We start from the raw sequence: 47,370 nt of genomic DNA, 5'->3' as shown, positions 1-47,370 counted from the left end.
GTGGCCCGTGGCGTCCGGCGCGGGCAGCGGGGCCGGAGGCGCCGACGGGTGCGGGCCCTGTGGCTGCGGGCCCTGCGGGGGCGGAGCCGACGGGTAGCCGGGGGGCGGTGGCGGGGGCACGGGCACGGAACCGTGAGGCGCGCCCGGGTGCTGTGGCCCCGGGTGGTGCGGCCCCGGGTGGTGCGGCCCCGGGTGATGTGCGGCCGGTGGCCGGCCGGCGGCCGGTCCGTGCCCCGGCTGGTGGGGCGGCGGCAGCGGTGAACCCACTGCGTGCTGCATCCGGTGCGACTCCGTCTCGTACGAGGCAATTGGCGTCGGCGGCGGGCCCGACCCCGCCGCCTACCGAACGGTACCGTCCCCGGCCGCCATAGGGTGAACGGCCGGGCGCGGCCCGAAGTGCCCGTCGCCGTACGGCGGATCGGACGGGGGGGGCTCGACGGGACTTACTGCCCCACCTCGCCGTACGCGGCGAGCAGCACGGCCGGGTCCGGGCCCTCCAGGACGGTGGGCTTGGCGAGGCCGTCCAGGACGATGAAGCGCAGCAGGTCGCCGCGGGACTTCTTGTCGACCTTCATCGTCTCCAGCAGCCTGGGCCACTGGTCGTAGCGGTAGTGCAGCGGCAGGCCCACCGACTCGAGGACCGTGCGGTGCCGGTCGGCCGTGGCGTCGTCCAACCGGCCCGCGAGACGACCGAGTTCGGCGGCGAAGTGCATGCCGACGGCGACCGCCGCGCCGTGCCGCCACTTGTACCTCTCGTTCTTCTCGATGGCATGGCCGAGCGTGTGCCCGTAGTTGAGGATCTCCCTGAGCCCCGACTCCTTGAGGTCGGCGGAGACGACGTCCGCCTTGACCCGGATGGAGCGCTCGATGAGTTCGGCGGTGTGCGGGCCGGCCGGGGTGCGGGCGGCCTCGGGGTCGGACTCGATGAGGTCCAGGATCACCGGGTCGGCGATGAAGCCGGCCTTGATGACCTCGGCCAGTCCGGAGACGTAGTCGTTGACCGGGAGGGAGTCCAGGGCGGCCAGGTCGCACAGTACGCCCGCGGGCGGGTGGAAGGCGCCGACGAGGTTCTTGCCCTCGGCGGTGTTGATGCCGGTCTTGCCGCCGACGGCCGCGTCGACCATCGCGAGCACGGTGGTCGGGACGGCGATCCAGCGCACCCCTCGCAGCCAGGTCGCCGCCACGAAACCGGCCAGGTCGGTGGTGGCGCCGCCGCCCACGCCCACGATGACGTCGGTGCGGGTGAAGCCGGACTGGCCGAGCGCCTTCCAGCAGTAGGCGGCGACCTCGGCGGTCTTGGCCTCCTCCGCGTTGGGCACCTGGATGGCGATCGCCTCGAAGCCCTGCTCGGCCAGGTCGGTGCGGAGCGCGTCCCCGGTCCCGGCGAGCGCCTCGGGGTGGACGACGGCGACGCGCTTGGCCTTCTCACCGATCAACCCGCCGAGCTCGCCGAGGAGTTGGCGGCCGACCAGCACGTCGTAGGGTTCGCTGCCCGCGGTGCCGCCGACGTGGATCCGCGTCACTGCCTCGCTCATGCTTCCTTCAACTCCAGTGCGTCCAGAACGGCTTGGGTGACCTCTTCGGGCGTACGGCCGTCGGTGGCCACTACGGCCGTGGCGACCTCCTCGTACAGGTGCCGGCGGGCCTCCATCAACTCGCGCCACTGCTTGCGCGGGTTGACGGCGAGGAGCGGCCGGGCGGCGTTGAGGCCGGTGCGCTTGACGGCCTCCTCGACGTTCATCGACAGGTAGACCACCCGCGGTCCGGCGAGCAGGGCGCGGGTGTCCTCGTCGAGGATCGCACCGCCGCCGAGGGCCAGCACGCCGTCGTGTTCGGCGAGTGCCCGGCGCACCGCGTCCTTCTCGATCCCGCGGAAGACGCTCTCGCCCTCGTCGACGAAGATCTCGGCGACGGTGCGGTCCTGCTCGGCCACGATGTCGTCGTCGGTGTCCCGGTAGGCGAGCCCGAGGCGGTCGGCCAGCATCCGGCCGACGGTGGACTTGCCCACGCCCATCGGCCCGACCAGGACGACGACCGGTACGGCGCTCACCGGATCGCCAGGTTGTCGAGGTACGACCGCACGTTGCGGCGGGTCTCGGCGACGCTGTCGCCGCCGAACTTCTCCGCGACGGCGTCGGCGAGGACGAGGGCGACCATGGCCTCGGCGACGATGCCGGCGGCCGGCACCGCGCACACGTCGGAGCGCTGGTGGTGGGCCTGCGCCGCCTCGCCGGTGGCCACGTCCACGGTGCTCAGGGCCCGGGGCACGGTCGCGATCGGCTTCATCGCGGCGCGCACGCGCAGCAGCTCGCCCGTGCTCAGCCCGCCCTCGGTGCCGCCGGAGCGGCCGGTGGCGCGCTTGATGCCCTCGTCGGTGGTGACGATCTCGTCGTGGGCCTGGGAGCCGGGCACCCGGGCCAGGTCGAAGCCGTCGCCGACCTCGACGCCCTTGATCGCCTGGATGCCCATGAGCGCGGCGGCGAGCCGGGCGTCCAGCCGGCGGTCCCAGTGCACGTGCGAGCCCAGGCCCACCGGCACGCCGTACGCCAGCACCTCCACCACACCGCCGAGCGTGTCGCCGTCCTTGTGGGCCTGGTCGATCTGGGCGACCATCGCCTTGGAGGCGTCCGAGTCCAGGCAGCGCACCGGGTCCGCGTCCAGTTTCTCGACGTCCGCCGGGGTCGGGTACACGCCGTACGGCGCCTTGGCCGCGGCCAGCTCGACGACGTGGCTGACGATCTCGATGCCGGCCGTCTCCTTCAGGTACGACCGGGCGACGGTGCCCAGCGCGACGCGGGCCGCGGTCTCGCGCGCGGAGGCGCGCTCCAGCACCGGCCGGGCCTCGTCGAAGCCGTACTTCTGCATGCCGGCCAGGTCGGCGTGGCCGGGCCGGGGACGGGTCAGCGGAGCGTTGCGCGCGAGCTCGGCCAGCTCCGCCGGGTCGACCGGATCGGCGGCCATGACCTTCTCCCACTTGGGCCACTCGGTGTTCCCCACCATGACCGCCACCGGGGAGCCCAGGGTCAGTCCGTGCCGGACGCCGCCGAGGAAGGTGACCTCGTCACGCTCGAACTTCATCCGGGCGCCGCGCCCGTAGCCCAGGCGCCGCCGTGCGAGGTGGTCCGCCACCATCTGAGTGGTGACGGGCACGCCGGCGGGAAGGCCCTCCAGCGTGGCGACGAGTGCGGGCCCGTGGGACTCCCCCGCGGTCAGCCAACGCAACCTGCTCAACGGTGCTCCTCATGCTCGCGCCTGGAACTGCGACGGCGCGACCGGGTGCGCGGCCCTGGCCCGCCACTTCCGATCCTCCCACGTCCGGACGCCGTCCCCGGTCGCCGGTCCAGCAGTCGGACGCCCGGCGCACCGCCTTCGAACCGTGGCACCGCCGCGCACCGGCGGCACCGGGCCCCGGCGTCCGCTCCGGCGGAAACGGTCGGGGTCAGCGGTCTGCGAGGGCCTTTTCGCCTGCTCGGCGCATGGCGTCCAGGGGGGCCGGGGTGCGGCCCGTCATCTGTTCCACCTGGAGGACCGCCTGGTGCACCAGCAGGTCGAGGCCGCTGACGACGGCGCCGCCGGCCATGGACCAGCGGGCCGCGAGGGCGGTGGGCCAGGGCTCGTAGAGGACGTCGAAGAGGGTGGCCGGGCGTTCGGGTACGGCGCCGGCCAGCGCGTCCGTGGTGCCGGCCGGAGTGGTGGCGATCACCAGCGGGGCCCGCAGGGCCTCGGCCGCGTCGGCCCAGCCGGCCGTACGGACCTCGATGTCCAGCCGCTCGCCCCACTGCCGCATCTCGGCGGCGCGGGCCTCGCTGCGGACGTAGGCGACCACTTCTCCGGTGCAGACGCGGGCGAGCGCGGCCAGCGCGGAGGAGGCGGTGGCGCCGGCGCCGAGGATCGCCGCCGAGCCGACCTGCTCGATGCCGTGCTCGCGCAGGGCGGCGACCATGCCGGGCACGTCGGTGTTGTCCCCGAGCCGGCGGCCGTCCTCGGTGAACACCACCGTGTTGACCGCCTCGACGGAGGCGGCCGTGTCGCTGATCGCGTCGAGCAGCGGAATGACCGCCCGCTTCAGCGGCATGGTCAGGGACAGCCCCGCCCACTCGGCTCCCAGGCCCTCGAAGAACCCGGGCAGGCCCGCCTCGTCGACCTCGAACCGGTCGTACGACCAGTGCGTGAGCCCCAACTCGGCGTACGCCGCCCGGTGCAGCACCGGGGAGAGCGAGTGGGCGATCGGGGAACCGAGAACGGCGGCCCGGTGAGCCTCAGTTGCCCGAGCTGGCATTGAACTTGTCCTTGAGCTTCAGGAATTCGGCATGGGTCTTGGCGAACTCGGTCTTGTTCATGCCGTCGGTCGCCACGAAGTAGATCCAGCCGTCGTGGGTCGGATTCAGGGCCGCCTTCAGGGCGTCGTCGCCGGGGTTTCCGATCGGCCCGGGCGGCAGGCCCTTGTTGGTGTAGGTGTTGTACGGGTTCTTGTTGCTGTTGATCTCTTTTTCGCTGATGTGGATGTTGCTCTCGCCCTTCAGGTAGTTGAAGGTCGAGTCGAACTGCAGCAACTGGTAGGTCTCGGTGTTGGTCGGCTTGAGGCGGTTGTAGACGACCTCCGACATCTTGCGGAAGTCGTCGTGCGTCTTGCCCTCGGCCTGGACCAGGCTCGCGACCGTGACGAGCTCGAACGGGTCCTTCAGGTTCAGTTCCTTCGCCTTCTCGGCGAACTTGTACCGTTCGTAGGTCTCGTTGGCCCGCGCCACCATCTGCTTCAGGACGTCCTTGGGCTTCTGCCCCTTGGCGACCGAATAGCTGGACGGATAGAGGAAGCCCTCCAGCGGGTCCTTGACGTCCTTGTGGTTCATCGCCCACGCGGGCAGGCCGAGGCTCTTCCACTCGCTCTTGGCGACCTTGGCGGTGGTGCCCTCGTCCACTTCCAGGCGCTTGTCGATGAGCTCGTAGATGTCGGCGTTGCGCTTGCCCTCGGCGATGATCAGGTTGCTGCGGCTCTCGGGGCTGAGCATCAGCCGGACCGCGTTCGCGGCCGACATGTGCTTCTGCAGCGTGTAGACGCCGTCCTGGATCTGCTTGCCGTTGGGATTCGCCTCCTGCGCGGAGACGAACGCGTCCACGCTCGCGACGACGCCCGCCTTCTTCAGCTCCTGGCCGATCACATAGCCACCGGCCCCCTTGGGGATGACGACCGTGACCTGCTCGCCGTTCCCGTTGCCCGCGTAGTCCGGTGCCGCGCCGAAACGATTTTGGTAGAACTGGTAGCCGTAGTACGTGACGCCGACCGCACCGCCGCCGAACACCATGACGACGACCAGGCAGGCGCAGCCGCTGCGGCGCTTCTTGCCCTTGCCCTTGCCGCCGCGCCCCTTGCGGTCGCCGCGCCCCCGGTCCTCGTTCTTCGGGTCGTCGGCGTCGGCATCGTCGTCCTCGTCGCCGCCCGCGAAGAAGGGGTGCTCGTCCTTCTGGCCGGGTTCGGGCTCCGGGTCCCAGTCGGGCCGCGGCTCCGGTTCGGCGCGCCGGCGGCTCGGCGGCTGGGGCGGCGGGTAGGCCTCGGGGGTGCCGTAGAAGTCGGGCTGCTCGGCGTCGTAGGCCGCGGCCTGCTGACCGTAGGGGTCGACCGGGTCGGCGGGGTACGCCGGCTGCTGCTGACCGCCGGTACCGTCCCAGCCGCCCTGGTGGTACTGCCGCTGGTCCTGGAAGTGGCCCGTGTACTGCTGCTGGTCGTACTGGTGGTGGCCCTGCTCGCCGTACTGCTGCTGGTACTGCCCGCCGTAGCCGGCCTGCTGTTCGTGACCCCATTCGCCGTACTGCGGCTGCTGCGGATGCTGCTGCGGCCGGCCCCCGTAGGGGGGCTGCTGACCCGCCTGGGCCTGCTGCCCTCCCCATCCGCCGTCCCCGTACAACGGGTCGTCCGGATGCCACGGTTCGGAGCCTTGGCCCCGGCCATACTCAGTCATCGATCCCCTAGAGCCGCGAGGCGGCGGTTACGCGGCGTAGTGGCCCGGCACCCGTTCCGCCTCTTGCTGTGCGCCGGCTGTTCGAACACCGGCGCATCGCGCGGAACGTTACCGTACTGCGATCAGATGACCACTTCGACGCCCTCGCCGGGTGCTTTGCCTGACACTCGTTCGGATTCCAGGGCCTGCTGCAGGATGATGACAGCGGCGGCCTGGTCGATCACGGAGCGTCCCTTCCTGGACCTTACCCCGGAAGCCCGCAGGCCCTGACTGGCCGTCACCGTGGTCATCCGCTCGTCCACCAGCCGGACCGGCACCGGGGCGATGCCCTGGGCCAGCTCCCCGGCGAAGGCGCGGACCTTGATCGCGGCCGGGCCCTCGCCCCCCTTGAGGGAACGCGGGAGCCCGACGACGACCTCGATCGGCTCGTACTCCGCGACGAGCTGCCGGAGCCGGCGGTGCGCCGCCGGGACGTCCCGGCCGGGGACCGTCTCCACCGGGGTGGCGAGGATCCCGTCGGGGTCGCAGGAGGCGACCCCGATACGGGCGTCCCCGACGTCGATCGCGAGCCGGCGTCCCTTCCTCACCACTGGGCCCTCATCACTTCGCCGTCTCCGCCACGAGGCGTTCCACGGCGTCCACGGCCTCGCCGACGGCGGCCGGGTTCTGGCCGCCGCCCTGGGCGACGTCCGGCTTGCCGCCACCGCCGCCGCCGAGGGTCTTGGCGGCGGTGCGGACCAGGTCACCGGCGCTCAGACCCCGCTCACGGGCGGCCTCGTTGGTGGCGATGACCGTCAGCGGCTTGCCGTTGTTCACCGTGAACAGGGCGACCACGGCGGCCCGGCCGCCCTGGACGCGGCCGCGTACGTCGAGGACCAGCTTGCGCAGGTCGTCCGGCGTGGTGCCGTCCGGGACCCGGCCGGTGACCACGGCCACGCCCCTGACGTCCTTGGCGGATTCGGCGAGCCCCGCGGCGGCCTGCAGCACCTTCTCGGCGCGGAACTTCTCGATCTCCTTCTCGGCGTCCTTCAGCTTGCCGAGCATCGCGGAGACCTTCTCCGGCAGCTCCTCCGGGCGGCCCTTGAGCAGTTCGGTCAGCTGGTTCACGACCGTGTGCTCGCGGGCGAGGTAGTGGTAGGCGTCCACGCCGACCAGGGCCTCGACACGGCGCACGCCGGAGCCGATCGACGACTCGCCGAGCAGCTTCACCAGGCCCAGCTGGGCGGTGTTGGGCACGTGGGTGCCGCCGCACAGCTCCTTGGAGAAGTCGCCGATGGTCACCACGCGCACGCGATCGCCGTACTTCTCGCCGAACTCGGCGAGGGCGCCCTGCTTCTTGGCCTCGTCGATGCTCATGACATCGGCGTGCACGTCGAGGTCGCGGGCGAGCACCTCGTTGATCTTCTGCTCGACGTCGGTCATCACCGTCTGCGGTACGGCGGACGGGGAGCCGAAGTCGAAGCGGAAGCGGCCCGGCTGGTTCTCGGAGCCGGCCTGGGCGGCCGTCGGGCCGAGGGCGTCGCGCAGCGCCTGGTGGGTCAGGTGCGTGGCCGAGTGGGCGCGGGCGATGGCCTTGCGGCGGTGGGCGTCGATCGAGGCGTGGGCCCTGGCGCCGACGGTGACCTCGCCGACCTGGACGACGCCCTTGTGGACGTAGACGCCCGGGACCGGCTTCTGGCAGTCGCGGACCTCGATGACGGCACCGGAGTCGGCCTTGATCCGGCCGGTGTCGCCGATCTGGCCGCCGCCCTCGGCGTAGAACGGGGTGCGGTCCAGGACGACCTCGACCTCGTCGCCCTCGGCGGCGGCCGGGGAGGGGACTCCGTCGACGAGGATGCCGACGATCGTGGACTCGCCCTCGGTGTCGGTGTAGCCGATGAAGCCGGTCTCGCCGGCGGTGTCGGCGATCTCACGGTAGGCGCCGAGGTCGGCGTGGCCGGTCTTCTTGGCCCGGGCGTCGGCCTTGGCACGCTCCCGCTGATCCTTCATCAGGCGGCGGAAGCCCTCCTCGTCCACGGTGAGGCCCTGCTCGGCGGCCATCTCCAGGGTGAGGTCGATGGGGAAGCCCCAGGTGTCGTGGAGCAGGAAGGCCTTGTCGCCGGGCAGCACGCCGGAGCCGGTGGCCTTGGTCTCGGCGACGGCGCTGTCCAGCACGTTCGTGCCGGCGTTGAGGGTCTTGAGGAAGCGGGCCTCCTCGGCGAGGGCGACCTTCTCGATGCGCTCGCGGTCGGTGACCAGCTCCGGGTACTGCCGGCCCATCATGTCGATGACGACGTCGATCAGGTCCTTGACGACCGGACCGGTGGCGCCGAGCAGCCGCATGTTGCGGATGGCGCGGCGCATGATGCGGCGCAGCACGTAGCCGCGGCCCTCGTTGCCGGGGGTGACGCCGTCGCCGATGAGCATGGTGGCGGTGCGCATGTGGTCGGTGACCACGCGCAGGGAGACGTCCGAGTCGTGGGCGTCGCCGTAGGCGACACCGGTCAGCTCGGTGGCCTTCTCGATGACGGCCATGGAGGTGTCGATCTCGTACATGTTCTGCACGCCCTGCAGAATCATGGCGAGCCGTTCCAGGCCGAGGCCGGTGTCGATGTTCTTGTTCGGCAGGTCGCCGAGGATCTCGAAGTTGTCCTTGCCGGTGCCCTCGCCGCGCTCGTACTGCATGAAGACGAGGTTCCAGATCTCCACGTACCGCTCGTCGTTGACGGCGGGGCCGCCCTCGGCGCCGAAATCGGGGCCGCGGTCGTAGTTGATCTCGGAGCAGGGGCCGCACGGGCCGGGCACGCCCATGGACCAGAAGTTGTCCTTCATGCCCAGGCGCTGGATGCGCTCCTTGGGCACGCCGACGACCTCGTGCCAGATCCGCTCGGCCTCGTCGTCGTCCTGGTAGACGGTGATCCAGAGCTTCTCCGGCTCCAGGCCGTAACCGCCCTTGTCCTGGGGGGTGGTGAGCAGCTCCCAGGCCAGCTTGATGGCGCCTTCCTTGAAGTAGTCGCCGAAGGAGAAGTTGCCGCACATCTGGAAGAACGTGCCGTGCCGGGTGGTCTTGCCGACCTCTTCGATGTCGGGCGTGCGCACGCACTTCTGCACGCTGGTGGCGCGCGGGTAGGGCGGCTTGACCTCGCCCAGGAAGTAGGGCTTGAAGGGCACCATGCCGGCCGGGACGAGGAGCAGAGTCGGGTCGTCCGCGATGAGCGACGCCGAAGGGACGACGGTGTGCCCGCGCTCCTCGAAGAAGCTCAGCCAGCGACGGCGGATCTCAGCCGACTCCATCAGTGGTCCTCATTCCGGTTGTACGAGTACGTCGGGTACGTCGGGTCCGTGGGATTCCCGGCGTGCTTCGGGCTGTTGTGGTTCTCGATGGCGGCGTACCGCCTCGATGGGGGTACCCCCTGCTCGAGCGCAGCCGAGAGCTTGGGGGAGGGGAGTTCGGGGTCGACGGGGGCGTCGATGCCGAGCACCTCGCCGAGTTCGGCCTCCCGCTGGGCCATGTTGTCGCGGACGTCGAGCGCGAAGCCGACCGCGCGGTCCTTGAGCCGGTGGCCCGCCTCGAGCGCCTTGTTCGCCGCGGTCGCGGCGAGGCTCTCGGGGGTCAGCTGCTTCAGCTTGCGGTTGACCTTGGTGGTGGCCCACACGCCGGCGGCGACACCTGTGGTGAACCAGAACGTACGGCGGAACATCGCTAGTCCTTACTTCTCCCGGTTGTTCCGCTTTCCCCGCCGCGCGGCCGGGACGGTGCGGCCCACGATCACGGTACGCCTCGACGTCTTGACGGGCACGTCCTCCTTACGGCCGCCCAGGGCCCGGCGCACGCCGTATCCGAAGGCGGCGACCTTGACCAGGGGGCCGCCGAAGGTGGAGGCGACGGTGGTGGACAGCGCGGAGGCGTTGGAGGTGACCTCCTGGACGTCGGAGGCGATCGCGTCGACACGGTCGATCTGGGTCTGCGCGGAGCGCACCGCCTGGGAGGCGTCGGCCAGCAGCGGAACGGCCTGGTCGGTCACGTCCGCCACGAGCTTGGTGGTCGCCTTGAGCGTCTGGGCCAGCCTCACCAGTGCGACGGCGAGGAAGGAGACCAGGATCGCCCAGAAGACGGCCACCAGGATCCCGGCCACCTCACCACCGGACACTGTGCGCACCCGCTCCCTGATCCGTGCCTGAACATCGAGAACATCGAAAAAGTCGTGCACCGAGCCTATCGCGCCGGGGGTGGCGCTCCGTACCGGATTACCGCCCGCGCGCTGCGGAATCGGGCTCCGTGTCCGGCGGGGGCACCGGGGCGGCGGGACCGGCGCCGGGGAGGCATACGCGAGCCCGCCGCCTCGCCCACCCGGAAGGTGGGGAGACGGCGGGCTGAGGTACTGCGGCCGGCCTGGGTCAGCGGGCGTAGTACTCGACGACGAGCTGCTCGTCGCAGATCACCGGGATCTCCTTGCGGTTCGGCTCACGGTCCAGGCGGAACGCCAGGGCCTTGAGGTTCACCTGCAGGTAGCGCGGGGTCTCGCCCTCGGGGGCGAAGCCGCCCTCGCGGGCGATCTGGAAGAGCGTCTTGTCCTTGCTGCGGTCGCGGACCTGGACGACGTCGTCCGGACGCACGAGGAAGGACGGCTTGTCGACCTTCTGGCCGTTGACCTGGATGTGGCCGTGGGTGACCATCTGGCGGGCCTGGTAGATCGTGCGGGCGATGCCCGAACGCAGGACCAGCGCGTCGAGGCGGCGCTCGAGCTCGATGAGGAGCGCGTCACCGGTCTTCATCGTGGTCTTGGCGGCACGCTCGTAGGCGCGCACCAGCTGGCGCTCGGAGATGTCGTACTGAGCGCGCAGGCGCTGCTTCTCCAGCAGACGGACCTTGTAGTCCGAGTTCTGCTTGCGGCCGCGGCCGTGCTCACCCGGCGGGTAGGGGCGGGCCTCGAAGTACTTGACGGCCTTCGGGGTCAGCGCGATACCGAGGGCACGCGACTTCTTGACCTTGGGGCGGGGCTGGTTCGCCATGGAACCGATCACCTCGTGTTTCTGTGTGAATACGGCTTCACCAGGGTTAGGGGAGGTCGCATCCGCAGCCGGGGAATCCCGCCGGGTCCCGTCGGACCTGGTGGGCAGCCGCTCCCTGGTCTGGGCACATACGTGCAGCACGCGAGTGGCCCACCGACCGGTCCCGGGGTGTGCGGGTGGTGGTGGGCTGCCCGCGACACCGTTCGCCGGTGCGCGACGCTCCTGGATCTCCACTGCGCTGGGGCGGTGGGGTTCCGGCTGGATGTCCCGCTCTGGTGTGCCGTTCCCCCTTGCGGGGTGCCGGACACGGGACTCAGCGCTTCGGGAGAGTCTACAGGCTGCCGGGGTCTGTCCGACACCTCGTGCCGGGCCCTACGGCCGCTTTCGACCGAGGTGCTTGCGGGTCCACTCCACCGCGTCCGCGTACCGCGCCTCGGCGCCGTGCCGGCCCGGGGTGTAGTACTCGCGGTTCTTCAGTTCGTCCGGCGCGTACTGCTGGGCGGCGATGCCCTCGGGCAGGTCGTGCGGGTAGACGTACCCCTGTGCGTGGCCGAGCTTGGCCGCGCCCTTGTAGTGCCCGTCCCTCAGGTGGGGCGGGACGGGTCCGGCCAGTCCCTTGCGTACGTCGTCCAGGGCGGCGCCGATCGCCGTGGTCGCCGAGTTGGACTTGGGGGCGAGGGCCAGGGCGATGGTGGCGTGGCTGAGGGTCAGGGCCGCCTCGGGGAAGCCGATCATCGCCACGGCCTGGGCCGCGGCGACGGCTATGGGCAGCGCGCCCGGGTCGGCGAGGCCGATGTCCTCGCTGGCGGAGATCATCAGACGGCGGGCGATGAACCGGGGATCCTCGCCGGCCTCGATCATCCGGGCCAGGTAGTGCAGGGCGGCATCGACGTCGGAGCCGCGGATGGACTTGATCAGGGCGCTGGCGACGTCGTAGTGCTGGTCGCCGTCGCGGTCGTACTTCACCGCGGCCCGGTCGACGGTCTCCTCCAGCGTGGTCAGGCCGATCTCGCTCTCGCCCTTGGCGAGGGCGGCCCCGGCGGCGGCCTCCAGGGCGGTCAGGGCGCGGCGGGCGTCGCCGCCGGCGATGCGCAGCAGATGGCTCTCGGTGTCCTCGGGGAGGGTGACGGTGCTCTTCAGGCCGCGCTCGTCGGTGAGGGCACGGCGGAGCAGGCCGCGGACGTCGTCGTCGGTGAGAGGTTCGAGGGTGAGCAGCAGGGAGCGGGACAGCAGTGGGGAGATCACGGAGAAGTACGGGTTCTCCGTGGTGGCCGCGATCAGCGTCACCCAGCGGTTCTCCACCGCCGGCAGCAGGGAGTCCTGCTGGGCCTTGCTGAAGCGGTGGATCTCGTCGAGGAAGAGCACGGTCTCCTGGCCGTAGCCGCCGGAGGCCCGGCGGGCGCCGTCGATGACCGCACGGACCTCCTTGACGCCCGCGGTGATCGCCGAAAGTTCCACGAAGCGCTTGTTGGTGGTCGTGGAGACGACGTACGCCAGGGTGGTCTTGCCGGTGCCGGGCGGGCCCCACAGGATCACCGACGAGGGTCCCGCCGGGCCGCCCGAGCCCTCGCCGACCAGCCGCCGCAGCGGCGAGCCCGGCTTGAGCAGATGCTGCTGGCCCACCACCTCGTCGAGGGTGCGCGGGCGCATCCGGACCGCCAGGGGACTCGCGGCCGGGTCCTTCTCCTGGCGTTCTTCTGCTGCGGCGGTGAACAGGTCGGGCTCCACGCTGAAACCCTATGGCACACCACTGACAAGACCGTCAGGGCCGTACGCCCGGGGCCTGTCCGGCGGGATCGGGCCCCGGGGCTCAGGCCCAGAGGCTGCTGCCCCAGCGGGTCAGGATCAGCATGACGATCGCGCCGCAGTGCGTGACCGGCAGCACCCAGGTGAACTCGGCGAGGAAGTTCTTCACCGGGCGCGGCGCGGGCAGGAAGTCGTTGCGGACGTTGAAGGAGGTCACGTACCAGAACATGACGATCGTGGCGGCCCAGGCGAGCGAGCACCACAGGCACAGCGCGTTGATCCGGTACAGCGACTGGAACATCAGCCAGGTGACGAAGCAGACACCGAAGAGTGTGCCGAAGTTGAAGGTCAGCCAGTACCAGCGCGGGAAGGTGGCGCGGGCCAGCAGGCTCATGCCGACGCAGATGACGATGCCGTAGCAGACCAGGCCGAGCAGCGGGTTGGGGAACCCGAAGACGACGGCCTGCTTGCTGTCCATGACGCTGCCGCACGACACGATCGGGTTGAGGCTGCAGCTGGGGGTGAAGGTCTTGCCGCTGAGCTTGCCTTCGAGGATCTTCTGCTTGTCGATCGTGATGATCCACGCGGCGAGCAGACCGGCCGCGCCCGTGATCACCAGCATCAGGGCGAAGGCGCGGCTGCCGCCCACCGTGCGCGGCGTGGGCACCGCGCGTTCCGGCTCGGATTCCGCGGACACGTCCTTGACCGTCGTCTTGCTCATCACGCCGATTCCGTCACTTGTGAGTCGGACCTGCTTCGGGCACGGCCATTGTGCCGCACACACGCGTGTGCTCACCGTGAGGTGGACACAAGAAGGTGCGCGGAGTCGTCCTCGAACGTCCGGTTCCGGACAGTGGACGAGCCGGGCGGTACGGGCCGCCCGGCTCACCGTGCTCGCCGTCTCTCAGCCGAGCCGTGACTCCAGCTCCGCCACGATCTCGTTGACGCCGATCGCCGCCTGCTCGCCGGACTCCATGTCCTTGAGCTGGACGACACCCTCGGCGAGGTCCCGCTCGCCCAGCACGAGGGCGTAGCGCGCGCCCGAGCGGTTGGCCGCCTTCATCGCCGCCTTCAGGCCCTTGCCGCCGTACGAGAAGTCGGCCGCGATGCCCACCTTGCGCAGTTCGGTGACCTTCGCGAAGAGGACACGGCGGGCCTCCTCGCCGAGGGGCACCGCGAAGACGCTGGTGGTGGAGGGGAGTTGGAGTTCGATGCCCTCCGCCTGAAGGGCCAGGACGGTGCGGTCCACGCCCAGCGCCCAGCCGACCGAGGGCAGGGCGGGGCCGCCGATCATCTCGGAGAGGCCGTCGTAGCGGCCACCGCCGCCCACCGCGGACTGGGAGCCCAGGCCGTCGTGGACGAACTCGAAGGTGGTGCGCGTGTAGTAGTCCAGGCCGCGGACCAGCTTGGGGTCGTCCTCGAAGGCGATGCCCTGGGCCACCAGCAGGGTCCGCACCTCCTCGTGGTAGGCCTTGCAGGCGTCGCACAGGTAGTCGCGCAGCAGCGGGGCGCCCGTCAGCTGCTTCTGGACCGTCTCCCGCTTGTCGTCGAGGACGCGCAGGGGGTTGATGTCGACCCGGCGGCGGGTGTCGTCGTCCAGGTCCAGTCCGCGCAGGAAGTCCTGCAGGGCGGCGCGGTAGACCGGGCGGCACTCGTTGTCGCCGAGGCTGTTGAGCAGGATGCGGAAGTCTCTCAGGCCCAGCGAGCGGTACGCCTGGTCGGCGAGGATGATCATCTCGGCGTCCAGCGCCGGGTCCTCGGCGCCGATGGCCTCCGCGCCGACCTGGGAGAAGTGGCGGTAGCGGCCCTTCTGGGGGCGCTCGTAGCGGTAGTAGGAGCCGGAGTACCAGAGCTTGACCGGCAGGTTGCCCGCCTTGTGGAGGTTGGCCTCCAGGGCGGCGCGCAGCACGGAGGCGGTGCCCTCGGGACGGAGGGCCAGCTTGTCCCCGCCCTTGGTCTCGAAGGCGTACATCTCCTTGGTCACGATGTCGGTGGACTCGCCGACCCCGCGCGCGAAGAGCTCCACGTTCTCGAAGCCGGGTGTCTCGATGTAGCCGTAGCCGGAGTTGCGCAGCGGGGCGGCGATCGCCTCACGGACCGCCAGGTACGTGGCGGAGTCCGGCGGGACCAGGTCGTACGTGCCCTTGGGGGCTTTGAAGGTGCTCACGGAAGGTCTCTCGTCACATTCCTCGTCGGGGAGCGTCGTCCAGGTGCGCTCCCAGGCCGGCGGCCACCTGTCGCAGATAGGGGTTGGCGGCGCGCTCCTGGCCGATGGTCGTGTGGGGGCCGTGGCCGGACAGCACCACGGTCGAGTCGTCGAGCGGCAGGCACACGCGGGCCAGCGAGTCGAGCATCTCGGCCATGTCACCGCCGGGCAGGTCGGTGCGTCCGATGGAGCCGGCGAAGAGCAGATCCCCGGAGAAGAACACCTGCGGAACGTCCGCGCTCTCGGGCATCCGGAACGTCACCGACCCCTTGGTATGGCCGGGCGCGTGCGCGACGGAGAACTCCAGGCCGGCCAGGGCCAGCTCGGCGCCGTCGGCCAGCTCCTTGACGTCGTCCGGCTCCCCCACGGTCAGCTCGCCCATCAGCGGCATCCCGATGGAACGGCCGAGCGCCTTCTCGGGGTCGCTCATCATGTACCGGTCGGCCGGGTGGATCCACGCCGGTACGTCGTGCGCGCCGCAGACCGGGACGACCGAGGCCACGTGGTCGATGTGGCCGTGGGTGAGGACGACGGCGACGGGCTTGAGCCGATGCTTCCTGACCACTTCCTCGACGCCTTGGGCGGCCTGGTGGCCGGGGTCGATGATCACGCACTCCTCACCGGCGGCGGGGGCGACGAGGTAGCAGTTCGTCCCCCAGGCCCCGGCGGGGAACCCGGCAATGAGCACGATCGTCCTTCGTTGTGTGGGTACGGGTGGCTACAGCTGTTGTCAGAGCCTACCGGCGCTGCCGGATCCTCAGCGAACCCATATACGGTACGGGTCACACGCGGACGGTCGGCTCGGCCGTCGCACGCGTAGCGGTCGACACACGAGACGCTTGAGGAGAGAACCCGGTGGTCAGCCAGGAGCAGCGGCGACGTCAGCTCGCCCGGGAGAAGTTCTTGCGGCAGCAGCAGCGGCGCACCGCCGCGCGGCGCAGGGCGCGCATGCGCAACTCCGTGATCGCGTCGGTGCTCGGCGTGGTCGTGATCGGCAGTGTCGCCCTGTACACGACCAAGGTGCTGAAGAGCGACAAGGACGACAAGGCCAACGCGAGCGCGGACGTCACCCCCAGCCCCTCGGCCACCAGCAAGGCCCCGGACCCGTGCGCGAAGCCGGCCCCGGGCTCGGTGAAGAAGCTGAGCTGGGACAAGGAACCGGCGATGACCGTCGACAAGTCGGCGAAGTACACGATGAAACTCGACACCACGTGCGGCGAGATAGACATGGCGCTCAAGGCGTCGGCGGCGCCGCACACCGTGAACTCCTTCGACTTCCTCGCCGGGAAGGGCTACTTCGACCACACCAAGTGCCACCGGCTCACCACCGGCGGCATCTTCGTCCTGCAGTGCGGCGACCCGACGGCCGTGGGCAGCGGCGGGCCCGGGTACACGATTCCCGACGAGAACCTCAAGGACAAGAGCCTGAAGGGCAGCGTCTACCCGGCGGGCACGGTGGCGATGGCGAACACGGGACAGCCGCACACCGGAGGCAGCCAGTTCTTCCTGGTGTACCAGGACAGTCCGCTGCCGCCCAGCTACACACCGTTCGGCACCGTTTCCGAGGCGGGACTGAAGGTGCTGAAGAAGATCGCGGACGCGGGCGAGAGCACGGGTGCCGGCGACGGGGCTCCGAACGCGACGGTCGTGATCAACAAGGCCACGGTCACCAAATCCTGACCGCATCCTGACCGCCAACTGCGAAATTTCGGTCGCGCTGGATGCGGACAGGCCGCCCACCGGTCGCCTATGTTGGCGGTGACGAAATTGTGGACGATGCCCGGGGGAGCTTCGAGGCCCTCCGCAGGCATCATGTGGAGGAGGCGCTGTGAGCAGCGACCCGTGGGGCCGCGTCGACGAGACGGGGACCGTGTACGTGCGTACGGCCGACGGCGAGAAGGTCGTCGGTTCCTGGCAGGCCGGCTCCCCCGAGGAGGCGCTGGCCTACTTCGAGCGCAAGTACGAGGGCCTGGTTGTCGAGATCGGCCTCCTCGAGAAGCGTGTGCAGACCACCGATCTGTCGGCGAAGGACGCCCAGGCCGCCATCGACCATCTGCGGGAGCAGATCGACGCGCACCACGCGGTCGGTGACCTGGACGCGCTGCGCGCACGTCTGGACAAGCTGGTCGGGATGGTCGAGGCGCGCCGTGAGGAGCGCAGGGCCCAGCGCGCCCGGCAGGCGGACGAGGCCCGGCAGGCCAAGGAGGCGCTGGTCGCGGAGGCCGAGGAGCTGGCCCGGTCCGACCAGTGGCGGGCGGCCGGTGAGCGGCTGCGCGCGCTGGTGGACACCTGGAAGGGGCTGCCGCGCCTGGACCGCAAGTCCGACGACGAGCTGTGGCACCGCTTCTCGCACGCGCGGTCGGCGTTCTCCAAGCGGCGCAAGGCGCACTTCGCGCAGCTGGACGCGCAGCGCGAGGAGGCGCGCAGGATCAAGGAGCAGTTGGTCGCCGAGGCCGAGGCGCTGTCGGGCTCGACCGACTGGGGGCCGACCGCGGCCCGCTACCGCGATCTGATGGCGGAGTGGAAGGCCGCGGGCCGCGCCCAGCGCGAGCACGAGGACGACCTGTGGAACCGTTTCCGCGGCGCCCAGGACATCTTCTTCGCCGCCCGCAGCTCGGTGTTCGCCGAGCGGGACGCCGAGCAGGCGGAGAACCTGAAGCTGAAGGAGGAGCTGGCCGAGGAGGCCGAGAAGCTGCTGCCGATCACGGACCTGAAGGCCGCCCGGGCCGCCTTCCGCTCGATCAACGAGCGCTGGGAGGCCATCGGCCATGTGCCGCGGGACGCGCGGGGGCGGGTCGAGGGCCGGATGCACACCGTCGACCGGGCCATCCAGGAGGCCGAGGAGTCCGAGTGGCGCCGGACGAACCCGGAGGCACGTGCGCGTGCCGAGGGTCTGACCGGTCAGCTGCAGGCGGCCGTGGACAAGCTGAGGGGCCAGATCGAGCAGGCGCGCACCCAGGGCAACACGGCCAAGGCCGACAAGCTGGAGAAGGAGCTGGAGGGCCGCCAGGCGCTCCTGGACCAGGCTCTGAAGGGCCTGCAGGAGTTCGGCGGCTGACACCACCGCCCGCCACGAGTCGAGGGCTCCCGTACGGCGCGTACGGGAGCCCTCGGCCGTTTCCGCGGTGGTGGCCGCGGGCTGCTACGCCCGGCTGCGTGCCGAGGTGACCCGGTAGACGTCGTAGACGCCCTCCACGCCCCGTACGGCCTTCAGGACGTGACCCAGGTGCTTGGGGTCGCCCATCTCGAAGGTGAAGCGGGAGGTGGCTACGCGGTCGCGGGAGGTCTGGACGGCCGCGGAGAGGATGTTGACGTGCTGGTCGGACAGCACGCGGGTGACGTCCGAGAGCAGCCGCGAGCGGTCCAGGGCCTCGACCTGGATGGCGACCAGGAAGACGGAGGACTGGGTGGGCGCCCACTCGACGTCGAGGATGCGCTCCGGCTCGCGGGAGAGTGACTCCACGTTGACGCAGTCGCTGCGGTGAACCGATACGCCGCTGCCGCGGGTGACGAAGCCGATGATCGGGTCGCCGGGGACGGGCGTACAGCAGCGGGCCAGCTTGACCCACACGTCCTCGACGCCCTTGACGACGACGCCCGGGTCGGCGCTGGAGCGGCGCTTGCGGCCGCGTCCGCGCGAGGGCGGCACGCTCTCGTCGATCTCCTCGGTGGCCGCTTCCTCGCCGCCGAGCGCCTGGACGAGTTTCTGCACGATGTTCTGCGCGGAGACATGGCCCTCGCCGATCGCCGCGTACAGCGCGGAGATGTCCGAGTAGCGCATCTCGTGCGCGAGGGTGACGAGCGAGTCGCCGGTCAGGATGCGCTGGATCGGCAGGTTCTGCTTGCGCATCGCGCGGACGATGGCGTCCTTGCCCTGCTCGATCGCCTCGTCCCGGCGCTCCTTGGAGAACCAGGCGCGGATCTTGTTGCGGGCGCGCGGCGACTTGACGAAGCCGAGCCAGTCGCGGGAGGGACCCGCGCCGGCCGCCTTGGAGGTGAAGACCTCCACCAGGTCGCCGTTGTCCAGGGTCGACTCCAGCGGTACGAGACGGCCGTTGACCCGCGCTCCTATCGTGCGGTGGCCGACCTCGGTGTGGACGGCGTAGGCGAAGTCCACCGGGGTGGCACCGGCCGGGAGCGCGATGACATCGCCCTTGGGGGTGAAGACGAAGACCTCGTTGCGGGAGAGGTCGAAGCGCAGCGACTCCAGGAACTCGCCGGGGTCCTCGGTCTCCTTCTGCCAGTCCAGCAGTTGCCGCAGCCACGCCATGTCGTTGATGGCGGCCGAGTCCTTGCCGGCCTTGCCGGCGGGCTTCGGCGCGTCGGTACGGACCTTGGAGGCGCCGGCGACGGCCTCCTGCTTGTACTTCCAGTGGGCGGCGATGCCGTACTCGGCGCGGCGGTGCATGTCGAACGTACGGATCTGCAGTTCGACGGGCTTGCCGTTGGGGCCGATGACCGTCGTGTGAAGCGACTGGTACATGTTGAACTTGGGCATCGCGATGTAGTCCTTGAACCGGCCGGGGACCGGGTTCCATCGCGCGTGCACGGTGCCGAGGGCGGCGTAGCAGTCACGGACCGTGTCGACGAGTACACGAATACCCACCAGGTCGTAGATCTCCGCGAAGTCACGGCCGCGGACGATCATCTTCTGGTAGACGCTGTAGTAGTGCTTCGGCCGTCCGGTGACGGTGGCCTTGATGCGGGCGGCGCGCAGGTCCGCCTGGACCTCGTCGGTGACGATCGCGAGGTACTCGTCGCGCTTGGGGGCGCGTTCGGCGACCAGGCGGACGATCTCGTCGTACATCTTGGGGTAGAGGATCGCGAAGGCGAGGTCCTCCAGCTCCCACTTGATGGTGTTCATGCCCAGGCGGTGGGCGAGCGGCGCGTAGATCTCGAGCGTTTCCCGCGCCTTCTTCTCCTGCTTCTCGCGTTTGAGGTAGCGCATGGTGCGCATGTTGTGCAGGCGGTCGGCGAGCTTGATGACCAGGACGCGGGGGTCCTTGGCCATGGCGACGACCATCTTCCGCACGGTCTCGGCCTGCGCGGCCTCGCCGAACTTGACCTTGTCCAGCTTGGTGACGCCGTCGACGAGCAGGGCGACGGTGTCCCCGAAGTCGCGGCGCAGCTGGTCCAGGCCGTACTCGGTGTCCTCGACGGTGTCGTGCAGCAGGCCGGCCATGAGGGTGGCCGGGTCCATGCCCAGCTCGGCGAGGATGGTGGTGACGGCGAGCGGGTGCGTGATGTACGGGTCGCCGCTCTTGCGCTTCTGCCCGCGGTGCCAGCGCTCGGCCACCTGGTAGGCGCGCTCGATCTGCCGGAGGGTGGCGTTCTCGATCTTGGGGTCATTGCTGCGCACTATCCGCAGCAGCGGCTCCAGGACCGGGTTGTACGGATTGGCCCGCTGCACACCCAGGCGGGCGAGGCGGGCGCGGACGCGGTTGGAGGAGCCGGAGCGGCCTGCCTGGCCGGCGGAGGGGCGTACGGCCGGGGGCTGGGCGGAGCGCTCGGGAGGAGCCGGCTTGGGACGTGCGGGCTGGGCCGACTTGCCGACGGGCGCGGACTGGGCGTGCTCGGCCGTCCCGCGGGTGTCGTTCTTCGCGTGCGGCGCGGGCTTCGCCGCGGGCGCCGAGGCCGGCTCGGGCTTGGCGGCGGTCAGTGGCTGGGCCTCGTCTGGCAAGAGGGCTCCTCGTACGCGATCCGGGTCCCCGGTCAGGCTCCGGACACCCCATGGTAGCGATCCCGGCCTCCAGGATCGCCTCCAGCCCGAAGTGAGGGCCGTCCACCCAGGAAACACACGAGACGGGCACCGGATTCCTCCGGGCCCGTCTTCGCGGTGTCGGCGTCGGATCAGCCACCGGGGCGTTGACCCCTCTCCCGGCCGAAGCAGGGGGTTCCCGGCTCACGTCGCCTGCGGGACCGGCGGACCGGCCCGTCCGGTTCTCTCCCCCCCCGCAAGCGGGCGACACCTCCACCCCGTCCTGAAGGGCGGGGCGTCCTCGGAGGCTCCCGGTGACCGGTCAGCCGACGTCGTCGGATTCGTACGCCGCGTGGCTCATCGCCACTTGAAGAGCGAAGCGCCCTTGACCTTGATCTCCTTGTTGGCGACCGTGTTCCCCCACGGGACCTTGATGCTCCCGGACTTGCCGCACCCGGCGTCGTACCACTTCACGCGATTGTTCGCGAATCCCTTGACCTGGATGCACGGCTTTCCACGCTCCGCCACCCATTCGTACCCCACCTTGTAGCCCGCGTAACCGCTCACCGAGCAGGTGGTGTCCTTGATCGTGGTCCATCGTCCGGGGATCCCGACAGCGTTCTTCCAGCTGGACGAGCACTGAACGCCGATCGGGTTCGAGGCCTCGGTCGTCGCGGTGGACTGGGAGGCGTTCGCCGGTGCGACCGCCGCGGAGAGCGCCGCGACCGAGGCAAGCGTTACCACGCCTGCGCCTGTCTTGCTCAGGATGGGCATGTGTTCCTCCGTTTTCATGATCCCCAATCGGGGAGGTCAAGCCCATCTTTTCGATCAACTCATCAGCAACACCAATCATTTGAGGAGCATCTGAGCAAGATGATCATGTTTCGGCCAATCACGGCAAAGAAGGGTCGCCGACAAGCCGCAGGGGGCGTTCCGGGTCTTCCGGAACGCCCCCTGCGGCTTGTTCGGTTCCAGGCGTCAGACGGTGATCAGCGTCTCCAGCGGGGCCCCGGCGAGGACCGACTCCAAACGGGTGCGGCCGCCGAGGAAGCCCAGCTCCATCAGGACCGCCACCCCGGCGACCTCCGCGCCGGCCCGGCGGATGAGCTCGATGGAGGCCTCGGCGGTGCCCCCCGTGGCGAGGACGTCGTCGACGATCAGGACACGGTCACCGGCGCTCAGATCCTCCGCGTGCACCTCGATCTCCGCGGACCCGTACTCCAGGTCGTACGCCTGGCTGAGCGTCGCTCCGGGAAGCTTGCCCGCCTTGCGCACGGGGATGAAGCCGAGGCCCGCCCGGAGGGCGACCGGGGCACCGAGGATGAAGCCGCGGGCCTCAAGGCCGACGACCTTCGTCGCCCCCTCGCGGGTACCCACCTCCGCCAGGGCGTCGGTGAGCACCGTGAACGCCGCCGGGTCCGCCAGGAGCGGGGTGATGTCCTTGAACATCACCCCCGGCTCCGGGTAGTCGGCCACGTCACGAATGCGGCTGAGCAGCAGTTCCTGGATATCGGTCATCAACGCTTTCCCGGGGGTCGGCCGCGGCCCCGGCCGCGGGAGACTGACTGGTTGTGCGGCCCCACCGCGGCGGCGGTGGCGGGCGCGGCGCCCTCGGACTCGGGCTCGTCACCGGCCGTGACGCCGGCGGGCTCCGCCTCCAGGGACTCGCCCTGGGCCGCGCCCTGCGCCCGCCTGGCGAGGACCCGCTTCTTGAGGGCCTTCATCTGCGGCTCGCGCTCCTTGAGGTCGGCGACGAGCGGCGTGGCGATGAAGATCGAGGAGTACGCACCGGCCGCGAGGCCGACGAACAGCGACAGCGAGATGTCGTTCAGCATGCCCGCGCCGAGCACCCCGCCACCGATGAACAGCAGGCCCGCCACCGGCAACAGCGCCACCACGGTGGTGTTGATCGAACGGATCAGCGTGCCGTTGATCGAGCGGTTCGCCACCTCGCTGTACGTCCAGCGGGTCTGCCGGGTGATGTCCTTCGTCTGCTCCTTGAGGCTGTCGAAGACGACGACCGTGTCGTAGAGCGAGTAACCGAGGATCGTCAGCAGACCGATCACCGTGCCCGGCGTGACCTCGAAGCCCACGAGGGCGTAGACACCGGTGGTGATCGTCAGGTCGTGGACCAGGGCGACCAGCGCGGCCAGCGCCATGCGCCACTCGAACGCGATCGCCAGATAGATCACGACCAGGACCATGAAGATCGCCAGGCCCTGCCAGGCCTTGTTGGCGATCTGCTCGCCCCAGCTGGGACCGACCAGGTCGGCGTTGATGTGCTCCGGGTCGACCTTCAGGTCCTTGGCCAGCGTTTCCTTGATCTGGTCGGACTTGCCGGTCTCGATGCCGGCGATCTGGATGCGCAGGCTGCCGTCACCGAGCTTCTGCACGATCGCCTCGTTGCCGGAGGCGTCGTGGGCGTAGCTCTCCGCCTGGGCCACCGAGGTGCTCATGTGCTTCGGTGTGGTGAAGACCGCTCCGCCCTGGAACTCGATGCCCATGTTCAGGCCGCGCACCGCCAGGCCCAGGACGGCCACGATGGTGATCAGGATCGAGACGCCGTACCAGATCCTGCGGTTCTTGATGAAGTCGTAGCCGATCTCGCCATGGTGCAGCCGGGAGCCGAGGTTGCCGAGCCTGGACATCTCACGCCTCCTTCGTCTCGACGGGGGCGGAGGGACGGCGGGTGCGCCGCAGCGGCGGCTTGGCGCCCAGGCGCTTGGGGTCGAGTCCCGACCAGCCGTGGCCGCCGGCGAAGAACTTCCGGCGGGCGAGGATCGTCATCAGCGGCATGGTGAACAGGAAGATGACGACCACGTCGAGCAGTGTGGTCAGGCCGAGCGTGAACGCGAAGCCCTGGACCTTGCCGACGGTGACGACGAACAGCACCGCGGCGGCCAGGAAGGACACGAAGTCGGAGACCAGGACGGTGCGCCGGGCCCGCGGCCAGCCGCGGGCCACGGCGGGGCGCAGCGAGCGGCCCTCGCGGATCTCGTCCCTCATGCGTTCGAAGAACACGATGAACGAGTCCGCGGTGATGCCGATCGCGACGATCGCACCGCACACGGCCGGCAGGTTCAGCGCGAAGCCGATGGCCGGGCCGAGCAGCGACATGAGCGCGTACGTCAGCATCGCGGAGACCATCAGCGAGGCGACGGCGATCGCCGCCAGGCCCCGGTAGTACACCACCAGGTAGATCACGACGAGGGCGAGTCCGATGGCGCCCGCGATCAGGCCGGCCTGCAGCTGCTCGCCGCCGAGCGCGGCGGTCACGGTGGTGACGCTGTCCTCCTTGAAGGTCAGCGGCAGGGAGCCGTAGGACAGCATGTTGGCGAGGCTCTGGGCGGACTGCTGGTCGAAGCTGCCGGAGATCTCGGCGTTGCCGCCGGTGATGGCGCTGCGGACGTAGGGGTCCGAGACCACGTCGCCGTCCAGGACGATGGCGAACTGGTTCTGCGGTGCCTGCTTCTGGGCCAGCTTGCCGGTGATGTCCGCGAACTTCTTGCCGCCCTGGCTCGTGAAGTCGAGCTGGACGATCCAGCCGGAGGCACCCTGCGCGTCGAAGACCGCCTGTGCCTTGTCGACATCGGTGCCGTCCACCACGGCGGGTCCGAGCAGGTATTTCTGCCACTGGCCCTGCGCGTTCCGGCCGCAGGCGACGGTCGCCTCGGTGGGCAGCACGCCCTTGCCCGCGGTGGCGCGGACGGACTGCTTGCCGCAGTCCAGCGAGGCGTACTGCGCCTGGAGCTTGCTGCTGGCGTCACCGGAGCCGCTGCTCGGGGACGGGGACGGGGTGGCGTCCGTCTTCAGGGCGTCGGTGACCGCGCGGCCCTGCTGGGTCTCGGCGGCCGAGGGAGTCGGGGGGCCGGAGGGGGTGGCGGTGCCGGTGGACCTGTCGGTCACCTCGTGGGAGGCGCTCGGCGAGGGGTTGGCCGGGGCGGCGCCGGTGACGTCGGTGGCGAGGACGGGACGGAAGTACAGCTTGGCGGTGGTGCCGACCTGCTCGCGGGCCTGCTTGGAGTTGGTGCCCTTGGGGATGTTGACGATGATGTTGTCGTTTCCCTGGGTCTGGACCTCGGCCTCCGAGACACCGAGACCGTTGACACGCCGTTCCATGATGCTGACGGCCGTGTCCATGTTGGCCTTGTTGATCGCGGACTCCTGACCGCGCTCGGGGACCGCCCGGAGCGTGATGCTCGTTCCGCCGGCCAGGTCGATGCCGAGACGCGGAGAGGTGTTTCCGGAGACGAACATGGATCCGATGAGCGCCACGACGGCGATCAGGATGAGGGCTAGCGAGCGCCCCGGCTTGCCCTGGGCGCTCGCTGAACGTCCGTTTTTGACTGTCACCTTTTCGATGCTCTCTCTCGGGCCGCCCCGTGCCGGGTGGGCGCGGCGGCGGCCATGCGTGGTGTGAGGACCCCTCGCGAAGCAGACACGTCCCAGGGCGCGCGAATGGTGCCGCGCGCCCTGGGTGGTGACTACTTCGCGTCGGAGTCGCCGTCGGTCTTCTTCGGCTCTTCCTCCGCCTTCGTCTCGGCGGCACTGCCGGCCGGTTCGTCGGCCGTGTCCTTCTTGCCGAGGTCGATGGGCTTGTCGTCGGAGGCGCCGGAAGCGTCGGCGGCGGGCTCGTCGGTCTCGGTGAGGGAGGAGGCGTCGTCGGGGACGAGGGGGACGTCGGACTTCAGGTCGTGCTCGATGCCGTGGACGATGCGGTTGTACTCCTCGTCGGAGAGGACGGCACCGATCGAGTTCTTGGCGAACAGCAGCTCGACACCGGGGCCGGCGTCAAGGAGGACCGTGTCGTCATTGACCTCCTTGACCGTCGCGTACATGCCCCCGATGGTGCGGACACCGCTGCCGGGCTGCATCTGGTTCCGCATTTCCTCGGCCTGCTGCTGCTTCTTCTTGGCCGACCGGGTCATCAGGAACATGGCCCCGATGAGCACGATGAACGGGAGGAGGGTCACGAGACTCACGGGTCGGTACTTCCTTCACACGACCGCGGTGGAAAGCGGCCTGATGGACGGGGGTGTGTGGACTGCCGGCAAAGGCGGCAACGGCGGAGTCTAGGCGAGTCCGCGCGCAGGGAACAACGCTCAGCATGGCACCTGGGTTCCTCCCGGGGCCAATGCCGTCGCCGTCACGCCCCGAACAGGTCCTGTTGTCCGGTTCCTGCAGCTGACGAGCGGGGCGGGGTCAGGCCGAGGTGTGTCCAGGCGGCGGGGGTGGCGACGCGGCCGCGCGGGGTGCGGGCGAGCAGGCCCTCGCGGACGAGGAAGGGCTCGGCGACCTCCTCGACGGTCTCGCGCTCCTCCCCCACGGCGACCGCGAGCGTCGACAGTCCCACGGGTCCGCCGCCGAACAGCTTCAGCAGGGCCGTGAGGACGGCCCGGTCCAGCCGGTCCAGGCCGCGGGCGTCGACCTCGTAGACGGCGAGGGCCGCCGCGGCGATCTCGCGCGTGATGAACCCGTCGGCCTTGACCTGCGCGTAGTCGCGGACGCGGCGCAGCAGGCGGTTGGCGATGCGCGGGGTGCCCCGGGAGCGGCCGGCGATCTCGGCGGCGCCGTCGGCCTCGATCTCGACCTCCAGCAGGTGCGCCGAGCGGTGCACGACGCGCTCCAGTTCGGTGGGCTCGTAGAACTCCATGTGCGCGGTGAAGCCGAAGCGGTCGCGCAGCGGGGGAGGCAGCAGGCCCGCGCGCGTGGTGGCGCCGACCAGGGTGAACGGGGGCAGTTCGAGCGGGATCGCGGTGGCGCCGGGCCCCTTGCCGACGATGACGTCGACGCGGAAGTCCTCCATGGCCATGTAGAGCATCTCCTCGGCGGGCCTCGACATGCGGTGGATCTCGTCGAGGAAGAGGACCTCTCCCTCCTGGAGGGAGGAGAGGATGGCCGCGAGATCGCCCGCGTGCTGGATGGCGGGGCCGGAGGTGATGCGGATGGGGGCGCCCATCTCAGCCGCGATGATCATGGACAGGGTGGTCTTGCCGAGGCCGGGGGCGCCGGAGAGCAGTACGTGGTCGGCGGTGGCCCCGCGCGCGCGTGCGGCGCGCAGTACGAGGTCGAGCTGCTCGCGAACCCTCTCCTGACCGATGAACTCGTCCAGGTCCTTGGGGCGCAGGGCGGCCTCGACGGCCTGGTCCTCACCGTCGGCGACAGAGCCCACCAGCCGCTCCGCGGCGGGACCGACGAGCGGCTCGGCGGCGGGGGTGTCGGTCGTGTCGTCCCAGTTCATGTGATGTGCCTCGGGAAATGGTGGGTCAGCGGGTCAGCGGGCTCGGTTCAGGGTCTGCAGGGCCGCCTTCAGCAACTGGCCCACCTGCGGTGTGCCACCGGCGGCCTCGGCCTGCGGTGCCACGGCGGCGACCGCCTCGTCGGCCTCCCGGGTGGCGTACCCGAGGCCGATCAGGGCGGCGTGCAGCTGGTCGCGCCAGCCCTGGGTGACCGGCGTGCCCACCGCGGGGGCGCCGACCGGCTCGCCGAGCCGGTCCTTGAGCTCCAGCAGGAGTTTCTGGGCGCCCTTCTTGCCGATGCCGGGGACGGCGGTGAGGGCCTTCTCGTCGCCGGTGGCGACGGCTCGGCGCAGGGCGTCGGGGGTGTGCACGGCCAGCATCGCCTGGGCGAGCCGTGGTCCGACCCCGCTGGCGGTCTGCAGCAGTTCGAAGACCTGGCGCTCGTCGTCGTCCGCGAAGCCGTACAGGGTCAGTGAGTCCTCCCGTACGACGAGGGAGGTGGCGAGCTTGGCGGGCCGGCCGAGGTGGAGCGTGGACAGCGTGTTCGGGGTGCACCGCACGGCCATGCCGACACCGCCGACCTCGACCACCGCGGTGTCGGGGGCGAGTGCGGCGACGGTGCCGCTGACGAAGGCGATCATGTCGTACGGCCTTTCGTTGTCCTCGGTGCTTCGGCCGCGTGCAGGGCGACGGCCTGCTGGAGCCGGTTCTGCGCGGGGGCGCGCCAGATGTGGCAGATCGCTAGGGCGAGGGCGTCGGCGGCGTCGGCCGGCTTCGGGGGCGCGTCGAGCCGCAGCAGCCGGGTGACCATGGCGCCGACCTGTGCCTTGTCGGCGCGGCCGCTGCCGGTGACGGCGGCCTTGACCTCGCTGGGGGTGTGCAGGGCGACGGGGATGCCGCGGCGGGCCGCGCAGAGCATCGCCACGGCGCTGGCCTGGGCGGTGCCCATGACGGTGCGCACGTTGTGCTGGCTGAACACGCGCTCCACGGCGACGTATTCGGGCCGGTGCTCGTCCAGCCACTGTTCTATGCCCTGCTCGACGGCGAGGAGGCGGTGGCTCAGGTCGGCGTCCGCCGCAGTGCGGACGACACCGACGCCGAGCATGGTCAGCGGCCGGCCCGCGACCCCCTCGACGACGCCGACACCGCAGCGGGTCAGCCCCGGGTCCACCCCCAGTACGCGCACGCCTACCAGCCCTCCCATCAATCGCCTGTTCGTGCAGGCTATCGGGTGCCACTGACAGCGCCCGCAAAGGGACGGGCCGGCGGGAGTGTCCCGCCGGCCCGTCGAAACCCCGCGAAGCTCGTGGCGGCGTCAGGCGCCGACCTTCTCCATGATCTCGTCGCTGACGTCGAAGTTGGCGAAGACGTTCTGCACGTCGTCGCTGTCCTCGAGCGCGTCGATCAGCTTGAAGATCTTCTTGGCGCCCTCCTCGTCCAGCTCGACCTGCATGGTCGGGACGAAGTTGGCCTCGGCGGAGTCGTAGTCGATGCCCGCGTCCTGGAGGGCGGTGCGGACCGCGACCAGGTCGGTGGCCTCGCTGATCACCTCGAAGTTCTCACCGAGGTCGTTGACCTCCTCGGCGCCCGCGTCCAGGACGGCGGCCAGGACGTCGTCCTCGGCCAGCTCCTCCTTGGGGACGATCACGACGCCCTTGCGGTGGAAGAGGTACGACACCGAGCCGGGGTCGGCCATGGAGCCGCCGTTGCGGGTCATGGCGACGCGGACGTCCGAGGCGGCGCGGTTGCGGTTGTCGGTGAGGCACTCGATGAGCAGGGCGACACCGTTCGGGCCGTAGCCCTCGTACATGATCGTCTCGTACTCGGCGCCGCCGGCCTCCAGGCCCGCGCCGCGCTTGATCGCCGAGTCGATGTTCTTGTTGGGGACCGACTGCTTCTTCGCCTTCTGGACGGCGTCGTACAGCGTCGGGTTGCCGTCCAGGTCGGCGCCGCCCATACGGGAGGCGACCTCGATGTTCTTGATGAGCTTCGCGAAGAGTTTGCCGCGCTTGGCATCGAGGACGGCCTTCTTGTGCTTCGTCGTGGCCCATTTAGAGTGGCCGGCCATCTGCCTGTCTCCTTCACGTAACCCGTCTTCGTGCGAACGCTGGAATCCTACAAGGAGTCCGATGTCCGGCTCGCGCGCACCATGTCGGCGAACAGGGCGTGCACGCGGTGGTCGCCGGTCAGTTCCGGGTGGAACGAGGTGGCCAGCGCGTTGCCCTGACGGACCGCGACGATGTGTCCGTCGTGCTCGGCGAGCACTTCGGCCCCGGCGCCGACGGACTCGACCCAGGGGGCTCGGATGAAGACGCCCTCCACGGGATCGCCCGCGACGCCCTTGACGTCGACGGCCGCCTCGAAGGACTCGTTCTGCCGTCCGAAGGCGTTGCGGCGCACGATCATGTCGATCCCGCCGACGGTCTCCTGGCCCGCGCGCGGGTCGAGGATCTTGTCGGCGAGCATGATCATGCCGGCGCAGGTGCCGTAGACGGGCATGCCGTCGCGCACGCGCGCGCGGAGCGGGTCCATCACGTCGAAGAGGACGGCCAGCTTGGAGATGGTGGTGGACTCGCCACCGGGGAGGACCAGGCCGTCGACCCCGGCGAGCTCTTCGGGGCGCCGCACCGCCCTGGCCACGGCGTCGGCCGCGGCCAGGGCGATGAGGTGCTCCCGTACGTCGCCCTGGAGGGCCAGGACGCCGATGACGGGGGCTTCGTCGGTCATGGAGGTGGTTACCAGCCGCGGTTGGCGTAGCGCTCGGACTCGGGGAGGGTGTCGCAGTTGATGCCGACCATGGCCTCGCCGAGGTTGCGGGACGCGTCCGCGATGATCTTCGGGTCGTCGTAGAAGGTGGTGGCCTTCACGATGGCGGCGGCGCGCTTGGCCGGGTCGCCGGACTTGAAGATGCCGGAGCCGACGAAGACGCCCTCGGCGCCGAGCTGGCGCATCAGGGCGGCGTCGGCGGGGGTGGCCACGCCGCCGGCGGAGAACAGCACGACCGGGAGCCTGCCGAGCTCGGCGACCTCCTTGACCAGCTCGTACGGGGCGCGCAGCTCCTTGGCGGCGGCGTACAGCTCGTGGTTGTCGTAGCCGCGCAGCCGGGCGATCTCGTTCTTGATCTGACGCAGGTGGCGGACGGCCTCGACGACGTTGCCGGTGCCGGCCTCGCCCTTGGAGCGGATCATCGCGGCGCCCTCGGCGATGCGGCGCAGGGCCTCGCCCAGGTTGGTGGCACCGCAGACGAAGGGGGTGGTGAAGGCCCACTTGTCGGAGTGGTTGACCTCGTCGGCCGGGGTGAGGACCTCGGACTCGTCGATGTAGTCGACGCCGAGGGACTGCAGGACCTGGGCCTCGACGAAGTGGCCGATGCGGGACTTGGCCATGACCGGGATGGAGACGGCCTCGATGATGCTCTCGATCATGTCCGGGTCGGACATGCGGGCCACTCCGCCGTCCTTGCGGATGTCGGCCGGGACCCGCTCCAGGGCCATGACCGCGACGGCGCCCGCGTCCTCGGCGATCTTCGCCTGCTCCGGCGTGACGACGTCCATGATCACGCCGCCCTTGAGCTGCTCCGCCATGCCGCGCTTCACGCGCGCGGTGCCGGTCTCGGGAGTCTGGGCGGAGTCGGAAATCGTGGTGGACACGGGTGACCTCACTCGGGTGGAAAAGAGGGTTTGGTGCACCGCTGAGGAAACGTGAGTGGACCAGTCCACGGCAAGGGCCAATGGAAACCCGGTGGATCCTTTTCCCTCCCGGGGCCCTGGTCCGGACGCCGCGCCCGCCCCTGGGGCGCCGCCCCGGACCCCATCGGGCGGCGCCCCGGCTTGGCCCACCCGGTCCGCCCGTCCCGGCAGGGAGAGGGGTCCTCGCCCTGGGGCTCCGCCCCAAGCCCCGGCGGGGACTCCGTCCCCTGCACCCCTGGCTCGGTCTTCCCTGCCCGTCCGTCGCGATGAGGGAAGGAGCCCCGCTCCAGGGCTCTGCCCCACACCCCGGCGGGGCTGCGCCTCCTGCACCCCTGCCCCGGCCCGCCCGTCCCAGTGGGGGGAAGGGGCCCGTCCCCGGGATTCGTTCCCGCGCTTCCGTCGTCGCCACCACGATCGTCATGTCACCTGCCCCGGCCGTTTGTCGGCCCGAAGCCGACCACCCCACGGGTGACGGGCCGTGGGGCCGGCTACGCCGACCGGTCCGCCAGCGCCGCCGGTGGTTCGTCGTCCATTTCGAAGGACATGGGGAAGGGGGCGTGGCCGGCCAGGCGGAACCAGCGGACCTTGCGGTGCTCGCGGAGTCTGCGGGCCGCGCCGACGGCGTCGTTGTGGAAGCGGCGGGCCATCGGCACCCTGCGCACGGCCTCGGTCAGCTCGCGGGCCGTCTCCTCTCCCCCGGGCGCCTCGCGGACCTCCTCCACCTGCTGCACCTCGGCGAACACGGCCCGCAGGGCCTGGCTCAGCTCGCTCTCGGCGACCTCCCGCTGGTCCTCCTCGGCCTGCCGGGCGGCGTGCGCGGCCTCATAGAGCACGATCGAGGCGGCCGGGTCGAGCACTCCGGAGGTGGCCAGCTCCTGGGTCACGGAGGCACGGCGCAGCAACTGGGCGTCCAGTGCGGCACGAGCGGCGTCGATACGGGCGTGCAGCCGGTCCAGCCGCCCCGCCGTCCAGCTCAGGTACAGGCCGACGGCGACGAGCGCGACGAGGATCCAGATGAGGGTTGGGGTCACGGGCGGCAAGGCTATCGGCCGAGTGGCTTCGCCCTCACACTCGCCCAGGCATCAGTCCCGTGCCAGCCCCAGCCGTGCCCGCAGTCCCGTCGCCCGCTCGTCCGTCGCCACCGCCGCCGCGCCCGCCGTCACCGTCTCGTACACGGACAGGATGTCCGCGCCGACCGTCGACCAGTCGAAGCGGCGGACATGGGTGCTGCCGCGTTCGCGGAGTTCGGCACGGCGGCCGGGATCGGCCAGGAGGCGTACGGCCGCTTCGGCCAGGGCGTCGGCGTCCTCGTTGGTGAACAGTTCGCCGGCCTTTCCCTGGTCGAGGACCTGGGCGAAGGCGTCGAGGTCGGAGGCGAGCACCGGGGCACCGGCGGACATGGCCTCGACAAGGATGATGCCGAAGGACTCGCCGCCGGTGTTGGGAGCGACGTACAAGTCGACGCTGCGCAGGAAACGGGCCTTTTCCTCGTCGCTGATCATGCCCAGGAACTCGACGCGCGAGCGCAGTTCCGCGGGCAGGCCCTCCACCGCCTCCTTCTCGTCGCCGCGGCCCGCGACCAGCAGGCGGGTGTGCGGGCGGGCGGCGAGGATCGCCGGCAGGGCCCGCATCAGCACGGGCAGGCCCTTGCGGGGCTCGTCGATACGGCCGATGAAGCCGATCGTGCCGCCCGCCCGTCTCCCCCCACCACCCTCGACGGAGCTTCGCGCCTCTTCCGACTGCCACTCGGGTCTGGGCTCGGCCCGGGCGAAGAAGTCGACGTCGACGCCGTTGGGGATGACCACCGCGTCCCCGCCGAGGTGCTCGACGAGGGTGCGCCGGGCGTACTCGCTGACCGCGACCCGGGCGCTGATCTTCTCCAGGGCGGCCTGCAGGATCGCGTACGCGGCGATCATCGCCCTCGACCTGGGGTTCGATGTGTGGAAGGTGGCGACGATCGGGCCCTGCGCCGCCCAGCAGGCCAGCAACCCCAGCGACGGCGAGGTCGGCTCGTGGATGTGGATCACGTCGAAGCGGCCCTCGTGCAGCCAGCGCCGTACCCGGGCCGCCGACAGGAAGCCGAAGTTGAGCCGGGCCACCGAGCCGTTGTACGGCACCGGGACCGCGCGGCCGGCCGAGACGACGTAGGGCGGCAGCGGGGTGTCGTCGTCGGCGGGGGCGAGCACGGACACCTCGTGACCGAGGCCGATGAAGTACTCGGCCAGGTCGCGGATGTGGAACTGGACGCCGCCCGGCACGTCCCAGGAGTACGGGCAGACGATGCCGATCCTCACGCGCGCTCCCCGTCCGCAGGGCGGGGTTCCAGGTCCGCGAGCCACAAGCGCTGCAGCATGTGCCAGTCCTCCGGATGGTCGGCGATCCCCGTGGCGAAGGCGTCGGCCAGCGCCTGTGTCATGACAGACGTCCTCTCGGCCCGCGTACCTGTCCCGGGCACCTCGATCGGGGGGTGGACGCGGCCCCGCATGACGGGCGAGTCGTCGTACCAGAGCGTGGCGGGCAGCAGCAGGGCGCCCGTCTGCTGGGCCAGCAGGGCGGGTCCGGCGGGCATCCGGGCCGTCTCGCCGAAGAACGTCACCTCCACTCCGGAGGCGGACAGGTCCCGGTCGGCGACCAGGCAGACCAGCCCGCCGTCGCGCAGCCGCCGGGCCAGCGTGCCGAACGCGGAGCCGCCACTGTGCGGCAGGACCTCCATGCCCAGTCCCTCGCGGTAGGCGACGAACCGGTCGTAGAGCGTCTCCGGCCTCAGGCGCTCGGCGACGGTCGTGAACGGCGTCTTCAGCTCGGTGGTGACCCAGGCGCCGGCCAGATCCCAGTTGGCCAGGTGGGGCAGGGCGAGGACGACGCCCCGGCCGGCCGCAAGGCCGTCGGTCAGGTGGTGCAGGCCCTTGGGGTCGAAGCCGGTCCTGATCCGCTCGGCGCTCCAGGCCGGCAGCCGGAAGGACTCCATCCAGTACCGCAGGTACGAGCGCATGCCCGCGCGCGTGAGCTCCGCCAGGCGCTCGGGGGTCGCGTCGGGCACCACGCGCGCGTAGTTGCTCTCCAGCCGCTTCACGCCCTTGCCGCCCTGCTTGAAGGCGAGATCGGCGATGGTGCGGCCCAGCCGTACGGCGACCGGTTCGGGCAGCTTCTTGACCGTGCTCCAGCCGAGGCCGTACAGCGCGTCGCCGAGGCGCTCCTGGACGCTCATTTCGCCGCCTCGCTCCCCTGCTCCGGCAGGGTCTCGGCGGCATCCGCCTCGGCCGACTCGCGGCGGACGGTGACGACCCGCTGGATCAGCGTGACCAGGCTGCCGGCGGCGACGATCCACAGGGCGATCGGCAGCAGGTACTGGATGCCCGGCACACCGAACTTGTGCAGACCCGCGAACCCGGCCGCGACCAGTGAGATCACCAGCCGCTCGGCCCGCTCGACCAGCCCGTTGACGGCGACGGGCAGGCCGATCGACTCGCCCCGGGCCTTGGTGTACGACACGACCTGGCCACTGGCCAGACAGAAGATCGACACCGCGCACAGCACGTTGTTGTCGCCCTGGCCCGCGTACCACAGGGCGAACCCGCCGAAGATCGCGCCGTCGGCGACCCGGTCGAGCGTGGAGTCCAGGAAGGCCCCCCAGCGGCTGGAGCGGCCCAGCTGGCGGGCCATGTTGCCGTCGACGAGGTCGGAGAACACGAACAGCGTGATCACGACCGTACCCCAGAAGAACTCGCCCCGGGGGTAGAAGACCAGCGCGCCCGCGACCACTCCGGCCGTCCCGATCAGCGTGACCGTGTCCGGGCTCACGCCCCGGCGGACGAGAAACGCGGCGAACGGGGTGAGGACACGCGTGAAGAATGCACGCGCGTACTTGTTCAGCATGGCCTTCCCGAGGGTCGGTGTTCGCCGGGCGACCCCTGCTGGCCACCGGCTGGCCCATCGTAGTCACGGTCACGCACCCGCAGGTGCGACAGCCGGGCACCCGCACCCCCGGGGCCGCGGCGCGCGACCCGCCGGTGGACGGCGGGATCGGGTCCTTCGTATGGACGCAGCGTGACGGGAGTGGAAAGCTCGAAGGACCGCGGGCGATCGCAGGAGCCGCCAGTGACGCGGTGCCGCGTGTCCGCGCCCACAACGACCTCACCGTGCACGGGAGGCAGGATCATGGGCGACAAGGTGCAAACACACCCCGGAGCCGCCGGCAGGGCAATGGCGGCCGACCATCCCGCGTCCGTACGGAATGTGGTGCTGGTCGGCCACTCCGGATCGGGCAAGACGACTCTGGTGGAGGCTCTCGCGCTGACGGCGGGAGCGGTGAACCGGGCGGGCCGTGTGGAGGACGGCGGCAGCCTCTCGGACTACGACGAGATCGAGCACCGGCAGCAGCGCTCGGTGCAGCTCTCCCTGGTGCCCGTCGATTGGGACGGCATCAAGATCAACCTACTGGACACCCCCGGCTACGCCGACTTCGTCGGGGAGCTCAGGGCCGGTCTGCGCGCCGCGGACGCAGCCCTGTTCGTCGTCTCCGCCTCCGACGGCGTGAACGGCTCGACCCGCATGGTGTGGGAGGAGTGCGCGGCCGTCGGCATGCCGCGCGCCATCGTGGTCACGCACCTGGAGGCCGCCCGCGCCGACTTCGAGGAGATGACGCGGGTGTGCGCGGAGGCGTTCGGCGCGGACGACCCCGACGCCGTACTGCCGCTGTACCTGCCGCTGCACGGACCGCAGGGCCCCGACGGGCACGCGCCCGTGACCGGACTGGCCGGGCTGCTGACACAGAAGCTGTTCGACTACTCCACCGGGGAGCGCAAGGAGTCCGAGCCCGGCGAGGACCAGCTGCCACGGCTGGAGGAGGCCCGCAACCGGCTGATCGAGGGGATCATCTCCGAGAGCGAGGACGAGACCCTCATGGACCGCTACCTCGGCGGTGAGCAGATCGACGTCAAGACACTCGTCGAGGACCTGGAACGGGCCGTCGCGCGCGGGGCGTTCTTCCCCGTCCTGGCCGCCGCCCCCGCGGCCGACGGAGCCAGGCAGGGCATCGGCACGGTGGAGCTCCTGGAGCTGGTCACCGGCGGCTTCCCCACCCCGCTGGAGCGCGAGGTGCCCGCTGTCACCACCATCGACGGCAGGCCGCGCGAGCTGAAGCCGTGCGACCCCGACGGTCCGCTGGTCGCCGAGGTCGTCAAGACCTCCTCCGACCCGTACGTCGGCCGGATCTCCCTGGTCCGCGTCTTCTCCGGCACCCTGCGCCCCGATGAGACGGTGCACGTCTCCGGGCACGGGCTGGCCGACCGCGGGCACGAGGACCACGACGTCGACGAGCGCGTCGGCGCCCTGACCACGCCGTTCGGCAAACAGCAGCGCCCGGTGACGCACGCCGTCGCGGGCGATCTCGCGTGCGTGGCGAAGCTGGGCCGCGCGGAGACCGGCGACACGCTCTCCGCCAAGGACGACCCGCTGCTGATGGAGCCCTGGCAGATGCCCGATCCCCTGCTGCCGCTGGCCATCCGGGCGCACAGCAAACCGGACGAGGACAAGCTCTCCCAGGGCCTGGCCCGGCTGGTCGCGGAGGACCCGACGATGCGCCTGGAGCAGAACCAGGACACCCACCAGGTCGTGCTGTGGTGCCTGGGCGAGGCGCACGCCGACGTCGCCCTGGAGCGGCTGCGCAGCAGGTACGGCGTCCAGGTCGACGTCGTACCGCACCGGGTCTCCCTGCGGGAGACGTTCGCGACCAGGTCCGCCGGACGCGGCCGGCACGTCAAACAGTCCGGTGGGCACGGACAGTACGCCATCTGCGAGATCGAGGTGGAGCCGCTGCCGGGCGGCTCGGGCATCGAGTTCGTCGACAAGGTGGTCGGCGGGGCCGTGCCACGGCAGTTCATCCCGTCGGTGGAGAAGGGCGTCAGGGCCCAGGCCGCCAGGGGAGTCGCCACCGGCTACCCGCTGATCGACGTGCGGGTCACGCTCCTCGACGGCAAGGCCCACTCGGTGGACTCCTCCGACGCCGCCTTCCAGACGGCCGGCGCGCTGGCGCTGCGGGAGGCCGCGGCCGACGCCAGGATCCACCTGCTGGAGCCGGTGGCCGAGGTGACCGTGCTGGTCGGCGACGACTACGTGGGCGCCGTCATGAGCGACCTGTCCGGCCGGCGCGGCCGGCTGCTGGGCACCGAACAGGTGGGCAACGGCCGAACCCTCATCAGGGCCGAGGTGCCCGAGATCGAGATCGGCCGGTACGCGGTCGACCTGCGCTCCCTGTCGCACGGCACGGCCCGCTTCGACCGCCGGTACGTACGGCACGAGCCGATGCCGCCGCAGGTGGCCGACCGGGTCCGGCAACAGGAGCGCGAGGCATCGTAGTTGACGCGCCACGGTCGCGCCGGGCGCACAACCCGGGCGCCGAAACGCTTCGTTCCGAACAGGCGGACGGCTTCGGCCGTCCGCCTCCCCGTGTCAGTGACTCCCGATACCCTGATGACCTGATCAACAGGTGTGCGGGGCAGGGAAGTCGGGAATGCCGCAAGGCAGGTGCGGCGGCAATGGGGGCGGCAGTGACGGACGGATTCGATTTCAGTCCCGGGGCGCAGGTGCCCCTGTCCGGGGCGGCAGGGCAGACGGCGGCGACCTATGCCCTGGCCTCGGCGGCCTACCGGGACGACGAGGTCACCAAGATCCTCCAAGCCGACAACGAATGGCACAAGTCGACGGTCAAGCCGCCGCGTCCCTGGGCGAAGATCTTCCGGCCCCGGCTCGGTGAGGCCTTCTCCCGCGCGGTGATCGACCGCATGCTGGGCGCCGGACGTGCACCGCTCATCCAGTCCTTCGGCACCGAACCCCAAGTCGTGGTCGAGCACTGCCTGGCCGCCCACCGCATCCGCCGGGAGCGCGACAACTGGCTCACGGCGGTGACGGTGCTGTGCGGAGTGCTCTTCCTGCCCGGCCTCCTCATGTGGCTGCTGGTGTTCACTCTGCGCACCAACGTCAGCAGACGGGAGGACAAGCGGGCCGGCGCCCTCGCCACCACCCTGCTGGTCGCCGTGGGCACCCTCGCCGTGCTCTTCCTGATCAAGATGCCCTTCACCGGCTTCTGGGCCTGGTACGCGCGCGCGGCGATCGTCCTGCCGGTCGTCGGCTGGTTCTGGGCCAAGCGGATCTGCGAACGCTCGGCACACGAACTGCGGGAGTACTGGGCGGCCCTGCTCTCCGGCAGCGGCGTGGGGGCGAAGATCCCCGAGGCCGTACCGGGCAGCCCCGGCGACGCGGCCGAGCAGGTACGCAAGGAACTCGCCCGCCTCAGCGCGGAACAGCAGTCCAACTCCGTCTTCTACGCCGGCCCCAAGGGCATACTCGGCATGGGCACGCGCTGGGGCAGCTGGCAGCTGGCCGAGGAACTGGTCCCCGCCGAGCAGGGCAAGGAGTTCCACCCCTTCCGCAGCTGGGACGTCATCACCGCGATCCAGGGCGGCCTGGCCATGCTGGAACGCACGCCCATCAACACCGGCGGCTTCCCCAAGCCGTCCGTCACGCACTGGATCGTCACGCCGATCGGGGAGAACGCGACGGAGGTCTCCCGGCCGAGCGGTACGGACGTCGACGCGTACACGGTCAAGACACACGCCATACAGGACATCTGCAACAAGCAACAGTTCGGCAGCGGTGACCGGCACTACCTCGGCGTGCAGTGGACGCTCTGGGACGGCCACTTGGTGATCACCATGCTGGTCACCGTGACGGTGCTGCACGACACCTTGCGCATCGAGGTCACCGGCCACGCCCTGGGACCGGTCAACCCCCTGTTCAACGAGAAGCCGGCGGCCAAGGAGAAGGAGGTCCAGAAGGCGCTCCGGTTCTGGGAGACCCGCAAGGTGAAGCTGCCCCTGGTCGACGCCGACGAGGTCGTACGGCTCGCCGCCCGCGCCCCCCTGACCTGGTACCCACCCCTGCTGAACTGGCTCGGCGGCAGCCTCACCCTGCCCGAACCCTTCGGCCTGCGGCACGCCTGGGCCGACCAGCCCTGGCGACACCGCTTCATGGCCGACGACGCGCTGCGCGCCGCCACTCCGGTATTGCGGGTGGTGCACGCGGCGGCGCTCAAGGTTCTCAAGGAGAACGGGGTGGACGTCGAGAAGTTCGGCTCCCGCGCGTCGGTCCTCAGCGGAGGGGTGCAGGAGGTGTCGCCGAAGAAGGCCGACGTGTACGACGCGTGAGACGCGGGCCCGCCCGCGGTACTACGCGGGCCATGCCTCCGCGAGCATCTTGCGGGTGTCGGCGAGGAGCTGCGGCAGGACCCTCGTGTGGCCGATCACGGGCAGGAAGTTGGTGTCGCCGCCCCAGCGGGGCACGATGTGCTGGTGCAGGTGGGCGGCGATACCGGCGCCGGCGACCGCGCCCTGGTTCAGGCCGATGTTGAAGCCATGGGCGCCGGAGGCAGCGCGCAGAGCCCGCATCGCCTGCTTGGTGAGCTCCGCGAGCTCCGCGGTCTCCGCCTCGGTCAGGTCGGTGTAGTCGGCGACGTGCCGGTACGGAACGACCATGGTGTGACCGCCGTTGTAGGGGTACAGATTGAGCACCGCGTAGACCAGCTCGCCGCGCCGGACAATCAGCCCGTCCTCGTCGGACTTGGCCGGGATCGAGCAGAAGGGGCAGCCGTCGTCGGCACCGGGGCCGCTCGGCTTGTTCTCGCCCTGGATGTAGGCCATCCGGTGGGGCGTCCACAGACGCTGGAACGCGTCCTGCGTGCCCACTCCCGACTGCTGCTCCGGCTCACTCGTCATGCGTGCAGCATATGGCGTCACTGTGGGGGTACGGCAAAGGCCCCCGGGAACCCCCCGGGGGCCGATCCCCGCGCAGGCGGGGAGCACATCAGACCTGAACCCGACGCTCCACCACGTCAACGATCTCGGCGATCGCTTCGTCACGAGGAATGCCGTTCTTCTGCGACCCATCGCGGTAGCGGAACGACACCGTGCCCGCATTCATGTCGTCGTCGCCGACGATCACCATGAACGGCACCTTCTGCTTCTGGGCGTTCCTGATCTTCTTCTGCATGCGGTCCGAGGAGGAGTCCACCTCGACCCGCAGACCCTGCTTCTTCGCATCGGCGGCGAACTTCTCCAGGTACTCCACGTGGGCGTCGCCCACCGGGATACCCACCGCCTGCACCGGCGCCAGCCACGCCGGGAACGCGCCCGCGTAGTGCTCGAGCAGCACCGCGAAGAACCGCTCGATGGAGCCGAACAGCGCGCGGTGGATCATGACCGGGCGCTGCTTGGAGCCGTCGGCGGCGGTGTACTCCAGGTCGAACCGCTCCGGCAGGTTGAAGTCCAGCTGGACCGTGGACATCTGCCAGGTGCGGCCAATGGCGTCGCGGACCTGGACGGAGATCTTCGGGCCGTAGAACGCCGCGCCACCCGGGTCCGGGACCAGCTGCAGGCCCTGCTTCTCACCGACCTGGCGCAGGATCTCGGTGGCCTCCTCCCAGGCCTCGTCGGTCCCGACGTACTTTTCCGGGTCCTTGGTGGACAGCTCCAGGTAGAAGTCCGTCAGGCCGTAGTCCCGCAGCAGGTTCAGCACGAAGGTGAGCGTCTTGTCGAGCTCGTCGGCCATCTGTTCGCGCGTGCAGTAGATGTGCGCGTCGTCCTGGGTGAAGCCGCGGGCCCGGGTCAGACCGTGCACGACACCCGACTTCTCGTAGCGGTAGACCGTGCCGAACTCAAAGAGCCTCAAGGGCAGTTCACGGTACGACCGGCCGCGCGCGTCGAAGATCAGGTTGTGCATCGGGCAGTTCATGGGCTTGAGGTAGTAGTCCACGCCCTCGTCGAGCTGCATGGGCGGGTACATGCCGTCGGCGTACCAGTCCAGGTGGCCCGAGGTCTCGAAGAGCTTCCCCTTCGTCGCGTGCGGGGTGTAGACGAACTCGTAACTGGCTTCCTCGTGCTTGCGCCGCGAGTAGTCCTCCATGACCCGGCGGACGGTGCCGCCCTTGGGGTGGAAGACGGCGAGGCCGGAGCCGATCTGCTCCGGGATGGAGAACAGGTCCAGCTCGCTGCCGAGCTTGCGGTGGTCGCGCTTCTCCGCTTCGGCGAGGAAATCCAGGTACGCCTTCAGCTCGTCCCTGGACGGCCAGGCGGTGCCGTAGATGCGCTGGAGCTGTTTGTTCTTCTCGTTGCCGCGCCAGTACGCCGAGGCGTTGCGCATCAGCTTGAACGCCGGGATCATCCGGGTCGACGGCAGGTGGGGACCGCGGCACAGGTCCTTCCAGCACAGCTCGCCGGTCTTGGCGTTCAGGTTGTCGTAGATCGTCAGCTCGCCGGCGCCGACCTCGACGTCCGCGCCGTCTTCGTGCGACGCGGAGCCCTTGAGGCCGATCAGCTCCAGCTTGTACGGCTCGTCCGCCAGCTCCTCGCGGGCGGCCTCGTCGGTGACGACGCGGCGGGAGAAGCGCTGACCCTGCTTCTGGATCGCCTGCATGCGCTTCTCGATGGCCTTGAGGTCCTCGGGCGTGAACGGCCTCTCGACGTCGAAGTCGTAGTAGAAGCCGTCCCTGACGGGCGGGCCGATGCCCAGCTTGGCCTCGGGGAAGAGCTCCTGCACGGCCTGCGCCATGACGTGCGCGGTGGAGTGGCGCAGGATGTTGAGGCCGTCCTCGGAGGAGATCTCGACGCCCTCGACGGTCTCGCCGTCCTTGACCTCGTGGGCGAGGTCCTTCAGCTCGCCGCCCACGCGCGCGGCGATGATCGAGCGCTCGCCGGCGAAGAGGTCGGCGGCCGTGGTGCCCGTCGTCACCGTGCGCTCTTCCCGCTCGGAATCGCGTTGGATGATCACACGGACGTCTGACACCGGTCTCTCCTGCCTGAAAGTGGAAGCGCACCCGTCACCTATGGCGCGCGCAATAGAGGATCGTACCGACCCGGAGCCACCGACCGCGAAACGATAACCCTGCGTCAATCCCGCGTCCATGGTCAGTCACAGTCGTCCCCGCTGCACGCCTCCTCGAAGAAGTCCAGATCCTCCTGGAGCGACTTCATCAGCCGGTCCCGCTCCTCGTCCTCCACCTGCACGGGTACGACCCCGAAGGCGCCCGTGAGCCGGCGGAAGCCGCCCCGGCTCTCCAGCCGTCCGAGCACCCGCACGGGCAGTCCGACCAGGTGGGCGTGGCCGGCGATGCGGTAGTCCTCCTCCTCCAGAGTCACGCGCACGTAGGGCACCTCGGCGCCCGCGAGCACCCGGAGCCGTACCGTGCCCTCGCCACGCGGCTGGGACCTGCGCATCCGCACCACGGTGCCGGTGATCCGCACGGGCACCGACGGTTCGGCGCGCAGATAGCGGGCGCCGGCCTCGCGCAGCACGGGCAGGTCGCCGGGGAAGAACTCGACGACCTCGGCGGCGGTCGCGCAGTGCTCGGGAACGCCGGCGGCGGGCGCCCACCCGACGGCGACGCGGGCGCCCTCGGTGCCGCGTACGAGGGCGACGACGGCCTCGGTGAGTTCGCGGCTGGCGCCCGCGCGGACGGCGCCGTCGAAGGCGTCCAGCCTGCCGGTGGCCCGCCGGTGGTCGACGGCCTCGCGGATGGCGTACAGGGCCTGGTGGAGGCGTACGGCGAGGGGCCGTCCGGGGTCGACGGGGACGAAGGCGGTCAGCCGGCGGCCGTCGGTCGCGGAGCCGACGAGGACGTGTTCGAGGCACGCGGCGGCCGAGCGCCGGTGGCGGGCGCCGTGGTAGCCGGCACGCTCGCGTGTGGCGAGCGCGGCGGCGAGCAGCATCTGCCGTGCGGCGCCGCGCAGCCGCTCGTCGTCGGTCCAGGGGGCGGCGTCGGCCGGTCCGCCCGGCACGTCCCGCCACCAGCGGATCTCGTCGCTGGGCAGGGAGAGGGCGACCAGTACCTCGCGCGCGGAGGAGGTCCCGCTGCGGGTGAGGGCGTCCAGTGCCTCGCCGAGCAGGTCGTCGCTGTCGGGGAAGGCGCGGCTCTCCGGCACCAGCAGACTCGTACCGGCACCGGCCGGGTCGGGCGGGGTCCAGCGGCCGTAGCGCCCGGGGGCGCCGCCGCGCCGCTGCCAGCCGTGTCGGTGCAGCAGGGCGCCGAGCACGGCCGGGTCGATGCCGGCGGGCTCGGGGGAACCAGGGGGACCGGGGGGACGGCTCCGGGGGGCGTCGACGGGGTGCGGGCGCGCGGACCGCGGGGACTCGCCGAGGGGGCGGTGATTCATGGTCTGCCTCCCGTCCCGACCCGCGTCATGATCTCGCACAGGGCCCGGTCGTCGAAGATGCGCGAGGTCGGGATCCGCACGGTGGTGCGGTGCCGGCCGGTGACGGGGTGGCCGGCGAGGTTGACCCAGTAGCAGCAGTGCCTGAGGTCGAGCCGGTCGTGGCCGGCGCGCAGCCACTGGTCCGGCGACCGGGGCACGATCATGACGACGAGGATCTTGTGCACCGAGACCGGGGTGCGGGCGAGCTTGGCCAGGTGGGCGTTGTCGAGGATGAAGGAGAAGGACCGGCCCGGGGGGCTGGGCGGTATCTGGTAGGTGCACTTCAGCTGCACCTTGATGGTCACCTCGTCGTCGACGGTGTGCCCGGGGGCGCTGTGGCTGACGTGCCAGTCGATGCCGTTGTCGGGGAAGGGCTGGGACAGCGAGCAGCCGGCCGCGGCGGCGACCGCGTGCAGATAGCCCACCTGCAGTGTCTCCATGCAGGCGGTGGTGGCGAGTGTGCCCCGTGGGGCGTCCGCGTGCTCGGGCAGCAGCCCGCCCCGCTCGGGCTGCGCCATCACCATGACCAACAGCCTTCCACGCTTGGTGAATCCCCGCTGTGGGCCTGTGAACTGCAAAGACCCGTATTCCTGTTGTGTCCTTCCGGCGTACGGCGCAAACAGCCCGGGTATCACCAAACGGGCAGCAGGCGGTGCGTCGACTGCCCTGGGTGAGTGAGGAGTTGTGGGCATATGGCGTGCTGGTACGAGGGGCCTCTGGCCGCGTTCGACACGGAGACCACGGGTGTCGACGTCGAGACCGACCGCATCGTGTCGGCCGCCGTCGTCGTCCAGGACGCCCCGGGTTTCCGGCCGCGGGTGACCCGCTGGCTGGTGAACCCGGGCGTGCCGGTGCCCGAGGCGGCGACGGCGGTGCACGGGCTGACGGAGGAGCATCTGCAACGCAACGGGCGCTGGCCGGCGCCGGTGATGTACGAGATGGCCGAGGAGCTGGCGGAGCAGGCCGCGCGGGGCCGTCCGCTGGTGGTGATGAACGCGCCGTTCGATCTGACGCTGTTCGACCGGGAGTTGCGCCGTCACCGGGCCTCCTCGCTGCAGCGCTGGTTCGAGTCCTCGCCGCTGTGCGTGCTCGACCCGCGGGTCATGGACAAGCATCTGGACCGCTACCGCAAGGGGCGGCGCACCCTTGCCGACCTGTGCGCGCACTACGAGGTCGTGCTGGCCGACGCGCACGACGCGGCGGCGGACGCGCTGGCCGCGCTGGAGGTCGTGCGGGCACTGGGCCGTCGCTTCGCAGCCCGTCTGGAGCTCCTGACCCCCGCCGAGCTGCACGCCCTGCAGACGGGGTGGCACGCGGCGCAGGCCCGGGGGCTGCAGGCGTGGTTCGCGCGCAATGGGGCGGAGGAGGCGGTGGATCCGTCGTGGCCGCTGCGTCCGGAGCTTCCGGCGGCGGCATGAGCCTTCCGGCCCACGGCGCCATCAACCGCCCGGAGGTGCGGGTGGCGGAGCCCCCGCCGCACGCGGCGAAGCCGCGCAGAACACGACGATGGCGACTCGGCCTGCGCTTTTTGCAGGCATGAGCCGCCATCGACATCGTGGGCGATACTGGGTTCGAACCAGTGACCTCTTCGGTGTGAACGAAGCGCTCTCCCACTGAGCTAATCGCCCGGGAACGCACTGAACAATACAGGTCCCGGTGGGCTTCCTTCAAACCGCTTCGGTGGGGGCATCCTGTCGCCGAGCAGCACCAGGTTCTCGATGGCGGCGAGTCCGTAGAGCGCGGTGTCGTTGGTGGACACCCAGGCGGCCTCGCTGCCCGGGACCAGCGTGTCCGGCCCGTTCAGCTTTTCCATCCGCCACGGCGAGGACTCAGTGCAGCCGTCGGAGCCGTAGCGCGCCGCTTGTTCGGCCGACGACACGCGCAGCCGGTAGGTGTAGCGGGCACACCCGGCCTCCGTGACTGCCCGTTCCGCCGCCTTGCGTTCCCCCGCCCCGGACTCCACCTGGGCATCTGACCAGGGCGCTCCGCGCCCGAAACCGGGTACGGCGACACCCCGCGCCGCGGCACCCGGATGCGATCCCTCCCCGCAAACGGGAGGTACCCTCACCCCGGCGTGAACGCCGGGCATCCCCGTGAGAGACGGGTGAATTCGTCCCAGGTCCAGCCGGCGTGCGGCTCGACGCCTGCCTTTTGCCGGACCTTCTTGTCGATCACCAGCGTCATCAGTTCTCCTCCGAGGGGGCCATCGGCTTCATCTGATGGGGGGAGGGAGTCGAGGGCCCCTTCGGGGCGGCCCGGCGTGGCCGGGGTGGCCGCCTCACACGTACGGGTGAGGTTCAGGGGCCAGGGGATTTCACCTACGGATGCCGTGCGTATGTTCGCCGTGTCGCAGTGACCAGGAAGGTCCGCCGGTTCTCCGGCAGTGTGTACTACCTCGGGCTGCACGAGGAGTTCTGGCACCTGCGGTCGAAACTTCCGACGCTGTGGTCGTCGTCGTACTTCCTGGCCCCGGTCGGCGCGGTCAGCACCGAGACGGAGCGGCGGTACACCGATGCCCAGGGGGAACGCTCCCGGGAGAAGGGGGACGGTTTGTGATCCGCGCGTACAAGTTCCTCCTGCGCCCCACCGTGCGCCAGGCGGTCGCGCTGGGCGAGATGCTGCGGGACCACTGCTCGCTGTACAACGGTGCGCTTCAGGAACGCCGGGACGCCTGGCGGCACGCCTCGAAGACCACCGTCCGGTACGGGGAGCAGTCCGCCCAGCTCAAGGAGATCCGGGCGTTCGACCCGGAGCGGCAGGGCCGCTGGTCGTTCTCCTCCCAGCAGGCCACCCTGCGCCGGCTGGACAAGGCGTTCGCCGCGTTCTTCCGCCGCGTGAAGACGGGGCAGACCCCGGGGCATCCGCGGTTCAAGGGCGTCGAGCACTTCGACACCGTTGCCTCCCCCAGGGACGGCGACGGCTGCCGCTGGGACTCCACCCCGCACGACCGGCACACCCGCGTCCGACTCCAGGGCGTCGGCCACGTCCGGGTGCACCGGCACCGGGCCGTCCAGGGCCGGGTGAAGACGATCAGCGTCAAGCGGGAGGGCAACCGCTGGTACATCGTCCTGTCCTGCGGCGACGTCCCCGCCGAGCCGCTGCCGCCCACCGGCGCCATGGCCGGCATCGACATGGGCGTCACACACTTTTTGACCACCTCGGACGGCGCACACGTCGCCAACCCCAGGTTCCTCGGGGCGATGGCTGCCGAGCTGGCCGACGCGCAGCGGCACCTGGCGACGTTCCCCAAGCGCACCCGGCAGCGCACCAAGAAGCACCGCGCCGCAGCCCGGAGGGTCGCCAAGCTGCACGCCAAGATCCGCAGGCAGCGCCTTGACTTCCACCACAAGGCCGCGCTCACCCTGGTCCGCGGCCACGACGCGATCGCGCACGAGCATCTGAACACCGCGGGCATGACCCGTGTACCCAGGCCCAGGCCCGACCCCGCCACGCCCGGCGCCTTCCTGCCGAACGGCTCCGCCGCGAAGGCCGGGCTCAACCGCAGCATCCTCGACGCGGGCTGGGCACAGTTCCTCCGAATCCTGGCGAACAAGGCTGAAAGCGCCGATCGCCTCCTGGTTCCGGCGGACGCGCGCAACACCTCCCGCACGTGCCTCGCATGCGGGCACGTCGCGAAGGAGAACCGCGCCACCCAGGCGAAATTCGAATGCGTCACGTGCGGGTTCACCGCGAACGCGGACCACGTCGGCGCGACGAACGTTCTCAACAGGGCCGGGCCGGCCCTCTGCGACGTGGCCTAGCCACCGACACAGGAAGCCCGCGCGTTCACGCGTGGGTGGAGTCACGGTGTTGGAGCCGACCGGAATGCCGAGCTGCTTGCCGTCGACCTCGCCGACCTCGGTGACGTCGGCGCGGAAGTTGTCCAGCGTCAGATTGCCCGCGTCGATCTGTGACTTCAGATCGAGCAGGACTCCCCTCTTGTCGTACTTACGAAGGAAAGTGACGGCGTTTTGGAAAACGTCCGGGGGATTTCCGCCGGAGGCCTGCGTCTGGAACTTCTCCCAGAAGGATTGATACGTCTGAAAGTCCGCCTTCACCTTGATCTTCGGGTGCTTCTTCTCGAAGAGCGCGATGGTCTGGTTGATCTTCTTGGCGCGTTCTTCGGCGCCCCACCACGAATAACGGATCGTCACCGTCCCGTCCCCGGAACCGCTTTCGCCACCACATCCGGCCGTCGCGCCGAGCCTGAGCGCGGCCGCCGAAGCCCCGGCCGCTTTCAGAACCGTTCGCCTCTCCATGCTCCTGCTGATCCCCACAGTCGGGCCTCCCGGCAACGTCACCCATCGTCATGAATCGTTTCGAGTAAGCGCTTGCTGGCACAAGGTGCGGGGGGCCTGGAGGCGCGTCAATGATTCGGACAGGAATTTCTCATCGGGTGCGCGACGGCGCACCGGCCCGTGAACGGCACGACGGATGGGGGCGGCGGCGCGCAGGAGGCGCTGGAGCGATCGACACCGCAGGTCGGAGGCGTACGGCCGGAATGCCGAGCCGGCGTACGGCCCGCGCCCGGTTCACGCCCGGCCGGACTCCGCCCGGCGCCGCGGACGACGGCGGCCCGCCTGCGTGAGCGCAGGCGGGCC

40 protein-coding genes, 1 tRNA gene and 3 pseudogenes are annotated in these 47,370 nt (G+C 70.6%); 7 read left to right on the top strand and 37 right to left on the bottom strand.

All coding sequences use genetic code 11. The features are described 5' to 3' along the window. Positions 1-443 precede the first annotated feature (443 nt). The 14 genes from aroB to DEP02_RS02745 form a co-directional block, all read right to left on the bottom strand. Positions 444-1,535 (bottom strand): 3-dehydroquinate synthase, encoded by a 1,092-nt coding sequence (gene aroB / locus DEP02_RS02810; protein WP_112465721.1) that lies wholly within the window; start codon positions 1,533-1,535, stop codon positions 444-446. Continuing rightward, on the bottom strand, positions 1,532-2,014 hold the full coding sequence (locus tag DEP02_RS02805; protein WP_198668263.1) for a shikimate kinase: 483 nt from the start codon (positions 2,012-2,014) through the stop codon (positions 1,532-1,534). Before DEP02_RS02805 ends, aroB begins: the two co-directional genes overlap by 4 nt. Positions 2,015-2,046: 32 nt before the next feature. Continuing rightward, positions 2,047-3,231: a chorismate synthase gene (gene aroC / locus DEP02_RS02800; RefSeq protein ID WP_112465719.1), complete on the bottom strand. Its 1,185-nt coding sequence runs from the start codon at positions 3,229-3,231 to the stop codon at positions 2,047-2,049. A gap of 208 nt (positions 3,232-3,439) precedes the next feature. After that, a complete protein-coding gene (locus DEP02_RS02795; RefSeq protein WP_112465718.1) occupies positions 3,440-4,279 on the bottom strand; it encodes a shikimate dehydrogenase in 840 nt (279 codons plus the stop codon). Continuing rightward, on the bottom strand, positions 4,260-5,957 hold the full coding sequence (mltG, locus tag DEP02_RS02790; RefSeq protein ID WP_112465717.1) for an endolytic transglycosylase MltG: 1,698 nt from the start codon (positions 5,955-5,957) through the stop codon (positions 4,260-4,262). The genes DEP02_RS02795 and mltG overlap by 20 nt, the downstream gene beginning before the upstream one ends. 122 nt (positions 5,958-6,079) lie before the next feature. Then, the gene (gene ruvX, locus DEP02_RS02785) at positions 6,080-6,544 is read right to left on the bottom strand and encodes a Holliday junction resolvase RuvX (RefSeq protein WP_198668262.1); all 465 of its coding nucleotides are present in this window, start codon (positions 6,542-6,544) and stop codon (positions 6,080-6,082) included. 13 nt (positions 6,545-6,557) lie between these two features. After that, positions 6,558-9,230 (bottom strand): alanine--tRNA ligase, encoded by a 2,673-nt coding sequence (gene alaS, locus DEP02_RS02780; protein ID WP_112465715.1) that lies wholly within the window; start codon positions 9,228-9,230, stop codon positions 6,558-6,560. After that, positions 9,230-9,637, bottom strand: coding sequence for a hypothetical protein (locus tag DEP02_RS02775; protein WP_112465714.1), 408 nt, complete (start codon positions 9,635-9,637; stop codon positions 9,230-9,232). Before DEP02_RS02775 ends, alaS begins: the two co-directional genes overlap by 1 nt. A gap of 9 nt (positions 9,638-9,646) precedes the next feature. Next, the gene (locus DEP02_RS02770) at positions 9,647-10,096 is read right to left on the bottom strand and encodes a DUF948 domain-containing protein (protein ID WP_198668261.1); all 450 of its coding nucleotides are present in this window, start codon (positions 10,094-10,096) and stop codon (positions 9,647-9,649) included. A 238-nt stretch (positions 10,097-10,334) separates the two neighbouring features. After that, entirely contained in the window at positions 10,335-10,949 is a 615-nt protein-coding gene (gene rpsD, locus DEP02_RS02765; RefSeq protein ID WP_112465722.1) for a 30S ribosomal protein S4, read from the bottom strand. 372 nt (positions 10,950-11,321) lie between these two features. Further along, the gene (locus tag DEP02_RS02760) at positions 11,322-12,677 is read right to left on the bottom strand and encodes a replication-associated recombination protein A (RefSeq protein WP_112465712.1); all 1,356 of its coding nucleotides are present in this window, start codon (positions 12,675-12,677) and stop codon (positions 11,322-11,324) included. Between the two features lie 82 nt (positions 12,678-12,759). Beyond that, positions 12,760-13,416, bottom strand: coding sequence for a vitamin K epoxide reductase family protein (locus tag DEP02_RS02755; RefSeq protein ID WP_112465711.1), 657 nt, complete (start codon positions 13,414-13,416; stop codon positions 12,760-12,762). Positions 13,417-13,599: 183 nt separating this feature from the next. Then, complete coding sequence (gene hisS, locus DEP02_RS02750; RefSeq protein WP_112465710.1) at positions 13,600-14,862, bottom strand: histidine--tRNA ligase; 1,263 nt, start codon at positions 14,860-14,862, stop codon at positions 13,600-13,602. A 13-nt stretch (positions 14,863-14,875) separates the two neighbouring features. Further along, positions 14,876-15,589 (bottom strand): MBL fold metallo-hydrolase, encoded by a 714-nt coding sequence (locus DEP02_RS02745; RefSeq protein ID WP_112465709.1) that lies wholly within the window; start codon positions 15,587-15,589, stop codon positions 14,876-14,878. 167 nt (positions 15,590-15,756) lie between these two features. On the opposite strand from DEP02_RS02745, the gene DEP02_RS02740 reads away from it, so the two are divergent. Both DEP02_RS02740 and DEP02_RS02735 read left to right on the top strand, forming a co-directional pair. Next, complete coding sequence (locus DEP02_RS02740; RefSeq protein WP_112465708.1) at positions 15,757-16,581, top strand: peptidylprolyl isomerase; 825 nt, start codon at positions 15,757-15,759, stop codon at positions 16,579-16,581. A 148-nt stretch (positions 16,582-16,729) separates the two neighbouring features. Beyond that, positions 16,730-17,959 carry a DUF349 domain-containing protein gene (locus DEP02_RS02735; RefSeq protein WP_112465707.1) on the top strand — a complete coding sequence of 410 codons (1,230 nt, stop codon included), beginning with the start codon at positions 16,730-16,732 and terminating at the stop codon, positions 17,957-17,959. 84 nt (positions 17,960-18,043) lie between these two features. Here the strand turns inward: DEP02_RS02735 and DEP02_RS02730 are convergent, their stop codons facing one another. The 16 genes and pseudogenes from DEP02_RS02730 to pgsA form a co-directional block, all read right to left on the bottom strand. Next, positions 18,044-20,581 (bottom strand): RelA/SpoT family protein, encoded by a 2,538-nt coding sequence (locus DEP02_RS02730; protein ID WP_112465706.1) that lies wholly within the window; start codon positions 20,579-20,581, stop codon positions 18,044-18,046. A 375-nt stretch (positions 20,582-20,956) separates the two neighbouring features. Beyond that, positions 20,957-21,373 carry a hypothetical protein gene (locus tag DEP02_RS02725; RefSeq protein WP_112465705.1) on the bottom strand — a complete coding sequence of 139 codons (417 nt, stop codon included), beginning with the start codon at positions 21,371-21,373 and terminating at the stop codon, positions 20,957-20,959. Between the two features lie 204 nt (positions 21,374-21,577). Next, entirely contained in the window at positions 21,578-22,117 is a 540-nt protein-coding gene (locus DEP02_RS02720; RefSeq protein WP_112465704.1) for an adenine phosphoribosyltransferase, read from the bottom strand. Continuing rightward, positions 22,117-23,247 carry a protein translocase subunit SecF gene (gene secF, locus DEP02_RS02715; RefSeq protein WP_112465703.1) on the bottom strand — a complete coding sequence of 377 codons (1,131 nt, stop codon included), beginning with the start codon at positions 23,245-23,247 and terminating at the stop codon, positions 22,117-22,119. The genes DEP02_RS02720 and secF overlap by 1 nt, the downstream gene beginning before the upstream one ends. A 1-nt stretch (position 23,248) precedes the next feature. Continuing rightward, positions 23,249-24,856, bottom strand: coding sequence for a protein translocase subunit SecD (gene secD, locus DEP02_RS02710; RefSeq protein ID WP_232838930.1), 1,608 nt, complete (start codon positions 24,854-24,856; stop codon positions 23,249-23,251). Between the two features lie 227 nt (positions 24,857-25,083). After that, a complete protein-coding gene (yajC, locus tag DEP02_RS02705) occupies positions 25,084-25,581 on the bottom strand; it encodes a preprotein translocase subunit YajC (protein WP_112465701.1) in 498 nt (165 codons plus the stop codon). Positions 25,582-25,745: 164 nt separating this feature from the next. Beyond that, entirely contained in the window at positions 25,746-26,840 is a 1,095-nt protein-coding gene (ruvB, locus tag DEP02_RS02700) for a Holliday junction branch migration DNA helicase RuvB (RefSeq protein ID WP_112465700.1), read from the bottom strand. Positions 26,841-26,873: 33 nt separating this feature from the next. Beyond that, positions 26,874-27,479, bottom strand: coding sequence for a Holliday junction branch migration protein RuvA (gene ruvA, locus DEP02_RS02695; protein WP_112465699.1), 606 nt, complete (start codon positions 27,477-27,479; stop codon positions 26,874-26,876). Then, positions 27,476-28,024 carry a crossover junction endodeoxyribonuclease RuvC gene (gene ruvC, locus DEP02_RS02690; RefSeq protein ID WP_112465698.1) on the bottom strand — a complete coding sequence of 183 codons (549 nt, stop codon included), beginning with the start codon at positions 28,022-28,024 and terminating at the stop codon, positions 27,476-27,478. Before ruvC ends, ruvA begins: the two co-directional genes overlap by 4 nt. A 129-nt stretch (positions 28,025-28,153) precedes the next feature. After that, positions 28,154-28,906, bottom strand: a complete 753-nt coding sequence (locus DEP02_RS02685; protein ID WP_112465697.1) for a YebC/PmpR family DNA-binding transcriptional regulator — start codon at positions 28,904-28,906, stop codon at positions 28,154-28,156. Between the two features lie 47 nt (positions 28,907-28,953). Next, entirely contained in the window at positions 28,954-29,565 is a 612-nt protein-coding gene (gene pdxT / locus DEP02_RS02680) for a pyridoxal 5'-phosphate synthase glutaminase subunit PdxT (protein WP_112465696.1), read from the bottom strand. Positions 29,566-29,573: 8 nt separating this feature from the next. Then, a complete protein-coding gene (gene pdxS / locus DEP02_RS02675) occupies positions 29,574-30,488 on the bottom strand; it encodes a pyridoxal 5'-phosphate synthase lyase subunit PdxS (RefSeq protein ID WP_112465695.1) in 915 nt (304 codons plus the stop codon). Between the two features lie 527 nt (positions 30,489-31,015). Further along, positions 31,016-31,567: a LemA family protein gene (locus DEP02_RS02670; protein WP_112465694.1), complete on the bottom strand. Its 552-nt coding sequence runs from the start codon at positions 31,565-31,567 to the stop codon at positions 31,016-31,018. A 42-nt stretch (positions 31,568-31,609) separates the two neighbouring features. After that, positions 31,610-32,821 (bottom strand): glycosyltransferase family 4 protein, encoded by a 1,212-nt coding sequence (locus DEP02_RS02665; RefSeq protein ID WP_112465693.1) that lies wholly within the window; start codon positions 32,819-32,821, stop codon positions 31,610-31,612. Next, the gene (locus DEP02_RS02660; protein WP_112465692.1) at positions 32,818-33,735 is read right to left on the bottom strand and encodes a phosphatidylinositol mannoside acyltransferase; all 918 of its coding nucleotides are present in this window, start codon (positions 33,733-33,735) and stop codon (positions 32,818-32,820) included. Before DEP02_RS02660 ends, DEP02_RS02665 begins: the two co-directional genes overlap by 4 nt. Beyond that, positions 33,732-34,461: pseudogene (gene pgsA, locus DEP02_RS02655) on the bottom strand (phosphatidylinositol phosphate synthase). Before pgsA ends, DEP02_RS02660 begins: the two are co-directional and overlap by 4 nt. A 224-nt stretch (positions 34,462-34,685) precedes the next feature. On the opposite strand from pgsA, the gene DEP02_RS02650 reads away from it, so the two are divergent. Both DEP02_RS02650 and DEP02_RS02645 read left to right on the top strand, forming a co-directional pair. Then, the gene (locus tag DEP02_RS02650; RefSeq protein WP_112465690.1) at positions 34,686-36,884 is read left to right on the top strand and encodes an elongation factor G-like protein EF-G2; all 2,199 of its coding nucleotides are present in this window, start codon (positions 34,686-34,688) and stop codon (positions 36,882-36,884) included. Positions 36,885-37,063: 179 nt separating this feature from the next. Continuing rightward, a complete protein-coding gene (locus tag DEP02_RS02645; RefSeq protein ID WP_112465689.1) occupies positions 37,064-38,731 on the top strand; it encodes an AbeC-like domain-containing protein in 1,668 nt (555 codons plus the stop codon). 21 nt (positions 38,732-38,752) lie between these two features. Here DEP02_RS02645 and DEP02_RS02640 read toward each other — a convergent pair whose 3' ends face one another. From DEP02_RS02640 to DEP02_RS02625, 4 genes are all read right to left on the bottom strand, one after another. Next, the gene (locus DEP02_RS02640; protein WP_112465688.1) at positions 38,753-39,298 is read right to left on the bottom strand and encodes an HIT family protein; all 546 of its coding nucleotides are present in this window, start codon (positions 39,296-39,298) and stop codon (positions 38,753-38,755) included. A gap of 88 nt (positions 39,299-39,386) precedes the next feature. Further along, entirely contained in the window at positions 39,387-41,363 is a 1,977-nt protein-coding gene (thrS, locus tag DEP02_RS02635; protein WP_112465687.1) for a threonine--tRNA ligase, read from the bottom strand. A 122-nt stretch (positions 41,364-41,485) separates the two neighbouring features. Next, positions 41,486-42,730, bottom strand: a complete 1,245-nt coding sequence (locus tag DEP02_RS02630; protein ID WP_112465686.1) for a hypothetical protein — start codon at positions 42,728-42,730, stop codon at positions 41,486-41,488. Continuing rightward, complete coding sequence (locus DEP02_RS02625) at positions 42,727-43,293, bottom strand: DUF4365 domain-containing protein (protein ID WP_112465685.1); 567 nt, start codon at positions 43,291-43,293, stop codon at positions 42,727-42,729. The genes DEP02_RS02630 and DEP02_RS02625 overlap by 4 nt, the downstream gene beginning before the upstream one ends. Before the next feature lie 168 nt (positions 43,294-43,461). Between DEP02_RS02625 and DEP02_RS02620 the strand changes: the two genes are divergently transcribed. Continuing rightward, positions 43,462-44,187 (top strand): 3'-5' exonuclease, encoded by a 726-nt coding sequence (locus tag DEP02_RS02620; RefSeq protein ID WP_112465684.1) that lies wholly within the window; start codon positions 43,462-43,464, stop codon positions 44,185-44,187. Between the two features lie 138 nt (positions 44,188-44,325). Here the strand turns inward: DEP02_RS02620 and DEP02_RS02615 are convergent. Then, positions 44,326-44,397: transfer RNA gene (locus DEP02_RS02615), tRNA-Val, on the bottom strand. Positions 44,398-44,453: 56 nt separating this feature from the next. Continuing rightward, positions 44,454-44,621: pseudogene (locus DEP02_RS34295) on the bottom strand (exo-rhamnogalacturonan lyase family protein); the annotation flags it as partial. Between the two features lie 500 nt (positions 44,622-45,121). Between DEP02_RS34295 and DEP02_RS02605 the strand changes: the two are divergent. Together DEP02_RS02605 and DEP02_RS02600 are read left to right on the top strand one after the other, a co-directional pair. After that, on the top strand, positions 45,122-45,325 hold the full coding sequence (locus tag DEP02_RS02605) for a hypothetical protein (protein WP_112465682.1): 204 nt from the start codon (positions 45,122-45,124) through the stop codon (positions 45,323-45,325). Then, on the top strand, positions 45,322-46,530 hold the full coding sequence (locus DEP02_RS02600; protein ID WP_112465681.1) for an RNA-guided endonuclease InsQ/TnpB family protein: 1,209 nt from the start codon (positions 45,322-45,324) through the stop codon (positions 46,528-46,530). The genes DEP02_RS02605 and DEP02_RS02600 overlap by 4 nt, the downstream gene beginning before the upstream one ends. Before the next feature lie 39 nt (positions 46,531-46,569). Here DEP02_RS02600 and DEP02_RS02595 read toward each other — a convergent pair. After that, positions 46,570-47,046: pseudogene (locus tag DEP02_RS02595) on the bottom strand (ABC transporter substrate-binding protein); the annotation flags it as partial. Positions 47,047-47,370: the final 324 nt, after the last annotated feature.

It is taken from the genome of Streptomyces triticisoli (assembly GCF_003270085.1).
Lineage (GTDB): Bacteria > Actinomycetota > Actinomycetes > Streptomycetales > Streptomycetaceae > Streptomyces > Streptomyces triticisoli.
This window is presented reverse-complemented; position numbering and strand designations above follow the sequence as displayed.

Coding starts and splice junctions, on each gene's coding strand:
- aroB (WP_112465721.1), bottom strand. CDS start 1,535: ATGAGCGAGGCAGTGACGCGGATCCACGTCGGCGGCACCGCGGGCAGC.
- DEP02_RS02805 (WP_198668263.1), bottom strand. CDS start 2,014: ATGGGCGTGGGCAAGTCCACCGTCGGCCGGATGCTGGCCGACCGCCTC.
- DEP02_RS02795 (WP_112465718.1), bottom strand. CDS start 4,279: ATGCCAGCTCGGGCAACTGAGGCTCACCGGGCCGCCGTTCTCGGTTCC.
- mltG (WP_112465717.1), bottom strand. CDS start 5,957: ATGACTGAGTATGGCCGGGGCCAAGGCTCCGAACCGTGGCATCCGGAC.
- alaS (WP_112465715.1), bottom strand. CDS start 9,230: ATGGAGTCGGCTGAGATCCGCCGTCGCTGGCTGAGCTTCTTCGAGGAG.
- DEP02_RS02775 (WP_112465714.1), bottom strand. CDS start 9,637: ATGTTCCGCCGTACGTTCTGGTTCACCACAGGTGTCGCCGCCGGCGTG.
- rpsD (WP_112465722.1), bottom strand. CDS start 10,949: ATGGCGAACCAGCCCCGCCCCAAGGTCAAGAAGTCGCGTGCCCTCGGT.
- DEP02_RS02755 (WP_112465711.1), bottom strand. CDS start 13,416: ATGAGCAAGACGACGGTCAAGGACGTGTCCGCGGAATCCGAGCCGGAA.
- DEP02_RS02725 (WP_112465705.1), bottom strand. CDS start 21,373: ATGCCCATCCTGAGCAAGACAGGCGCAGGCGTGGTAACGCTTGCCTCG.
- DEP02_RS02720 (WP_112465704.1), bottom strand. CDS start 22,117: ATGACCGATATCCAGGAACTGCTGCTCAGCCGCATTCGTGACGTGGCC.
- secF (WP_112465703.1), bottom strand. CDS start 23,247: ATGTCCAGGCTCGGCAACCTCGGCTCCCGGCTGCACCATGGCGAGATC.
- secD (WP_232838930.1), bottom strand. CDS start 24,856: ATGTTCGTCTCCGGAAACACCTCTCCGCGTCTCGGCATCGACCTGGCC.
- ruvB (WP_112465700.1), bottom strand. CDS start 26,840: ATGAACTGGGACGACACGACCGACACCCCCGCCGCCGAGCCGCTCGTC.
- ruvA (WP_112465699.1), bottom strand. CDS start 27,479: ATGATCGCCTTCGTCAGCGGCACCGTCGCCGCACTCGCCCCCGACACC.
- DEP02_RS02685 (WP_112465697.1), bottom strand. CDS start 28,906: ATGGCCGGCCACTCTAAATGGGCCACGACGAAGCACAAGAAGGCCGTC.
- pdxT (WP_112465696.1), bottom strand. CDS start 29,565: ATGACCGACGAAGCCCCCGTCATCGGCGTCCTGGCCCTCCAGGGCGAC.
- DEP02_RS02660 (WP_112465692.1), bottom strand. CDS start 33,735: ATGAGCGTCCAGGAGCGCCTCGGCGACGCGCTGTACGGCCTCGGCTGG.
- DEP02_RS02650 (WP_112465690.1), top strand. CDS start 34,686: ATGGGCGACAAGGTGCAAACACACCCCGGAGCCGCCGGCAGGGCAATG.
- DEP02_RS02645 (WP_112465689.1), top strand. CDS start 37,064: ATGGGGGCGGCAGTGACGGACGGATTCGATTTCAGTCCCGGGGCGCAG.
- DEP02_RS02640 (WP_112465688.1), bottom strand. CDS start 39,298: ATGACGAGTGAGCCGGAGCAGCAGTCGGGAGTGGGCACGCAGGACGCG.
- DEP02_RS02630 (WP_112465686.1), bottom strand. CDS start 42,730: ATGAATCACCGCCCCCTCGGCGAGTCCCCGCGGTCCGCGCGCCCGCAC.
- DEP02_RS02625 (WP_112465685.1), bottom strand. CDS start 43,293: ATGGTGATGGCGCAGCCCGAGCGGGGCGGGCTGCTGCCCGAGCACGCG.
- DEP02_RS02620 (WP_112465684.1), top strand. CDS start 43,462: ATGGCGTGCTGGTACGAGGGGCCTCTGGCCGCGTTCGACACGGAGACC.